At 73.5% G+C, this 56,430-nt stretch carries 50 protein-coding genes and 2 pseudogenes (1 of these 52 only partly in view); 22 read left to right on the forward strand and 30 right to left on the reverse strand.

Translation table 11 applies throughout. The features are described 5' to 3' along the window. Window positions 1-35: 35 nt before the first annotated feature. A protein-coding gene (locus BBH68_RS32525; RefSeq protein ID WP_104531465.1) for an IS5 family transposase occupies window positions 36-838 on the forward strand; the annotation gives its coding sequence in 2 pieces (ribosomal slippage) (window positions 36-377 and window positions 380-838; 801 coding nt in all). A 70-nt stretch (window positions 839-908) separates the two neighbouring features. On the opposite strand, the gene BBH68_RS32530 is transcribed toward BBH68_RS32525, so the two are convergent. Continuing rightward, the gene (locus tag BBH68_RS32530; RefSeq protein WP_245738417.1) at window positions 909-3,023 is read right to left on the reverse strand and encodes a protein kinase domain-containing protein; all 2,115 of its coding nucleotides are present in this window, start codon (window positions 3,021-3,023) and stop codon (window positions 909-911) included. A gap of 46 nt (window positions 3,024-3,069) precedes the next feature. On the opposite strand from BBH68_RS32530, the gene BBH68_RS32535 reads away from it, so the two are divergent. Then, window positions 3,070-3,930 (forward strand): SMI1/KNR4 family protein, encoded by an 861-nt coding sequence (locus BBH68_RS32535; RefSeq protein WP_245738418.1) that lies wholly within the window; start codon window positions 3,070-3,072, stop codon window positions 3,928-3,930. Window positions 3,931-3,994: 64 nt separating this feature from the next. Here BBH68_RS32535 and BBH68_RS32540 read toward each other — a convergent pair whose 3' ends face one another. From BBH68_RS32540 to BBH68_RS32550, 3 genes are read right to left on the reverse strand one after another with little or no spacing between them, the layout of a single operon-like run. Further along, entirely contained in the window at window positions 3,995-4,768 is a 774-nt protein-coding gene (locus BBH68_RS32540) for a polysaccharide deacetylase family protein (protein WP_065967360.1), read from the reverse strand. Then, window positions 4,765-5,736 (reverse strand): DMT family transporter, encoded by a 972-nt coding sequence (locus tag BBH68_RS32545; RefSeq protein WP_065967361.1) that lies wholly within the window; start codon window positions 5,734-5,736, stop codon window positions 4,765-4,767. The genes BBH68_RS32540 and BBH68_RS32545 overlap by 4 nt, the downstream gene beginning before the upstream one ends. 4 nt (window positions 5,737-5,740) lie before the next feature. Continuing rightward, a complete protein-coding gene (locus BBH68_RS32550) occupies window positions 5,741-6,556 on the reverse strand; it encodes an SDR family NAD(P)-dependent oxidoreductase (RefSeq protein WP_065967362.1) in 816 nt (271 codons plus the stop codon). 232 nt (window positions 6,557-6,788) lie between these two features. Between BBH68_RS32550 and BBH68_RS32555 the strand changes: the two genes are divergently transcribed. Next, window positions 6,789-7,901: an MGDG synthase family glycosyltransferase gene (locus BBH68_RS32555; RefSeq protein ID WP_425428873.1), complete on the forward strand. Its 1,113-nt coding sequence runs from the start codon at window positions 6,789-6,791 to the stop codon at window positions 7,899-7,901. Window positions 7,902-8,013: 112 nt separating this feature from the next. Here BBH68_RS32555 and BBH68_RS32560 read toward each other — a convergent pair whose 3' ends face one another. The 4 genes and pseudogenes from BBH68_RS32560 to BBH68_RS32575 form a co-directional block, all read right to left on the reverse strand. Next, window positions 8,014-8,703 carry a prephenate dehydrogenase gene (locus tag BBH68_RS32560; RefSeq protein WP_065967402.1) on the reverse strand — a complete coding sequence of 230 codons (690 nt, stop codon included), beginning with the start codon at window positions 8,701-8,703 and terminating at the stop codon, window positions 8,014-8,016. A 284-nt stretch (window positions 8,704-8,987) separates the two neighbouring features. Beyond that, complete coding sequence (locus BBH68_RS32565; RefSeq protein ID WP_065967363.1) at window positions 8,988-9,458, reverse strand: VOC family protein; 471 nt, start codon at window positions 9,456-9,458, stop codon at window positions 8,988-8,990. A 67-nt stretch (window positions 9,459-9,525) separates the two neighbouring features. Beyond that, window positions 9,526-12,043, reverse strand: a pseudogene (locus BBH68_RS32570) (ATP-dependent Clp protease ATP-binding subunit). Between the two features lie 134 nt (window positions 12,044-12,177). After that, window positions 12,178-12,834 carry a winged helix-turn-helix transcriptional regulator gene (locus BBH68_RS32575; RefSeq protein ID WP_065967364.1) on the reverse strand — a complete coding sequence of 219 codons (657 nt, stop codon included), beginning with the start codon at window positions 12,832-12,834 and terminating at the stop codon, window positions 12,178-12,180. An 86-nt stretch (window positions 12,835-12,920) separates the two neighbouring features. Here BBH68_RS32575 and BBH68_RS32580 point away from each other — a divergent pair, with 86 nt between their 5' ends. From BBH68_RS32580 to BBH68_RS32595, 4 genes are all read left to right on the forward strand, one after another. Then, window positions 12,921-14,135 carry a pyridoxal phosphate-dependent aminotransferase gene (locus tag BBH68_RS32580; RefSeq protein ID WP_065967365.1) on the forward strand — a complete coding sequence of 405 codons (1,215 nt, stop codon included), beginning with the start codon at window positions 12,921-12,923 and terminating at the stop codon, window positions 14,133-14,135. Between the two features lie 74 nt (window positions 14,136-14,209). Next, window positions 14,210-15,130 carry an AEC family transporter gene (locus BBH68_RS32585; protein ID WP_065967366.1) on the forward strand — a complete coding sequence of 307 codons (921 nt, stop codon included), beginning with the start codon at window positions 14,210-14,212 and terminating at the stop codon, window positions 15,128-15,130. Window positions 15,131-15,322: 192 nt separating this feature from the next. Beyond that, complete coding sequence (gene gndA / locus BBH68_RS32590) at window positions 15,323-16,771, forward strand: NADP-dependent phosphogluconate dehydrogenase (RefSeq protein ID WP_065967367.1); 1,449 nt, start codon at window positions 15,323-15,325, stop codon at window positions 16,769-16,771. A gap of 145 nt (window positions 16,772-16,916) precedes the next feature. Then, window positions 16,917-17,522 (forward strand): DoxX family protein, encoded by a 606-nt coding sequence (locus tag BBH68_RS32595; RefSeq protein ID WP_065967368.1) that lies wholly within the window; start codon window positions 16,917-16,919, stop codon window positions 17,520-17,522. Window positions 17,523-17,571: 49 nt separating this feature from the next. Here BBH68_RS32595 and BBH68_RS32600 read toward each other — a convergent pair whose 3' ends face one another. Both BBH68_RS32600 and BBH68_RS32605 read right to left on the reverse strand, forming a co-directional pair. Next, window positions 17,572-18,438, reverse strand: coding sequence for a hypothetical protein (locus tag BBH68_RS32600; RefSeq protein WP_065967369.1), 867 nt, complete (start codon window positions 18,436-18,438; stop codon window positions 17,572-17,574). Continuing rightward, complete coding sequence (locus BBH68_RS32605) at window positions 18,438-19,715, reverse strand: VWA domain-containing protein (protein WP_065967370.1); 1,278 nt, start codon at window positions 19,713-19,715, stop codon at window positions 18,438-18,440. Before BBH68_RS32605 ends, BBH68_RS32600 begins: the two co-directional genes overlap by 1 nt. A 133-nt stretch (window positions 19,716-19,848) precedes the next feature. On the opposite strand from BBH68_RS32605, the gene BBH68_RS32610 reads away from it, so the two are divergent. Then, entirely contained in the window at window positions 19,849-21,039 is a 1,191-nt protein-coding gene (locus BBH68_RS32610) for a CdaR family transcriptional regulator (protein WP_065967371.1), read from the forward strand. 6 nt (window positions 21,040-21,045) lie between these two features. On the opposite strand, the gene BBH68_RS32615 is transcribed toward BBH68_RS32610, so the two are convergent. The 5 genes from BBH68_RS32615 to BBH68_RS32635 form a co-directional block, all read right to left on the reverse strand. Continuing rightward, on the reverse strand, window positions 21,046-21,885 hold the full coding sequence (locus BBH68_RS32615) for a YoaK family protein (protein ID WP_065967372.1): 840 nt from the start codon (window positions 21,883-21,885) through the stop codon (window positions 21,046-21,048). Continuing rightward, entirely contained in the window at window positions 21,882-23,771 is a 1,890-nt protein-coding gene (gene dnaK / locus BBH68_RS32620; RefSeq protein WP_065967373.1) for a molecular chaperone DnaK, read from the reverse strand. The genes BBH68_RS32615 and dnaK overlap by 4 nt, the downstream gene beginning before the upstream one ends. 91 nt (window positions 23,772-23,862) lie before the next feature. Continuing rightward, window positions 23,863-25,068, reverse strand: a complete 1,206-nt coding sequence (locus tag BBH68_RS32625) for an FUSC family protein (RefSeq protein WP_065967374.1) — start codon at window positions 25,066-25,068, stop codon at window positions 23,863-23,865. Between the two features lie 92 nt (window positions 25,069-25,160). Continuing rightward, window positions 25,161-25,796: a prolipoprotein diacylglyceryl transferase gene (locus BBH68_RS41650; RefSeq protein WP_065967375.1), complete on the reverse strand. Its 636-nt coding sequence runs from the start codon at window positions 25,794-25,796 to the stop codon at window positions 25,161-25,163. Between the two features lie 129 nt (window positions 25,797-25,925). Beyond that, window positions 25,926-26,654 (reverse strand): FadR/GntR family transcriptional regulator, encoded by a 729-nt coding sequence (locus BBH68_RS32635; protein ID WP_065967376.1) that lies wholly within the window; start codon window positions 26,652-26,654, stop codon window positions 25,926-25,928. 247 nt (window positions 26,655-26,901) lie between these two features. On the opposite strand from BBH68_RS32635, the gene BBH68_RS32640 reads away from it, so the two are divergent. The 4 genes from BBH68_RS32640 to BBH68_RS32655 all read left to right on the forward strand — a co-directional run bounded on the left by BBH68_RS32640 (window position 26,902) and on the right by BBH68_RS32655 (window position 31,327). Continuing rightward, window positions 26,902-28,134 (forward strand): aminotransferase class V-fold PLP-dependent enzyme, encoded by a 1,233-nt coding sequence (locus BBH68_RS32640; RefSeq protein ID WP_065967377.1) that lies wholly within the window; start codon window positions 26,902-26,904, stop codon window positions 28,132-28,134. 72 nt (window positions 28,135-28,206) lie between these two features. Continuing rightward, window positions 28,207-29,511, forward strand: a complete 1,305-nt coding sequence (locus BBH68_RS32645; protein WP_065967378.1) for an ABC transporter substrate-binding protein — start codon at window positions 28,207-28,209, stop codon at window positions 29,509-29,511. Further along, the gene (locus BBH68_RS32650) at window positions 29,508-30,494 is read left to right on the forward strand and encodes a carbohydrate ABC transporter permease (RefSeq protein WP_104531471.1); all 987 of its coding nucleotides are present in this window, start codon (window positions 29,508-29,510) and stop codon (window positions 30,492-30,494) included. The genes BBH68_RS32645 and BBH68_RS32650 overlap by 4 nt, the downstream gene beginning before the upstream one ends. After that, window positions 30,491-31,327, forward strand: a complete 837-nt coding sequence (locus BBH68_RS32655) for a carbohydrate ABC transporter permease (protein ID WP_065967379.1) — start codon at window positions 30,491-30,493, stop codon at window positions 31,325-31,327. Before BBH68_RS32650 ends, BBH68_RS32655 begins: the two co-directional genes overlap by 4 nt. A gap of 35 nt (window positions 31,328-31,362) precedes the next feature. Here the strand turns inward: BBH68_RS32655 and BBH68_RS32660 are convergent, their stop codons facing one another. Then, a complete protein-coding gene (locus BBH68_RS32660; protein ID WP_065967380.1) occupies window positions 31,363-32,409 on the reverse strand; it encodes a PHP domain-containing protein in 1,047 nt (348 codons plus the stop codon). Window positions 32,410-32,539: 130 nt separating this feature from the next. Further along, the gene (locus tag BBH68_RS32665) at window positions 32,540-33,364 is read right to left on the reverse strand and encodes an FGGY-family carbohydrate kinase (RefSeq protein WP_245738419.1); all 825 of its coding nucleotides are present in this window, start codon (window positions 33,362-33,364) and stop codon (window positions 32,540-32,542) included. A gap of 254 nt (window positions 33,365-33,618) precedes the next feature. Between BBH68_RS32665 and BBH68_RS32670 the strand changes: the two genes are divergently transcribed. Next, on the forward strand, window positions 33,619-34,803 hold the full coding sequence (locus BBH68_RS32670) for an IS701 family transposase (protein ID WP_065967381.1): 1,185 nt from the start codon (window positions 33,619-33,621) through the stop codon (window positions 34,801-34,803). A gap of 137 nt (window positions 34,804-34,940) precedes the next feature. Here BBH68_RS32670 and BBH68_RS32675 read toward each other — a convergent pair whose 3' ends face one another. Beyond that, window positions 34,941-35,585 (reverse strand): FGGY family carbohydrate kinase, encoded by a 645-nt coding sequence (locus BBH68_RS32675; RefSeq protein ID WP_245738420.1) that lies wholly within the window; start codon window positions 35,583-35,585, stop codon window positions 34,941-34,943. A 330-nt stretch (window positions 35,586-35,915) separates the two neighbouring features. On the opposite strand from BBH68_RS32675, the gene BBH68_RS32680 reads away from it, so the two are divergent. Further along, window positions 35,916-36,722 (forward strand): SigB/SigF/SigG family RNA polymerase sigma factor, encoded by an 807-nt coding sequence (locus BBH68_RS32680; protein ID WP_065967382.1) that lies wholly within the window; start codon window positions 35,916-35,918, stop codon window positions 36,720-36,722. A 105-nt stretch (window positions 36,723-36,827) separates the two neighbouring features. Here the strand turns inward: BBH68_RS32680 and BBH68_RS42345 are convergent, their stop codons facing one another. Together BBH68_RS42345 and BBH68_RS32685 are read right to left on the reverse strand one after the other, a co-directional pair. Then, window positions 36,828-36,986, reverse strand: a complete 159-nt coding sequence (locus BBH68_RS42345; RefSeq protein ID WP_170066619.1) for a hypothetical protein — start codon at window positions 36,984-36,986, stop codon at window positions 36,828-36,830. A gap of 263 nt (window positions 36,987-37,249) precedes the next feature. Next, complete coding sequence (locus BBH68_RS32685; protein WP_065967383.1) at window positions 37,250-38,404, reverse strand: baeRF2 domain-containing protein; 1,155 nt, start codon at window positions 38,402-38,404, stop codon at window positions 37,250-37,252. Between the two features lie 160 nt (window positions 38,405-38,564). Between BBH68_RS32685 and polX the strand changes: the two genes are divergently transcribed. After that, complete coding sequence (gene polX / locus BBH68_RS32690) at window positions 38,565-40,298, forward strand: DNA polymerase/3'-5' exonuclease PolX (protein ID WP_065967384.1); 1,734 nt, start codon at window positions 38,565-38,567, stop codon at window positions 40,296-40,298. A gap of 4 nt (window positions 40,299-40,302) precedes the next feature. Next, window positions 40,303-41,094 carry a uracil-DNA glycosylase gene (locus BBH68_RS32695; protein WP_079151349.1) on the forward strand — a complete coding sequence of 264 codons (792 nt, stop codon included), beginning with the start codon at window positions 40,303-40,305 and terminating at the stop codon, window positions 41,092-41,094. Between the two features lie 113 nt (window positions 41,095-41,207). Here the strand turns inward: BBH68_RS32695 and BBH68_RS32700 are convergent, their stop codons facing one another. From BBH68_RS32700 to BBH68_RS32710, 3 genes are all read right to left on the reverse strand, one after another. After that, a complete protein-coding gene (locus tag BBH68_RS32700; RefSeq protein WP_107501273.1) occupies window positions 41,208-42,530 on the reverse strand; it encodes a S1 family peptidase in 1,323 nt (440 codons plus the stop codon). 222 nt (window positions 42,531-42,752) lie between these two features. Then, window positions 42,753-43,115: an L-rhamnose mutarotase gene (locus BBH68_RS32705; protein ID WP_245738421.1), complete on the reverse strand. Its 363-nt coding sequence runs from the start codon at window positions 43,113-43,115 to the stop codon at window positions 42,753-42,755. Between the two features lie 96 nt (window positions 43,116-43,211). Then, entirely contained in the window at window positions 43,212-43,997 is a 786-nt protein-coding gene (locus tag BBH68_RS32710; protein ID WP_065967386.1) for a DeoR/GlpR family DNA-binding transcription regulator, read from the reverse strand. 161 nt (window positions 43,998-44,158) lie between these two features. Between BBH68_RS32710 and BBH68_RS32715 the strand changes: the two genes are divergently transcribed. The 4 genes and pseudogenes from BBH68_RS32715 to BBH68_RS32730 all read left to right on the forward strand — a co-directional run bounded on the left by BBH68_RS32715 (window position 44,159) and on the right by BBH68_RS32730 (window position 48,422). After that, window positions 44,159-45,049, forward strand: a complete 891-nt coding sequence (locus tag BBH68_RS32715) for an SIS domain-containing protein (protein ID WP_065967387.1) — start codon at window positions 44,159-44,161, stop codon at window positions 45,047-45,049. A gap of 154 nt (window positions 45,050-45,203) precedes the next feature. Beyond that, window positions 45,204-45,425 (forward strand): annotated as a pseudogene (locus BBH68_RS40015) (class II fructose-bisphosphate aldolase); the annotation flags it as partial. A 140-nt stretch (window positions 45,426-45,565) separates the two neighbouring features. Then, window positions 45,566-46,267: a glycoside hydrolase family 75 protein gene (locus BBH68_RS32725; protein ID WP_065967389.1), complete on the forward strand. Its 702-nt coding sequence runs from the start codon at window positions 45,566-45,568 to the stop codon at window positions 46,265-46,267. Window positions 46,268-46,385: 118 nt separating this feature from the next. Then, window positions 46,386-48,422 (forward strand): AMP-binding protein, encoded by a 2,037-nt coding sequence (locus BBH68_RS32730; RefSeq protein WP_065967390.1) that lies wholly within the window; start codon window positions 46,386-46,388, stop codon window positions 48,420-48,422. Here BBH68_RS32730 and BBH68_RS32735 read toward each other — a convergent pair. Continuing rightward, on the reverse strand, window positions 48,319-49,755 hold the full coding sequence (locus tag BBH68_RS32735) for an ATP-grasp domain-containing protein (protein WP_065967391.1): 1,437 nt from the start codon (window positions 49,753-49,755) through the stop codon (window positions 48,319-48,321). The two genes, BBH68_RS32730 and BBH68_RS32735, sit on opposite strands and share 104 nt — an antisense overlap. A 48-nt stretch (window positions 49,756-49,803) precedes the next feature. Next, window positions 49,804-50,304, reverse strand: coding sequence for a GNAT family N-acetyltransferase (locus tag BBH68_RS32740; RefSeq protein WP_065967392.1), 501 nt, complete (start codon window positions 50,302-50,304; stop codon window positions 49,804-49,806). A 347-nt stretch (window positions 50,305-50,651) separates the two neighbouring features. Between BBH68_RS32740 and BBH68_RS32745 the strand changes: the two genes are divergently transcribed. Further along, window positions 50,652-51,050 (forward strand): STAS domain-containing protein, encoded by a 399-nt coding sequence (locus BBH68_RS32745; RefSeq protein WP_065967393.1) that lies wholly within the window; start codon window positions 50,652-50,654, stop codon window positions 51,048-51,050. On the opposite strand, the gene BBH68_RS32750 is transcribed toward BBH68_RS32745, so the two are convergent. Then, window positions 50,940-51,947 (reverse strand): sigma-70 family RNA polymerase sigma factor, encoded by a 1,008-nt coding sequence (locus BBH68_RS32750; protein WP_065967394.1) that lies wholly within the window; start codon window positions 51,945-51,947, stop codon window positions 50,940-50,942. The genes BBH68_RS32745 and BBH68_RS32750 overlap by 111 nt on opposite strands. Window positions 51,948-52,111: 164 nt before the next feature. Continuing rightward, on the reverse strand, window positions 52,112-52,378 hold the full coding sequence (locus BBH68_RS32755) for a DUF6296 family protein (RefSeq protein ID WP_065967395.1): 267 nt from the start codon (window positions 52,376-52,378) through the stop codon (window positions 52,112-52,114). A 242-nt stretch (window positions 52,379-52,620) separates the two neighbouring features. On the opposite strand from BBH68_RS32755, the gene BBH68_RS32760 reads away from it, so the two are divergent. Further along, window positions 52,621-53,493: a helix-turn-helix domain-containing protein gene (locus BBH68_RS32760; RefSeq protein ID WP_065967396.1), complete on the forward strand. Its 873-nt coding sequence runs from the start codon at window positions 52,621-52,623 to the stop codon at window positions 53,491-53,493. Window positions 53,494-53,511: 18 nt separating this feature from the next. Here BBH68_RS32760 and BBH68_RS32765 read toward each other — a convergent pair whose 3' ends face one another. The 3 genes from BBH68_RS32765 to BBH68_RS32775 form a co-directional block, all read right to left on the reverse strand. Beyond that, window positions 53,512-55,185, reverse strand: a complete 1,674-nt coding sequence (locus BBH68_RS32765) for a serine/threonine-protein kinase (RefSeq protein ID WP_065967397.1) — start codon at window positions 55,183-55,185, stop codon at window positions 53,512-53,514. Between the two features lie 62 nt (window positions 55,186-55,247). Continuing rightward, a complete protein-coding gene (locus BBH68_RS32770; protein WP_065967398.1) occupies window positions 55,248-55,544 on the reverse strand; it encodes a hypothetical protein in 297 nt (98 codons plus the stop codon). Between the two features lie 165 nt (window positions 55,545-55,709). Continuing rightward, window positions 55,710-56,430, reverse strand: part of the annotated coding region (locus BBH68_RS32775; RefSeq protein WP_281182507.1) for an FtsK/SpoIIIE domain-containing protein (this coding region is incomplete at its 5' end). 988 nt of the annotated region lie beyond the right edge of the window; 721 of its 1,709 annotated nt are in view.

Here is a 56,430-nt window from a genome sequence, read left to right on the forward strand (position 1 = left end):
AGACGCCGTCTCATTTGGGCCCGTAATCTTGAGGCATGGTGATCGTGGAGCGGCTGGTCCCGGACGGGTTGTGGGAGTTGTTCCAGCGAGTGGTGCCGCCCGCGCCGACGCGTCCGCAGGGCGGTGGGAGGCGCCGGTACGGCGACCGTGAGGTGCTGGCGGCGATCATCTTCGTGGCCACCTCCGGCTGTACGTGGCGGCAGTTGCCGCCGGTCTTCGGTCCTTCGGGGCCGACCGCCCACCGACGTTTCACCGAGTGGAGTGCCGCCCGGGTCTGGGCGAAGCTGCACCGTCTGGTGCTGGACGAGCTGGGCTCGCGCGGGGAACTGGACTGGTCTCGGTGCGCGATCGACTCGGTGAACATGCGGGCCCTGAAAGGGGGGACCTGACAGGTCCGAATCCTGTGGACCGGGGCAAGAAGGGCTCGAAGATCCACTTGATCACCGAGCGGACCGGTCTGCCCCTCTCGATCGGGATCTCCGGCGCGAACCTCCACGACAGCCAGGCCCTCAAGCCCCTCGTTCGCGGCATTCCGCCGATCCGCTCCCGGCGCGGCCCGCGCAGGCGCAGGCCCACCAAGCTCCACGGTGACAAGGGTTACGACTACGACGACCTGCGCCGGTGGCTCCGCAAGCGTGGCATCCGACACCGCATCGCCCGTAAGGGCATCGAGTCCTCCACCCGGCTGGGCCGGCACCGCTGGACCATCGAACGCACCATGTCCTGGCTGGCCGGCTGCCGCCGCCTGCACCGCCGCTACGAACGCAAGGCCGAACACTTCCTGGCCTTCACCGCCCTCGCCTGCACCCTCATCTGTCACCGCAGACTCACCAAATGAGACGATGTCTAAGAACATCGGACTCACTCATCTAGGGGTGTTGAAGCGTGGAGGGCCGGGTGACGGGGGGTCACAGGACGGGCATGGCGCGCAGGGTGCCGGCGTGGGCCAGGAAAACCCGGCCCGCGGCGCCGGTCAGGTGCCAGCCCTCCTCGCCTCCGCCGCCGAGCGTCCACGCCGCCTCGGCCTTGCGCAGGTCCACGGTCACGACCCCGTCGTCCGGTCCCGACGGGTCCGCGCCGAGCGGGTGGTACAGGGCCCGGCCCTGGACCACGGGGGCGGTCGTGGGCAGGGCGTGCGTCCCGGGGAGGACGGACCAGCTCTGTTCGCCGGTGCGGGCGTCGACCGCGATCAGCTGGTCCTGCCAGGCGAGGTGGAGGGAGCCGTGGGCCGGGGTGGGGGAACCCCAGGGGCCGGTGCCGGGGGCGGGGGTGGTCCAGCGCGGCGCGCCGTCCGCGAGGGCCAGGGCCCTCAGGCGGGCGCCGCCCAGATACACGGTGCCGCCCGCGACGGCGGGCGTCAGGGCCGCGTCCACGCCGGTGTCCTGGCGCCAGGCGGCCGAGCCGTCGGCGGTGCGGTAGGCGGTCACCGTCCCGTCGGATCGCGCGACGACGAGCCGTTCCGCGGCGACCGCGGCGGCCGCCTCGGCCGTGCCGGTGCCCGCCCGGATCGTCCAGCGGTCCCGGGCGCCGGTCAGTGGGAGCGCGCGCAGCCGCCGTTCGCCGTCCAGTACGTAGGCCAGGGCGGCGTCGGCGGCCAGGAGCCGCGTCACACCGGCGGCCCGGGACCAGCGTTCCCGCCCGTCGCGGGCGTCCAGCGCGGTCAGCCGTCCGCCCGCGGTGACCGCGAGGACCAGGCCGGCCGCCGCGAGCAGGCCCGCGGCGGGCAGCGGCGCGCCCCGGTCGGTCCAGGTCCAGGCGGGCTCCCCGGTGTCCGCGGCCCAGGCGGCGAGGCCCTTGGGGACTTGGGCCACCACGACCCGGCCGGCCGTCAGCGGGCCGGCGCCGTCGGTGGCGAGGCCGCCGCGGCTCCACAGCGGGGCGGGCGCGGTGCCGGTGGTGTAGCGCGCCAGCGGGGTGGCGGCGGGGACGCCGGGGCCCGGGCCGCCGTCGCCGCGCAGCAGCCACCACCCCGCCCCGCCGCCCGCGGCGCAGACGGTGACGGCCGCCGCCGACACGGCCGCGGCGGTCACCCGGCGCCGGCTCGGGGCGCCGTCGGGGGCGGCGGAGCGGACCGTGCGGTCCACGGCGGCCGCGCAGCGGGCCAGTTCGGCGGCGAGCGGCCCGGAGCGCCAGGCGGGGCGGCGCGGCCGCAGGCGCGGCAGGCCCGCCGCGCGCCACGGCCCGCCCCGTGCCGCGGCCTCCTCGGCGCGCAGCCGGCGCTCCACCTCGCGCGGTTCGGGGCGCTCGGCGGGGTCCTTGGCCAGACAGGCGGTCACCACCCCCAGGAGGGCGGACGGCACGCCCTCCAGGTCCGGCTCCTCGTGGACGGTGCGGAACTGGACGGCCGCGGGATGGCCGTCGCCGAAGGGCAGCCGCCCGCCGGCGGCGAACGCGAGCACGGCGCCCAGCGCGAACACGTCGCCCGGCGGCCCGGTGCGCCGGCCCAGCACCTGCTCGGGGGCGGCGAAGCCGGGGGTGGCGGGGGCCGACCCGGCGCCGGTGAGGGTCATTCCGTGTTCGGGCCGGGCGATGCCGAAGTCGATGACGTACGGTCCGCCGCGGGTGAGCACCACGTTGGACGGCTTCAGGTCCCGGTGCACCAGCCCCGCCGCGTGGATCCGCGCCAGCGTCTGTGCCAGCCGCGCCCCCAGCTCCCGTACGTCGGCCTCGGTGAGCGGCCCGAACCGGTCCACGGCGCGGGTCAGGGTCAGTCCGGGGAGGAACTCCGAGGCGAGCCAGGGCCGTTGGTCCCCCAGCCCGTGTCCGAGGACGGCCGCCATCCCGGGCCCGCGCACCGACCGGGCCACCTCGGCCTCCCGCCGGAAGCGGGCGGGCATCCCGGGGTCCTGGTCGCCGGTGGTCCGCAGCGCCTTCACGGCGGCGGTCCGGCCCTCCGCGTCCACGCCCAGGTAGACCTTGCCCATGCCGCCCGCGCCGACCACGCCGAGCAGCCGGTAGGGCCCGAGGCGTGCCGGGTCGTCGCCGGCGAGGGGGGCGATGAACGGGTTCTCGATCACGACCACGAACCGCGATCGTAGACGCCTTCCGGCGGGCGTCTACGCTGTGCGGGTGATCTCTTCGCAAGACCCGCTGTCCGTGCTCGCCCGCCGTGTGCCGCCGCCGTCCGAGGCGGTGGACGGCCACGGCGACTGGGAGGCGGCCGAGGCCTCGCTGGGGGTGCGGCTGCCCGCTGATTTCAAGGCGCTGGTCGAGGCGTACGGGCGGGGCGAGTTCTGCGACCACATCTGCGTGCGCACGCCGTTCGGCGAGGACAACCCGGTCCGGCTCGAGGCGGATCTGCTGGAGGACTACGGCGACTCGCGGGCGATGTTCCCCGACCGCTACCCGTACCCGCTGTTCCCCGAGCCGGGCGGGCTGCTCGCGTGGGCGGTGACCGGCAGCGGACACCATCTGTGCTGGCGGACGGTGGGGCCGCCGGACGAGTGGCCGGTCGTGGTGTGGTCGCGCGACGACGACTACGAGGAGTACCCGCCCGGCGCGGCCGGCTTCCTGGAGGGGTGGATCAGCGGGCGGATCGTGTCGGAGGCGATGCCCAACAACCAGCCCGGCCTGGTTCCGTGGTTCGACGCGGCGCGTGAGCTGGTCCATGTGTACGTCGTGCTGTCGGAGGGCGAGCGGCCCTATCCGGAGCGACTGCGGATCCTGCGCGAGGCGCTGGCCCCCACCGCCGACCGGGGTGGCTTCGTGTCCCCGTACGACGGCAGTCGGCAGGACCACTTCGCCACGGTGGACGGCGGCTGGCAGCTGACGTACGAGACGGCGTACGGCCATCAGATCCGGGTGGCGTTCCCTCCCGAGGACAGCGAGCGGGCACGGCTCGCCGTGCTGGGCGCGGTGCGGAAGATGGGCTGTGAGGTGGTCAGGCTGTCGACGATCCACGGCTCCGCCGCGTGGCAGCCGCTGCCCTGAGGCGGGGCGTGGCGAGGGCGGGGCCGGACGCGTGTTGAGGGCGGCGCGTGGCGGGGCGGGGCGCTCAGCGGCCGATCCCGTGTTCGGCCAGCGGCCCGACCGTCCAGCCCTCGTCCCGGCAGGCGCGGACGAGGGCGGGCAGCGCGCCGAGCGCGGCCCGCCAGCAGCCGGCCTCGGCTGCCCGGTCGCAGTCGTGCAGCAGCACCGTGCCGCCGCCGCGCAGATCGCGCCGTACGGTGGCGAGCACCGAGGCCGCGGTGGCCCGCGCGGTCCAGTCGCGGCCCCACGCGGTCCACAGGACGGGGCTGAGCCCGGTCCGCACGGCGGCCAGCGTGCGACCGCCGGTGAGGACTCCGTAGGGCGGCCGGTACCAGCGCGGCACCGCGCCGGTGGTCTGCCGCAGGGTGCGGACGGCGCGGGCGACCTCGCGCAGGTCGCGGGGGGCCGTGGGCAGCCAGGGAGGGCTGTGCGTCCAGCCGTGGACGGCCAGCTCGTGGCCCCGGCGGGCGATGTCGCGCGCGGTCCCCGGGTGGCGCAGCACGCCGTCGCCCAGGACGAAGAAGGTGGCCCGCACCGCGAGCTCGTCCAGGGCGTCGAGGAAGCGCGGGGTAGACCGGGGGTCGGGGCCGTCGTCGAAGGTGAGGGCGATGTGGTCGGGCCTGCCTCGGCCGGCCAGGGCGGGGCAGACGGCGCGCCGCACGCCCGGCAGCCAGGTGGCGGCGGGGGCCGCGTGCGCGGCCGTCACCAGGGTCGCGGTGGCCGTCGCCACCGTCGCGGCCCGGTGCCGCGCGCCATGGCCGTCGTGCGCGGCGCCCGGCCCGGCCCGTCCGCCGCTCACGGGGGACCGCCGCCTCCGGTCCCGCGCGCGGCACGGGCCCCGCGAGCGCCGCGCGGGGCGGGCCGGGTGGCCGTGTCCCAGCCGTCGGCGACGGCGGGCGCGTGGGTCAACCCGACGATCCCGACGGCCATCAGGGCGACACCCACCGCCTCGGGGATGATCCGCGGCCCCAGGACGATGCGCTCGCCGAACAGCACCCAGCCCAGGGCGATGCTCACCAGCGCGTCGCCGAGGGTGAGCGCGGGCTGGGACGCCGCCAGGGTGCCGGCCCGCAGGGTGCTCTGGAGCAGCAGGAAGCTCAGCAGCCCGGCCGCGCACACGGCGTAGAGCGGCCAGCTGGTGAGCACGGCGGCCGGGCCGCCGGGGAAGCGGCCGGTGAACTCCTTGATGAGCGCCGCGGTGCAGGCGAAGCACACGGCGGTGGCGCCCCCCAGGACGGCCGCGCGGGCCGCGCCGCGCAGCGCGCGGGCCACCGCGATCAGGACGCCCACGGCGAGCGCGGCGAGCAGCCCGACCGGGAGCCAGCGGCCGTTGCGCGCGGTGCTGTAGCCGTGCGAGGGGTCGGCCGCGACGAGGAAGAGCGCCAGCCCGGCGGCGAGCGTCACGAACGACAGCCAGGTCCGCCCGTCCGGGCGGTGACGGAACACCAGGCTGCCCACCACCAGGGTGAACAGCAACTCGGTCACCAGCAGCGGCTGGACGACGGAGAGCCGTCCGACCGCCAGCGCGCCCACTTGGGCCACCGCCGACACCACCATCGCCGCGGCGCCGGCCAGCCAGAAGGGGCGCCGCAGCAACCGGGCCAGCCGGAGCAGGGACTGCCGGGCCCGCCGCGACCACCCCCGCCCCCGCTCCCGTGGCCGCTCCTGTTCCACCTGGTCCATCGCGGCGCGCCGCTGCAGCACCGACGCCGCGCCGTTGCCCAGTGCGGACAACAGCGCCAGCAGGACGGTCAGCGCGTCGTTCACCGCGTCACCCGAAGCGGGAGGCCAGCCGCCGGTAGAGCGCCGGGGCCGCGCCGCGGACCAGCACGGGCAGCCGCAGCCAGGCGGGTACGTACACCTCGTCGCGGCCGCGCGCCACGGCGTCCCAGACCGCGTCGGCGACCTTGGCCGGGGGCAGCGGGCGGGGCCGGCGGCGGGTGTAGGGGGCGCCGCGGCGGGCGAAGAACGGGGTGTCCACCACGCCGGGGACCACATGGGTGACCCTCACCCCGGAACCGTGCAGCTCGTAGCGCAGGGCGTCGGCGAAGGTGCCGAGCGCCGCCTTGGCGGCGGAGTACACGGCCTCGCCCCTGACCCCCACGCCGCCCGCGACCGATCCGATGAGCACGATGTGTCCGCGCCCCTCGGCCAGCATGCGCGGCAGCACCAGGCGCACCACGCGTACGGCGCTCAGCAGGTCGACGGAGATCACCCGATCGATGGTCGCGGTCGGCATCTGGCCGAAGGGGCCGGCCCAGCCGATCCCCGCCCCCGCGACGAGCAGATCGATCCGCCCGGCGGCCCGGAAGGCCGCGGTGACCAGGCGACCGCTTCCCTCCGGGGTGGCCAGGTCGGCGGGGAGGGCGGTGGCACGGGTGCGGGCCGCCACGCCGTCCAGCCGCTCCCGGTGGCGGCCGCTGACCAGCAGCCGCCAGCCGCCCTCGGCGGCGAGCCGGTCCGCGACGGCGGCGCCGATGCCCGAGGAGGCCCCCGTCACCAGCGCCACCCCGCGCGCCGCGGCCGGGTTCGCCGGGTCCCGGGCCGGGCCGCGGTGGGTTCCTGTGTCCGGGAGGGGGCTGGTCATGGCGACTCCCTGTGACGGCCGACCGGGGCACGCGGCCACCGTACGGGTTTGGCGACACGCGGAGCGGTTAACTCCAGTTAGCCACGATCAGCCTCGCCACGCACCACACACGCCCCACACACGCCCCGTACGCCCGCGCCACACGCGGCGCGTCGGCCCCGTACCCCGCGGAGGTGACCATGCACCCGCCGCCCACCCGCCGGCACTCCCGACGCCCTCTCCGGGAGCGGCGGTGAGCGGGCGTTTCCTGGTGGTGAGCGCCAGCATGGGCTCTGGTCACGACGCGGTGGCCGCGGAGCTGGCGCGGCGGCTGGAGGCCCGCGGACACCGGGTGGACCGGACGGATGTCCTCGCGCTGCTGCCGGCCGGGCTGGGGCCGGGGCTGCGCTCCGGATACCGGGCGACGATCCGCCATCTGCCCGTCCTCTACGAGGGGATCTACGCGGCGTTCTTCCGCCCCGGGGCCGGCCCGCGGCCGGGCAGCGCCCCGCTGGCGGCGCTCGCCGGGCCTCGTCTGCTGGACCTGGTGGAGCGGTGGCGGCCGGATGTGGTCGTACCGGTGTTCCATCTCGCGGCCCAGCTCACCGGCCGCCTTCGGGCGGATGGCCGGCTGAGCATGCCCAGCGCCGTGGTGGTCACCGACTTCGCGGTGCACCGCCAATGGCTGCACCCGGGCAACGATCTGCATCTGTGTGTCACCGCGGAGGCGGCCGAGACCGTGCGGCGGGCCGTGGGCCGGCCCGCGGTGGCCACCGGTCCGGTGGTGGCCGGGCGTTTCCTCGCCCCCGCGCCGGGGGCGGCCGACTGGCGGCGCCGCCTGGCGGCCCGCGCGCCCGGGAAGCCGCCGGTGGCGCTGGCCGCGGGGGCGTGGGGGGCCGGGACCCGCCTGGCGGCCACGGCGCGGCTGTTGGCCTCGGCGGGCTATCTGCCGGTGGCGCTGTGCGGCCGCAACGAGCGGCTGCGCCGCGAGCTGTCGCGCTCGCCCGGGGTGTCGGCCGTCGGCTGGGAACCGGATCTGCCCGGGCTGCTGGCCGCCGCGCGGGCCGTGGTGGACAACGCCGCCGGGCAGACCGCGCTGGAGGCGCTGGCCGCCGGGGTGCCCGTGGTCGGCTACCGCCCCATTCCGGGGCACGGGCGGGAGGGTGTCCGCCGGATGGCGGCCCTGGGGGTGAGCGACCGGGCCCGGAACGAGTGGGAGCTCGTACGGCTGCTCGACACGCTCACCGCCCCCGGCGCGGTGCGCGAGGGCCGCGTCGCGGCGGGACGCCGCCTGTTCGTCGGCGACGCGGCGGCCGCTCTGGCCGAGGTGGCCGCGGCGGGCCGGGTGCCCGGGGCCGCCGGGTGAGCGGCGGGCGGCCGGAGCTGCTTCGGGGAGGGCGTGTGACGTCGAGGAGGCGCCTGCCGGGACGGCGGATGGGCGGTGTCCGCCCGTCAGGCGCCGACCTCCTGGGCCTGGGTCAGGCCTCGTACAGACCGCGGCCCGCGCTCTTGGCCCGGTCCGCCTTGCGGAGTCGCTCCAACGTGTTACGCACGGAGTTGACGTTCGTGCGCGTCTCCTCGCGTCCGAGGGCCTCGTTGACCTCCGCGGCGCGCAGCGGGCGGCCCGCCTTGCGCAGGGCTGCCAGCACGTTTTCCGACAGGCCGCCGGGGCGCTCCGCCGCTGCCTCGGTCTTCGGCGCCGCCACGGCCTTCTTGGCGGTCTTCTTGGCGGCCGTCTTCTTGGCGGCGGTCTTCGAAGTCCGCGCGGCGGCGGGGGCCTTGGCCTTGCCCTTGCTGCGCTGACGGCCGATGGCGGCCTTCCGCGTGGCGGTGGCGGTGGCGGCCCGCCCGGCGGGAGCCGACTCGGCGGCCGGCTCCGGTGCCGCCTCGGCGGCGGGCTCCTCGGCCGTGGCCGCCGTGTCCTCGGCCACCGGCTCCGGGGCCGACGGCGCGGCCTCGGCGGCGGACTCCTCCGGCGCCTTCTGCGGGGCCGGCACGCTGGACAGCGCTTGAAGGCTGTTCAGCGCGCCGCTGACGGCCTCCAGTCGCTTGGTGACAGCTTCCAGATCCTTCTTGAGAGCCTCCTGCTGTTCCTCAAGTCGCGGAAGCTCAGCCTCCAGCGCCTCGATCGTCGAACCCACACTGTTGTCCGCACTCAATGCGTTCACCACCACTTCGTACCCTTTCTGCGCCCATCGCAGCTGCGATTATGCCTGGTGTTCAGAGGTGTACGGTGCCCTCCACACCGCCACACAACACCATCGAATCCACTTGCGCACCCCTTCGAACACACGCGTTTCCCCGATGTGCGCATGTCCGACGGTACGTCAGCTGCCCGGAAATCGCCGAGCGCGGGGGCAACCCGGGTGGTGGGAACACCTGTTGGCAGAGGGGGTGGCCGCCCTCTCCCCACACGTCGGCGAGGAACGGCGGCCACCCCCGGGTGGTGGTGTCACCCCTGGTAGGCGTCCTCGAGGCCCTGGATGTCGATCTTCTTCATGTCGAGCATGGCCCGCATGACCCGCGCTGACTTGGCGGGGTCGGGGTCGCGCAGCAACTCGTTCAGCTTCCGGGGCACGATCTGCCACGACAGCCCGTACTTGTCCTTCAGCCAGCCGCAGGGGCCCGTCTCCCCACCGTCGCCCAGCCGCTCCCAGAGCCGGTCCACCTCTTCCTGCGTCGCGCAGTCCACGGAGAGCGAGATGGCCTCGGTGAAGGTGAACTCGGGGCCGCCGTTGAGCGCGATGAACCGCTGCCCGGCGAGTTCGAAGGTGACGGTCATGACCGTGCCCGGCTCCCCGGGCCCCGCCTCGCCGTAGCGCTGGATCTCCACCACCCGGGAGTCCTCGAAGACGGAGGTGTAGTGGTGGGCCGCCTGCTCGGCCTGGTCGTCGAACCACAGGAACGTGGTGATCTTCTGCATGATGTGCTCTCCTTGCCGACTCGGCGTCCGGTGCCTGTGCGGGTAGGACCGGCCGGGCCGCGAGAACTCATCGGTCGGCGGCGCGGAAGACCAGCCGCCCCTCCGCCACCTCCGCCCGGACCTCGCCGCCCTCGGCGAGCTCGCCGTCGAGCAGCATCCGGGACAGCGGGTTCCTCGCGCTGGATGGTGCGGCGCAGCGGCCTGGCGCCGTATTCGGGCTGGTGGCCGCGGTGGGCCAGCCAGTCGACGGCTTCGGGGGCGAAGGTGATGGCCACGCCCCGGGCGTGCAGCCGGCGCCTGGTCTCCCCCAGCAGCAGGTCGGTGATCTGCCGCAGTTGCCCGGCGGTCAGCCGGCGGAAGATGACGACCTCGTCGACGCGGTTGAGGAACTCGGGGCGGAAGTGTTCCCGCAGCGGGCGCAGCACCCGCTCGCGGCGGGCCTGTTCGTCGCTCTCCGCGCCCTCGGGTCCGAAGCCGAGGACGGCGCCGCGGCCGCTGATCGCCTCCGAGCCGAGGTTGCTGGTCATGACGATGACGGTGTTGGTGAAGTCGACGGTGCGGCCCTGGGCGTCGGTGAGCCGTCCGTCGTCGAGGACCTGGAGGAGGGTGTTGAAGACGTCGGGGTGTGCCTTTTCGATTTCGTCGAACAGCAGCAGGGAGTAGGGGTGGCGCCGCACCCGTTCGGTGAGCTGTCCGGCTTCCTCGTGGCCGACGTAGCCGGGCGGGGCGCCGATGAGCCGGCTGACGGTGTGCTTCTCCTGGTATTCGCTCATGTCCAGGCGGACCATGCGGTCCTCGCTGCCGAACAGCGCCTCGGCCAGGGCGCGGGCCAGTTCGGTCTTCCCGACCCCGGTGGGCCCCAGGAACAGGAAGCTGCCGATGGGGCGGCCGGGGCCGGCGAGGCCGGCACGGGAGCGCAGGACGGCGTCGGCGACGGCCGACACCGCCTCCTCCTGGCCGATGACCCGCTGGTGGAGGTGTTCCTCCAGGCCCAGCAGACGGTCGCGCTCCTCCTGGGTGAGGCTGCTGACCGGGATGCCGGTCTGCCGCGAGACGATGTCCGCGATGTCCTCGACGGTGACCTCGAGGACCTGTCCGTCACCGGGCCGCTCGCCGCGTTCGGCCTCGATACGCCCGCAGAGCTCCTGGATGCGGTCGCGCAGGGCGGTGGCGCGCTCGTACTGCTCGGCGGCGACGGCCTGGTCCTTGTCCCGGGTGAGCTGCTCGACCTCGCGCTCCAGCGCCCGCACATCGGTGGTCTTGGTGTGCGAGCGCAGCCGTACGCGGGCCCCGGCCTGGTCCATCAGGTCGATGGCCTTGTCGGGCAGGAACCGGTCGGTCAGATAGCGGTCCGACAGTTCCACCGCCGCCAGCAGCGCCTCGTCGGTGTACCGCACCTGATGGTGCGCCTCGTACCGGTCGCGCAGCCCGCGCAGGATCTCCAGCGCGTCGGCCGCGGAGGGCTCGGGCACCATGATGGGCTGGAAACGCCGCGCCAGCGCCGCGTCCTTCTCGATGTGACGGCGGTACTCGTCCACCGTGGTGGCTCCGATGACATGGAGTTCGCCGCGGGCCAGGGCGGGCTTGAGCATATTGCCCGCGTCCATCGACCCGCCTTCGGAGCCACCGCCTCCGGCGCCGACGACGGTGTGCAGCTCGTCGATGAAGACCATCGTCTCGCCGGAGTGCGCCCGGATCTCCTCGATGATGCGGTTCAGCCGCTCCTCGAAGTCGCCGCGGTAGCGGGTGCCGGCCACGACGCCGGACAGGTCGAGGGCGACCAGCCGGCGGCCGAGGAGGGGGTCGGGCACGTCGCCGTCGGCGATGCGCTGCGCCAGCCCTTCGACGACGGCGGTCTTGCCGACACCCGCGTCTCCGATGAGGACGGGGTTGTTCTTGCCCCGCCGGGAGAGCACCTCGATGGTCTGCTCGATCTCCTCGTCGCGCCCGATCACCGGGTCGATCCGGCCCTCGCCGGCCATCTCGGTCAGGTCGCGGCCGTACCTGTCCAGGGTCGGGGTGTCGTGCGGTTTCCCGGGCCGCTGGGGGATGGTGGGGGCCGGTCCGCCCGGCGGCCGGTACTGCGGCCCGGAGACGGGATCAGGGCGGCCGGCGCCCAGGATGCCGCCGGCGGCGGAGTCGGGGTTGGCCGCCAGCGCCTTGAGGACGTGTTCCGGGCCGATGTAGGAGTCGCCGGCGGCCCGGGCCAGCTCGTGGGCGTCCAGCAGGGCCCGCTTGACCGCGGGGGTGACCGACAGTGAGGTCCGGGGCGGCCCCTCGCCGGCGGTCTCGTCGATCCGGGCGGCCAGCTCGTCCGGGTCGGCCCCGGTCCGCGCGACCATGCCGCGGGTCGGCTCGACGGTCAGCGCGGCCCGCAGCAGATGCTCGGTGTCCAGGTCGGTGCTGCCGTGGTCGGCGGCGTAGGCGGCCGCGGCGGCGACCAGTTGCCGGGTGGCCCCGCTCATGAGCCTCCCGAGGTCGATCTGCCGGGGTCCCGACGGCGCTCCGCTGCCGAGGAAGCGTGCCAGGAAGTCTCCGAACGGGTCCGGACCGAAGCCCCGCGGACCCGTGAACCCGCTGCTCATTGCCCTCCGTTCCGCCCGGGCGGCGCCCGGGGCAGGTTGTGTTGCCAGGCGTGTGCGGGCCGGGTGCCCGCCGGGCGCGGGGGTAACACCCGGTGGCGCGCATCACGCCCGGCGGAGACGGAGGGGGCGCGCGGTCAGGAGGTGGCGCCGCGCAGCGCGTCGGCGAGCGGGCCGGTCCCGGTCATCTCGACGGCTCCGGTGGCGATGCCGTCGGCGACGGTGAGCGTGCCCTGGGCGAGGGCGACACAGCTGTCGGCGTCCAGGACCAGCCGGGCGTCCGCGCGCTCGGCCGGCCCGTCCCCGTACGAGGGTTCGGCGCCGCCGAGGACCAGGTGGAAGCCGCCCTCCTCCAGCACCACGTCGACGACGCCTTCCCGGTCCGCGGCGAGGCGCCCCAGCCGGTGCAGCAGGGGGAGGGCGAACCAGTGGGCCCGGATGGCGTCGGTGGGCTGCCGCTCGGCCAGCGCGGGCGCGCCCCAGGCGGCGAGGGCGGTGAGGACCGGCAGCAGGGCGCGGCCGTGGGGGGTGAGCTCGTAGACGGAGGCCGAGGCGGGGGGCGGCAGTTTCCGGCGGGCGAGGACGCCGTCACGCTCCATGTCCTTCAGCCGTGAGGCGAGCATGTCCGTGCTGACGCCCGGCAGATCGGTGTGGAGGTCGGTGTATCTGCGGGGGCCCGCCAGCAACTCCCGCGCGATCAGCAGCGTCCACCGGTCACCGACGGCATCGAGGGCCCGCGCGATCGCGCAGTACTGGTCATAGCTTCGGCGTGGCATGCGTCCCAGTCTAGCCATTAAGTTGGACTTTCCAAGTGGCGCCTTGGTAGAACAAAGCAAGCCGTCGTCGAACGATGAGGCGGAGCGAACCGGGAGGGCGCGACATGGAGTTCCGGCAGTCGAGCAAGCTCAGCGAGGTCTGCTACGAGATCCGGGGGCCGGTGATCGAGCACGCCAACGCGCTGGAGGAGGCCGGACACAGCGTGCTGCGCCTCAACACGGGCAATCCGGCGCTGTTCGGGTTCGAGGCCCCGGAGGAGATCCTCCAGGACATGATCCGGATGTTGCCGCAGGCCCATGGCTACAGCGACTCGCGCGGCATCCTCCCCGCCCGCCGCGCCGTGGTCCAGCACTACCAGCGGCGCGGCCTGGAGGACATCGGCGTGGACGACGTCTTCCTGGGCAACGGCGTCTCCGAGCTGGTGTCCATGGCCGTCCAGGCCCTGGTCGAGGACGGGGACGAGATCCTGATCCCCGCCCCCGACTTCCCGCTGTGGACGGCGGTCACCACCCTGGCGGGCGGCAAGGCCGTGCACTACGTGTGCGACGAGTCCGCCGACTGGTACCCGGACCTCGACGACATGGCCTCGAAGATCACCGACCGTACGCGGGCCGTGGTGATCATCAGCCCGAACAACCCCACCGGTGCGGTCTATCCGCGTGAGATCCTCGAGGGCATCCTGGACCTGGCGCGCCGCCACCACCTGATGGTCTTCTCCGACGAGATCTACGACAAGATCCTCTACGACGGGGCGGTCCACCACAGCCCCGCCGTGCTCGCCCCCGACCTGGTGTGCCTGACCTTCAGCGGGCTGTCCAAGGCGTACCGGGTGGCCGGGTTCCGGTCCGGCTGGGTGGTCGTCTCCGGGCCCAGGCAGCACGCCAGGAACTACCTCGAGGGCCTGACCATGCTGGCCTCGATGCGGCTGTGCCCCAACACCCCGGCGCAGTTCGCCATCCAGGCGGCCCTCGGCGGCCGGCAGTCCATCGAGGACCTGGTGCTGCCCGGCGGCCGGCTGCACGAGCAGCGCGACCGCGCCTGGGAGAAGCTCAACGAGATCCCCGGCGTGTCCTGCGTCAAGCCCAAGGGCGCGCTGTACGCGTTCCCGCGCATCGACCTCGGCGTCCACCGGATCCACGACGACGAGCGGTTCGTCCTGGACCTGCTGCTGCGCGAGAAGATCCAGGTGGTGCAGGGCACCGGTTTCAACTGGCCGCGCCCCGACCACTTCCGCATCCTCACCCTCCCGCACGTCGACGACCTCGAGTCGGCCATCAGCAGGATCGGGCGGTTCCTCGGCGGATACCGGCAGTCGTGACCGCGGGGGCGTGATCCCGCCTCCGCGCGGGTCCCGCGCCCGGGCTCGGGCAACTGCTTGTAGGGTGCATGCTCATGGGCGGGGTGATCTCTGGTTTCGGCGTCATCGCGAGCATCGTGGTCACCGGTTATGTCCTGGGCCGCCGCGGCTCGCTGGGGGAACACGGGCGCGATGTGCTCACCAGGCTCGCCTTCCAGGTCGCCAGCCCGGCCCTGCTGTTCTCCACCGTCGCGCGGGCGGACCTCTCCGTCCTGCTGTCGGTCCCGATGCTCATCACCGGTTTGAGTACGTTCGTCGTCGCGGGGACGTTCATCGCCGTGGGCGCCGTACGCCGCTGGAGCGTCGGCCGGACGACGATCGGCGCGCTGTGCTCCTCTTACGTCAACTCCGGGAACCTGGGCATCCCCGTCGCCATGTACGTCCTGGGGGACGCCTCCCTCATCGCGCCGGTGCTGCTCTTCCAGCAGCTCGTCGTGTCCCCGATCGCCCTGACCGTCATCGATCTGAGCCGCTGCGAGGAACGGCCCTCGCTCCTGCGCCGGCTCACCTCCCCGGTGCGCAACCCGGTGGTCGCCGGTTCCCTGTCGGGGGTGGTGGTGGCCGCCGCCGGCTGGCGGATTCCCGGGCCGGTCATGGAGCCGGTGTCGCTGCTGGGCGGGATGGCGGTGCCCGGGGTGCTGCTGGCCTTCGGCATCTCGCTGCCGGGCAGCACCCTGCTCGGGCGCGGCGAGGACCGGGCCGCGGTGCTGCTGTCGGTGGCGCTGAAGTCCTTCGCGCAGCCGTTGGTGGCGTGGGCCATCGCGGCCGGGGTGTTCGGGCTCGGCGGCGCCGCGCTCTTCGCCGCCGTCGTCACCTCCGCGCTCCCGGCGGCGCAGAACCTCTTCACCTACGCGGTGCGGTACCAGACCGCGACCAGGCTGGCCCGCGAGTCGATCCTGCTGTCCACGTTCCTCGCGGCCCCCGTGCTGCTCACGGTGACGGCCCTGCTGGGCTGAGCGGCGCCGGCCCCGCCCGTGCGCAGGGGAACCGCCGGGAACCGCATGGGAACCGCTCGCGCGGGCAGTGGACACCGAGGACATCCCCGTCCGCCGCACAATGCGCCGGATGTGAGTGTCGCACTGCGCACACCGGGCGGCCCGGCTACCGTCGATGTCGCTCGGACCCCCGCCAGGAAACGAGGAACAGCCATGGCACCCTCCGCGTCGTCCCCCGCCGCCATCGGAGTCACCGGGCTCGCCGTGATGGGCCGGAATCTCGCCCGCAACTTCGCCCGGAACGGCTACACCGTCGCGGTGCACAACCGGACCCCCGCCCGCACCCGCTCCCTGATCGAGGAGTTCGGGCACGAGGGCTCCTTCGTGCCGGCCGAGAAGCCCGAGGAGTTCGTGGCCGCGCTGGAGCGGCCCCGGCGGCTGGTGGTGATGGTGAAGGCGGGCGAGCCGACGGACGCGGTGATCGACGAGTTCGTCCCGCTGCTGGACGCCGGGGACATCGTCATCGACGGCGGCAACGCCCACTTCGAGGACACCCGCCGCCGCGAGGCCGCGCTGCGCGAGCGAGGCATCCACTTCGTCGGGACGGGCGTCTCCGGCGGCGAGGAGGGCGCCCTGCACGGGCCCTCCGTCATGCCCGGCGGGTCCGCGGAGGCGTACGCCGCGGTCGGGCCGATGCTGGAGAAGATCAGCGCGCACGTCGACGGCGAGCCGTGCTGCACCCACATCGGCCCGGACGGCGCCGGACACTTCGTCAAAATGGTGCACAACGGCATCGAGTACGCCGACATGCAGCTGATCGCCGAGGCGTACGACCTGCTGCGGCGCGCGGCCGGGCGCGATCCCGCGCAGATCGCGGACATCTTCCGCCGCTGGAACACCGGCATGCTGAACTCCTACCTCATCGAGATCACCGCCGAGGTCCTGGCCCACACCGACCGGGAGACCGGCACCCCGTTCGTCGATGTCGTCGCCGACGCCGCCGAGCAGAAGGGCACCGGTCGCTGGACCGTGCAGACCGCGCTGGACGTGGGCGCGCCGGTCCCCGGCATCGCCGAGGCCGTCTTCGCCCGCTCGCTGTCCGGCCACACCGATCTGCGGGCCGCCGCCCGGCGGCTGCCCGGCCCCCAGAAGCCCGCTCTGACCGGGCAGGACGCCGACCGGCTCGTCGACCGGGTCGAGCAGGCCCTGTACGCGTCGAAGATCGTGTCGTACGCGCAGGGCTGGAACATGATCCAGACCGCGGCCGACCAGTTCGGCTGGGACATCGACCTGGGCGCGGTGGCCAGGATCTGGCGCGGCGGCTGCATCATCAGGGCTGGTTTCCTGGACGAGATCCGCAGCGCCTACGCGGCCGAGCCCGGGCTGCCCACGCTGCTCGCCGACGAGGAGTTCGCCCGCCGGCTGGGCGAGGCCCAGGACTCCTGGCGGGCCGTGGTGGCCACCGCGGCGGAGCGGTCCATCCCCACCCCCGGCTTCGCCACCTCGCTCGCCTACTACGACGGGCTGCGCGCCGACCGGCTGCCCGCCGCCCTCGTCCAGGCGCAGCGGGACTACTTCGGCGCCCACACCTACCAGCGCGTCGACCGCGAGGGCACCTTCCACACCGAGTGGTCCGGCGACCGGAGCGAGACCCGGAGGTGAGACCGGAGCTGCGGCCCGGATGAGTTCCCCGTCGACGGTGGGGACCTTCGAGTTGAGGACCCCCGCCATTCGGGTCATAGTGGACACGAGGCTCCGGGCTCGCTGGGTTTTCCGGGTTCCGCATCCGAAACCGGACGAGGGCGCCATGTCTGCCTACCATCGCAACCACGACCCGCACGACCACGACCACGGCCCGTACGACGCGGCCGCACCCTCGCCGCGTTCCGCGCCCCATGTGCTGCTGGCGCACGACGTGGGACTGCTGGTGATACGGCTGGGGGTGGGGCTGATCATCGCCGCGCGGGGCGCGCAGCACCTGTTCGGCTGGTGGGGCGGCCTGGGCATCGACAACACGGCCCGGGCCTTCGAGAAGTTCGGCTATCCCGCGGCCAAGTTCATGGCCGGGGTGGCCGGTGTCGCCGAGACGTTCGGCGGCCTGGGGCTGGCCGCGGGGTTGCTGACGCCGATCGCGGGGGCCGCCGTGGCGGGCACGATGGCCAACGCGGTCGATGTGGTCTGGCCGTTGGGGCTCTTCGGGGGCTTCGAGTTCCCCCTGCTCATCGGCGCGGGCGCGGCGGGGCTCGCGTTGAGCGGCCCGGGCCGGATCGCCCTCGACGCGCTGATTCCGGGGCTGCGGTCCCACCGCGTGGTCTACGGGGTGGCGATGCTGGTGCTCGCGGCCGTCCTGGCGGCGATCACCATCGGCATCCGCGGCTTACGCCCGCGCCGCCCGCTCCCCCGCCCCGCCTGATCGGCGCGCCGGCCCTCTCCCGGACAGCGGGGAGAGGGCCGGCGCGGTGTCATTCGGCGGCCGGTGGGCGGCGGAAGGAGCGGCGCCCGCGGGAGAGCGCGTAGCCGCCGACCCCCGCGAGCGCGCCCAGGGCGCCGCCCGCCACGGTCCACACCCAGCGGTCCGACCACCAGCCCGAACCCCAGCCGCCGTCGGGCTCGGCCGCGGCCGCGGTGTCCGACGAGGAGTCGTCCCCGCCCGGGGATCCGGTCGGCGACTCGGTCGCGTCCGGGCTCGCCCCGGCGTCCGGCGCCTGGGTGGCGCCCGCCCGCACGGCCGGGGTCAGCGGGGAGAGCTCGCCGCCTTCCGCGTGCGCCCCGCCGGTGTCCCGGGTGGAGGCGGTGACCTCGGTGGTGAAGGGCAGCCCGAGGTCCTGCTCCGGCAGGTCCACGACGGTCAGCCGGATGTAGTAGGAGCCGGGCAGCGGTTCGTTGGCCCAGGCCTCGGACCAGGGGCGCACCCGGCGGATCCGGCAGCCGAGGTCGAGGGAGGCGTCCTCGGGGGCCGCGGTCGCGGTCTGCGCGCCCGAGGTGCAGGCCTGGCGGCGGCGCAGCCCGTCGTAGACGTCGAGCCGCCAGGTGGTCCTCCCGTGCCGCGCCTGGGCCTCGGGCAGCTTGATGTTCGCCTTGACGGTGGGGACCTGCCCGGCCGCCGCGGGGAACACCCAGTAGAGGTAGTCGCCGGCCGACGCGGAGGCGGTCGCGGTCTGCCCCTGCTCGATCGCGGTGGCGGTCCGGAAGCCGGTGCCGGCCTCGGTGGGGCCGTCGTCGCCGTCCGCGCTCGCGCTCGGGGACGCGTCGGCCGCCGCCAGGGGCGCGCCGGCGAGCAGGGCGGCGCACAGCGCGAACGCGGCGCCCGCGGTACGTAGGGCACGCATCAGTTGGTCCTCCAGACGGTCACGCGCCAGCGGGCCAGCCAGCCCCACACCAGCCCCACCAGCAGTCCGGTCACGGTGAGCACCGCCAGCAGCACCCAGCCGCGGCCGAGGCCGAAGGCGGCCACGTCACCGGGCGGGTCGCCGGCGTCGACGATGTTCACGGACAGCTCGACGGGCAGCCCGGGGGTGCGCTTGACGGACGCGGGCGCGGAGAACGACTGGCTCAGCTCGAGGCAGACCGTGCGCGGTGTGTCGTCCTCCACCTCGCGGCCCTCGGCCACCGGGTAGCGCAGCCCGGTCGAGATGACGTCGGTACGTCCGCTGCCCGCCTCGCTGCCGCGCACCAGCTCGCGGCCCCGCTGGCTGACCGCCCGCAGCAGCACGCCGTAGTCGGGGTCGACGGCGCGGTCGGCGCCCACGCTCGCCGAGGCCCGCAGCTCCTGGCCGGGGGCGACCCTCACCCGGTACCAGCGGTGCTCGCCGAAGCCCTCCCGGTCGTTGTAGAGGCCCGCGCCGAGGACGGGGGCCTTGGCGCACTCCTCGGCGCCCTGGACCGCGGTCGGGGTCTGCACCGGCGTGTCCGCGGAGCGCCGCACCAACTGCTTGATGCGGGTGGAGAGCTGGTCGGTGTGCTGGACCGCCGTGTAGGTGCCGCCGGTGGCCTCGGCGATGCAGCTGAGCTGTTCGCGGACCTTGCGGTCCAGGGTCAGCCCGAGGGTGTCGACGACCAGGTGGGTTCCCTGGGCGGCCAGTTCCCGGGCCACGTCGCACGGGTCGGGCTGTCCGCAGGAGTCCTCGCCGTCGGTGATGAGCACGATCCTGCGGGTCGCGTCGCCGCCCGCCAGGTCCTTGGAGGCGCCACGCAGGGCGAGGCCGATGGGTGTCCAGCCGGTGGGGCGCAGCGTGGCGACGGCGGCCTTGGCCTCGGTGCGGTCCACCCGGCCGACGGGGTAGAGCTGCTTGCTGTCCAGGCAGCCGGTCTCACGGTCCTTGCCCGGGTAGGTGGCGCCGAGGGTGCGTATGCCGAGCCGGATCTCGTCGGGCGCGGCGTCCAGCACCTCGTTGAACGCCTGCTTGGCGGCGGCCATGCGGGACATGCCGTCCACGTCGCGGGCGCGCATCGAGCCGCTGACGTCCAGCACGAGTTCGACTTTGGGGGACTCGCGGTCCGGTTGGTCCGGTTCGTCGGCGACGGCCACGGCCGGGGCCGACAGGCCGCACACCACGGCCGCGAGCAGCCCGAGGGCGCCTGTCGCCAGGCGTTTCTTTTTGATCACCGCGGCATCTTATGGAGCATCATATGACCGTTCCAAAGTTGCGTGTTCATTGGTCACCCCGTATGAACGTGTGGCGGGTCGGGGCCGGTGGGCTGTACGGTGCGTCCAGCCCACCGGCCGGAGGATCCCGTTCGTGCTCAGCCCCTCACTCGCCCAGGAGATCGCCGGGGAGACCTCCGCGGTCATCGGTTTGAACGTCCTCATCACCGACAGCGAGGGCATCGTCATCGGCAGCGGTGACACCAGCCGCGTCGGCACCTTCCACGAGGCCTCGGTGGAGGTGATGCGCACCCGGGAGCCCGCCACCCACACCGCCGCGCAGGCGCAGGAGCTCAAGGGGGTGCGGGCCGGGGTGACCCTGCCGCTGGTCATGGACGGACACGCGGTGGGCACGGTCGGAATCACCGGGACGCCCGCCCAGGTGCGGCGCTTCGGTCTGGTGGTCAAGCGGCAGACGGAGATCCTGCTGCGCGAGTCGTCCGTGCTGCGCTCCCGGGTGCTCAGAGAGCGGGTGCTGGAGGATCTGCTCGCCGATGTGGCCACGTACGACGCGGAGGTCGTGGAGCCCGACTTCGTGGTCTTCCGCGCCGCCGAGGTGGGCTTCGACCTGCGTCTGCGCCGGATCGCGGTGGCCGTCGAGGTGACCGCGCCCGGCGCCGTGGGCGGCGCCCGCCACCGCGCGGACCCGCCCGCCCCGGACACCGCGCTGGTCCGCCCGGAGCTGCTGCGCACCGTGCGGGAGGTCTTCGACGATCCGCAGGACGTGGTGGCGGGGGCGGCGCCGGGGTGGATCGGGGTGCTGCACCGGTTACCCGAACAGGGTTCCGTCAGCCGGGTGATGACGGCGTGTCAGCGGCTGGCCGGTCTGGTGGGCAGTCGGCACGGCGTGGCCGCCCGGGTCGGTGTCGGGGAGCCCGCCACCTCGGTCGGCGGTCTGCACGACTCGTACCAGGACGCGTGCGACGCGCTGCGGCTGGGGGCCCGGGTGGCGCCCGAGCTGCCGGTGCACCTGGTGTCCGACCTGCGCGCCCACCAGCTGCTCGCGGCCACCGGCCACCACGCCCGCGACCGGCTGCTGGCGCTCACCGCGGCGGACCTGCGCGAGCAGCCGGACTGGCCGGTGCTCCGGGACACCGTGGTGGCCTGGTGCGAGAACGGCTTCAACCTGGTGCGCGCCTCCGCGGCGCTGCGCATCCACCGCAACACCCTCGTCTACCGGATGAACAAGATCGAGCAGATCAGCGGCCGCCCGCTGCGCGACCACCGCACCACGCTCGCCCTCTACCTGGCCTGTCTGGCCGACCAGCTCGACGCTCCGCCCTGAGCCGGGTCAGCCCCGTCCGCCCCGCCCGTCACGCCCGCCCCGCCGGCCACGCCCGCGCGGGCCGGTTCGCGCCGCGCTCGCCAGGGAGCCCAGCCAGACCGCGGCGACCAGCCCGGCGGGCAGCGCGGGCGCGGCCGACGGGGCCAGGCTGATCAGCAGCCCTCCCCCGGCGGCCCCCGCCACCAGGGCGGTCAGCAGCGTCGCCGTCACCCAGCGCACCCTGCCGGTGGCGGCGAGGTCGGCCAGCAGGTTGGTCAGCATGCCGGTGAAGTAGGTGGTGGACATCCCGGGCGGGGCGACGGCGCGCACCAGGGCGCTCTGCCCTCCCATGGCCACGGCGGCCAGGGCCAGCAGCCCCGTCCGCCGGCCTCCGCCGGGGTGTCCCCCGGCCGCCGCCCACAGCCCCCACAGGGCACCGAGCGCGAGCACTTCCACGGCGAGGGCGCGGCGGGCCCGCCGTCTTCTGCCCGGGCTGCCGCTCGGGCCGTGGACGATCCGGCCGCCCACCAGCGCGCCGAGCACATAGCCGGTGAGCGCGAGCGCGGCGTTCCCGGCGAGCTGCGGGTCGCGGGTCCCCGCCGACATGCCGAGCAGCGAGAGGTTGGCCGTCATCACACTGGTGAAGACGCCGCCGAGGGAGAGGAAGGCGATCGCGTCCATCGAGCCGGTCGCCACGGTCAGCGCGACGGCGGCCGCCAGGTCGGCGCCGCCCGGCCGGTCCGGGCCGCTCCCGCCCGTTAAGCCGCTCGACGCGCGCCGATGGTCCGGCGGGTCCGGGGGCGGGCCCGCCGGACGGTCGGCCCCGCCCTCGGGCCCGCCTTCCCCGGGCGGCCGGGAGTCGCTCATCCGGCGTCCCCCTTGGGCTTGTCCTCGTCGACGATCTCCGCCTCGACGACCTCCTCCTCGGCTCCCTGGCCCTGGCCCGCGCCCGCGCCCTCGGCGCCCGCGCCACCCGCCGTGCCGCCGCCCTCACCCTGCTGCGCCCCGGCCCGGGCGTAGATGGCCGTGCCGATCTTCTGCGCGGCCACGGCTGCCTTGTCGGTGGCCGCCCGGATCCGGCCGGTGTCGTCGCCCTTGAGCGCGTCCTTCAGCTCGGAGACGGCCGACTCGGTCTCCTGCCGGGCGTCCTGCGGCACCTTGTCCCCCTGGTCGCGCAGCAGCTTCTCGGTGTTGTAGACGAGGGACTCGGCCGAGTTGCGGGTCTCGGCCGCCTCGCGGCGCTTGTGGTCCTCCTCCGCGTACTGCTCGGCCTCGCGCATCATGCGGTCGATGTCGTCCTTCGGCAGCGCGGAGCCGCCGGTGACCGTCATCCGCTGCTCCCTGCCGGTGCCGAGGTCCTTCGCCGACACGTGCATGATCCCGTTGGCGTCGATGTCGAAGGCGACCTCGATCTGCGGCACCCCGCGCGGGGCCGGCGGCAGGCCGGTCAGCTCGAACATGCCGAGCTTCTTGTTGTACGCCGCGATCTCACGCTCCCCCTGGAACACCTGGATCTGCACCGACGGCTGGTTGTCCTCGGCCGTGGTGAAGATCTCCGAGCGCTTGGTCGGAATGGTCGTGTTGCGCTCGATCAGCTTGGTCATGATGCCGCCCTTGGTCTCGATGCCGAGGGACAGCGGGGTGACGTCGAGCAGCAGGACGTCCTTGACCTCGCCCCTGAGCACACCGGCCTGGAGCGAGGCGCCGACCGCGACCACCTCGTCCGGGTTGACGCCCCGGTGCGGATCCTTGCCGGTCAGCTCCTTGACCAGCCCGGTCACGGCGGGCATCCGGGTCGAGCCGCCGACCAGGATCACATGGTCGATGTCGGACACCTTGATCCCGGCGTCCTTGACCGCCTGGTGGAACGGCCCCTTGCAGCGTTCCAGCAGGTCCTCGGTCAGCTGCTCGAACTGCGAGCGGGTGAGCTTCTCGTCCAGGTGCAGCGGGCCCTCGGCGGACGCCGTGATGTAGGGCAGGTTGATGGTGGTCTCGGTGGCCGCGGACAGCTCGATCTTCGCCTTCTCCGCGGCCTCGCGCAGCCGTTGGAGCGCCATCTTGTCCTTGGCCAGGTCCACCCCGTAGCCGCCCTTGAACCGGGTGACGAGGTGGTCGACGATCCGCTGGTCCCAGTCGTCGCCGCCCAGGTGGGTGTCGCCGTTGGTGGCCTTGACCTCGACGACCCCCTCGCCGATCTCCAGCAGCGAGACGTCGAAGGTGCCGCCGCCGAGGTCGAAGACCAGGATGGTCTGGTCGTTCTCCTTGTCCAGGCCGTACGCCAGGGCGGCGGCCGTCGGCTCGTTGATGATCCGCAGCACCTTCAGGCCGGCGATCTCGCCCGCCTCCTTGGTGGCGGTCCGCTGGGCGTCGTTGAAGTACGCCGGGACGGTGACCACCGCGTCCGTCACGTCCTCGCCGAGGTAGCCCTCCGCGTCGCGCTTGAGCTTCTGCAGCACGCGCGCGGAGATCTCCTGCGCGGTGTAGCGCTTGCCGTCCACGTCCCCGGTGGCGGGGAAGCGCCACCCCGCGTCCCCCATGTGGCGCTTGACCGACCGCGCCGTGCGCTCCACGTTGGTCACGGCCTGACGCTTGGCCACCTCGCCCACCAGCACCTCGCCGTTCTTGGCGAACGCCACCACCGAGGGGGTGGTGCGGGCGCCCTCGGTGTTGGTGATGACGGTCGGCTCGCCGCCCTCCAGGACACACACCACGGAGTTCGTCGTCCCCAGGTCGATACCGACTGCGCGGGTCATCTCAACACTCCTCTCCTGCGGGACGGGAGCCCTTCACAGAGTGATCCGATTTATGCTCAATGCTACAAAAAACCGGACTTGCGAGTTTTTCTCATGGCCTGTGGTCGGTGGGGGCGGTGCCGTCGTCGTCCAGGCAGGCCTCGTGCCAGATGTTCTGGGCCTGCACCAGCAGCGCCCCGAACGCGGCGATGCTCGGCGTGCCACCGCGGCCGCCGCCCTCGACCAGGTTCTCCTGGAGGGAGGTGTGCAACCTGGCGACCTGGGACAGGGCCTCCTCCAGGTCGGACCGCGCGGCCGCCGCCTCGGGCGCGGCGGGGCCGCTCAGCAGGGTGACGTGCGCCCGGCAGGCGTCGGCCAGCCGGCCCAGCAGCCGGCCGTGGTCGCACAGCGCCCGGGCGTCGGGGGGCTCGATGGCGCGGTTCTCGTCGGCGATGTCGGCCAGGGTGCGGATCAGCGCGGAGAGGTGGGCCACGATCCGGGCCCACCGCTCGTCCTCCTCCTCGGACGGCACACCGGTCATCCCGCGCCGCAGCCGGCGCCGCCGCCCGGGGTTCAGCCGCAGGCTCTCACCGCTCCACTGCCGCGCCGCGCGCAGGCTGTCCAGCCGCTGCCGCAGGTCCTCCGAGCGGCGCGTCCAGTCGGCGGCGGTGCCCACGTCCCACCGCTCCTCGACGAGCCCCTCGCCGATCGCCCGGAGCGTCTCGGCGGCCTCCTCGGCCAGCGCGCGCAGGTTCTCCCGTGCGTCGCGCAGATGGACCGGAGGCAGGATCAGCGCGTTGACCGCGATACCGATGGCGGCGCCGAGGGCCGCCTGCAGCAGCCGGTGGGTGACGGTGACGTCGGAGACCGGCGCGGAGGTGAGGGTGAACAGGGCGGTGGTGGGCCCGTAGATGCCCTGGTCCCCGAATCTGGGCCAGTTGCTCAGCAGCATGACGACCGGCAGGGCCACGGCGATGGCGGCCAGCGTGTCACCGGTGACGGCGACGGCCGCGGCGGCCACCAGGGTGCCGGCGGCGATCGCCGCGAGCTGCTGCAGGCCCTTGAGGACGGAACGGTAGACGGTGGCCTGGACCAGCACCACCGCCACCCACGGCGCCATCAGGGCCACCGGGTCCCTGAGCCACCACCCGGAGATCGACCACGCGAGGATGGCCGCGCCGGCCGCCTTCAAGGACTGGACGAGCAAGTCCCGCTCGCGCCCGGGGCCCCGCCGTGCCCGCCGCAGGGCGGCCATCACCACCCCGGCCTCCGCACGCACCACGCGGGCGGCGCGCGACACACCTGACAGAAGATCCATACCCGCCGGGTTCCTGGTGAGCGCCGGTGTATGCGCAAGACGGCCGGAACAGCGACGTCACGGCGGTACGGGAGCGCCCGGGGCCCGGCTGCTCAGCCGCCCAGGAGGCCGCCGGTCAGGCCGCCGAGCACGCCGTCGACCGTGTCGCCGACGCCGTCGATCACACCGCCCACCAGGCCGTGGTCCTTGTCCCTCCCCTGGCCCGTGTCGTGGTGCCCGCCGGACTCGTGCCCGGGGTCGGCCGGGTGGGTGGTGGGATCCTCGGCGGGCGAGGTGGGCTCGGTGGTGTCCGGCTCGGACGCCGAGGGCGCCTCGGCACCCGGGTCGCTCGTGGGCGCGGTCGACGGGGTGCCGGCCGTGGGGGTGCCGGAGGGCTCGCGGGTGTGCGAGGTGTCGGCCCGGGAGGCGCCGTCGGCGTCCCGTACGAGCTTGGGCTTGGCGGAGGCGGTGGGGGCCGGCCCGGTGCCGCCGGGCCGGTCGGCGTCAGTGGACCGGCCCGGGCCGGTCGGCCGGTCGGAGCCCGTGGACCGGTCCGAGCCGCCGGGGCCGGCCTCGGGCGTCCCGTCCGGCTGGGAGCTGACGTCGGCGCGCGCCTGGACGGTCTTGTCGCTGCCGATCGACGAGTGGAGAGCGAGGGCGATGGTGCCCGCCACCCCCAGGGCGGCGGCCGCCTTGATCGTTGTGGCACGTGCCTGCTGCGCAGGGGTGGGGCGGCTGTGTCGGCCCATCTCGCTCGAGTCTCCCGGATGACATGTCCTCGCTACGGCGCACCAGTAAAGCTTGATCACGCCACCGGACACCGTTTCCGAGACGGAGTTGTTACACAGCGGGGCGATTCGTGGTGAGTTCTCCGCCCCTCATCCACCCACTCTCCTCCGGTCCTGGTCAGTCGGCCGGCCCTGGTCCTGGTCCGCGGGCAGGAACGCGTGCAGCCACTTCTCGGTGTGGGCGACGTGCGTGGCCGCCGCGCCCGCGGCGGCGGCCGGGTCGCGGCGGGCGAGGGCGTCCGCGATCGCCCGGTGGTCCTCGTCGCTGGCGCGCTTGATGCCGGGGCCCTCGGGGAGGGTGAACACCTGGTAGGCGCGGGAGCGGGCGCGGAACACCCCGAGCAGCGAGCCGAGGGTGGGATTGCCGCCCACGCGGGCGATCTCGGCGTGGAAGCGGTGGTCGAGTTCGGAGACCTCGGTCGGGTCCTCGGTGGCCTCCATGGCCTCGATGTACTCGAAGAGCCTGGCCAGCGTCTCGGGTGTCATCCGCGCGGCCGCTTGCGCGGCGGCGTGGGACTCCAGGACGCGCCGCAGCTCGAACATCTCCAGCAGCCCCTCCAGCGGCAGCAGGTCGACGGTCAGCGAAAGGCTGCCGACGATGTCCTCCGGACGCAGCTGGGAGACATAGGTGCCCGAGCCGTGGCGCGGCTCGATGACGCGCAGGGCCGCCAGCATGCGCACCGCCTCGCGGAGGGACCCGCGGGAGACCCCCAGTTCCTCGCACAGCTCGCTCTCGGGCGGGATGCGCTGCCCGGCGACCAGCCGGCCGGTGGCGATCATGTGCCGTAGGCCGTGGAAGGCCTTGTCGACTGCGGACATCGCTTCTCTTCCCCACTCCCCGTGACTCGGCGACGACGCCGTGTCTCAGGTTCTCACTCTATCGAGTCATCAGATCTCTCCCTCGAGGAAACCGTAAATCATTAGATGACTTATCGGAGCCGTACACCTATTGCCTTCATCGTGGCCGCTGTGTGAGGATCCGGGGCCAAGTCACCGACCAAGTCATCAGATCTCTTTCCAGCGAGTGTCTGATGTATCGGCCGATTCCTGGGAGATGTCCAGTCACGTGAGCGAGACCGACGTCAGCACAGCGCCGCGCCCCCTGCTTCTCGCCGACGGCCGCCCGGCGGCCCGGGCGTGGTCCCTGCACCCCGGCCAGCGCCACCTCAACCACGGGTCCTTCGGGGCGGTGCCGGTGGTGGCGCAGCGCGAACAGCAGCGGCTGCGCGAGGAGATGGACCGTTCGCCGGTGCTGTGGTTCGCGACGCTTCCGGAACGGGTGGCGGCGGCCCGGACCGCGCTCGCCGGGTTCCTGCGGGTGGCGCCCGAGGACTGTGCCCTGGTGCCGAACGCGAGCGGCGGGGCGAGTGTGGTGTACGCCAACCTGACGCTGCGGCCCGGCGCCGAGGTGCTGGTCACGGACCACGGGTACGGGGCGGTGACCATGGGGGCCGAGCGGCTGGCCCGGCGTCACGGCGCCACGGTCCGTACGGTCCATGTGCCGCTCGACGCGGACGAGGAGCGGGCCTGCGCGGCCGTGGTGGCCGCCCTGAGCGAGGCCACCGGGCTGATCGTGCTGGACCACATCACCTCGGCGACCGCCCGCCGCATGCCGGTACGGCGGATCGGCGCGGTGGCGCGGGAGCGCGGCATTCCGCTGCTGGTGGACGGGGCGCATGTGCCCGGCCTGCTCGCCGATCCGCTGGACGGGGTGGACTGCGACTTCTGGACCGGCAATCTGCACAAGTTCGGCTGTGCGCCGCGCGGCACCGCCGCCCTGGTCGCCCGGGGCCCGCTGCGCGATTCCCTCCGCCCCCTGATCGACTCGTGGGGCGCCGGCGAGCCCTTCCCCGACCGCTTCGACACCCAGGGGACGGTGGACGCCACCTCCTACCTGGCGGCGCCGACGGCCCTGGACTTCATCGAGGCCACCTGGGGCTGGGAGCGTGCCCGCGCCTACATGAGCGAACTGGCCGACTACGCGGAGCGTGTCATCGGCGAGGCCTTCGCCGAGGTCATGGGCGAGAGCGCGGCCGTGGACGTCGGCATGCCGGTGGGCCCGATGCGCCTGGTGCGGCTGCCGGCGGGGCTCGGCACCACCCGGCTGGAGGCCGACGCGCTGCGCGACCGGGTGGCGCGCGAGCTGGATGTGGAAGTGGCCTTCACCAGCTTCGGCGGGGTCGGCTACTTCCGTCTGTCGACGCATGTGTACAACACGGCCGCCGACTTCGAGTACTTCGCCGAGCACTGCGTGCCGAAGCTCGCCGAGTGGGCCCGCACCCCGGGCGGCGCGCCGTAGCGGCGCCCGGCACACCTCCGCGATCCGCCACGGCGCCATGGCGCGCGCCGACACCCATGGAAGAGGACAAGGATGAGAAGAAGGCAGGCAGTCATCGCCCTCGGCCTGGCCGCCACCACGGTCATGACGGCCCTGACGGGCTGTAGCGCCGGGGTGAGCGACGGCAAGGTCCACCTCAAGATGGTCGAGAGCCTGACCAACCCCAGCCGTACCGCGGTCCTGAAGAAGCTGATCGCGGACTTCGAGAAGAAGAACCCGAAGATCAAGGTCGATCTCATCTCTCCGCCGACCGATCAGGCGGACCAGAAGATCCAGCAGATGCTGCAGTCCGGCAGCGGGGTCGACGCGCTCGAGGTGCGGGACATCACCGCGGGTCCCTGGGCGACCAACGGCTGGCTCTACGACATGAGCAAGGACCTCAAGGGCTGGGCCGGCTGGAAGGACCTCACCGACAACGCGGCCAAGTACGCCAAGGACGCCAAGGGCCGGACGTACTACATCCCCTACGGCTTCTACGGGCTGAGCCTGTTCTACCGCACCGACCTGGTCAAGGAGGCGGGCTTCAAGAAGCCTCCGGCGAGCTGGGACGAACTGCTGAACCAGGCGAGCGCGATCCAGGACCCGGGCAAGCGCCAGTACGGTTACGCGTTCCGCGGCGGTACCAACGCCAACAGCAACGCGGTCGCGGTCATCGAGGCGTATGTGGCGGACCGGATCGACCGCGACAACGGGTTCAAGCTCACCAGCGGCAAGACCATCTTCTCGGCGCCCGAGGCGCTCGACGCCATGAAGACCTACCTCAAGCTGTTCAAGAAGGCGTCGCCACCCTCCTCGGTCGCCTGGGGCTACCCGGAGATGGTGGAGGGCTTCTCCAACGGCTCCACGGCCTTCCTGCTGCAGGACCCGGAGGTCATCGCCACGGTGCGGCAGTCGAAGTCCATCAAGGAGAGCCAGTGGACCACGGCTCCCCTGCTGGCCGGCCCCAGTGGCAAGGCCGTCCAGCCGGTGGCGACCGCGGGCTGGGGCATAGCCAAGGGCAGCAAGCACAAGGCGGAGGCGGTGAAGCTGGTCGAGTTCCTCTCGCAGGGGGACGCCTCGACCACCTTCACCAAGGAGAACAGCCTGGTGCCGATCCTCAAGGGAGCGGGCGAGGACCCGTTCTACCGGACCGGGCCGTGGGCGAGCTATGTGACGATGACCGAGAACCCGGACACGTACCTCACCGCGGTCCAGCCGCGTGACGCCTCCTGGTGGACCGAGTGGGTCCAGAAGTCCGACGCCGAGCTGCAGAAGCTGCTGCTGGGCAAGATGACGCCCGAGGAGCTGCTGGCCGGCTGGGACGCGTACTGGACGAAGAAGTGGAAGAGCCGGACGTGAGCCTGTCGACCTCCAAGGAGGCGGGGCGCCCCACCCGTCGGGGCGCCCGGCCCGCGCCCGTCAAGACGGCGGGCCCCCGCCCCCGCTCGCGCAAACCGGCGTTCACGGTCCGCCGGGGCCTGGCCATCGCCGGGTTCATGGCTCCGGCGGTGCTGTTCGTCGCGGTGTTCACCTACTACCCGATGGTCTCGGGAAGCCAGATGGCGTTCCGCAACTGGAATCTCAACGACCTCACCGACACCTCATGGGTGGGGATCAGGAACTTCCAGGCCATCTTCCGGGACCCGGTGTTCTACACCGTGCTCGACAACACCCTCATCTGGGTGGTCGCCTCCCTCGTCCCCCAGCTGGTGATCGGCTTCGCGATCGCCCTGTGGCTGCGCCGGCGCTTCCGTTTCCGGGGGCTCTACCAGGCGCTGGTCTTCTTCCCGTGGGCCATCTCGGGATTCCTCATCGGCATCCTGTTCCGCTGGATGTTCAACAGCGAGTTCGGCGTCGTCAACGACCTGCTGTCGAAGGCCGGGCTGATCGACGAGCCGGTCCCGTGGCTGGCGGAGCCGAAGACCGCGATGGCCGCCGTCGTCATCGCCAACATCTGGTACGGCGTCACCTTCTTCGCCATCATGATCCTGGCGGCCCTGCAGTCGATCCCCGACGAGCTGTACGAGGCGGCCGAACTCGACGGGGCGGGCAAGGTCCGCACGCTGTTCCAGGTCACCATTCCGTACATCCGCGCCACGCTGGCGCTGACCGTGCTGCTCCGGGTCATCTGGATCTTCAACTTCCCCGACATCATCTTCGGGATGACCGGTGGCGGACCGTCCAACGAGACGCACATCGTGACCACCTGGATGATCACCATCACCCAGCAGGGCGACTACGGGAAGGCCTCGGCGCTCGGGCTGGTCGTCGTCGCGCTGCTCATGGTGTTCTCCGTCTTCTACCTCATGGCCACCCGCGAGAAGAAGGGAGCGAGGTCGTGATACGCAAGGAGTCCACCGCGGGGCGGGTGACCCGCGTCGCCTTCCTGACGCTCTGGCTGGTCATCACGGTGTTCCCGCTGTACTGGATCACCATCACCTCGTTCAAGGCGCCCGGCGACATCTTCGCGTTCCCGATCGCCTACTGGCCGAAGAACTTCTCCCTGGAGAACTACAGCGGGCTGTTCGGCAAGGCACGGTTCGGCGACTACCTGAGCAACAGCCTGATCGTCGCGACCGTCGCGGGCACGGTGGCCACGGCCATCTCCGTGCTCTCGGCCTATGTGCTGGCGCGCTTCGAGTTCCGGAGCAAGTCGGCGCTGCTGATGGCCGCCCTGGTCACCCAGATGATTCCGTCCTTCATCGCGCTGGGGCCGCTGTACATGATGATGACCCAGCTGAATCTGGTCGACAACCGGCTCGGGCTCATCCTGGTGTACATCGCGGTGTGCATTCCGTTCAGCACCGTGATGCTCCGCGGGTTCTTCGAGAACATCCCGGACGCGCTGGAGGAAGCGGCGATGATCGACGGGTGTTCGCGCTTCGGGGCGCTCTTCCGGGTGCTGCTGCCCGTGATGAAGCCCGGCATCGTGGCCGCGTTCATCTTCAACTTCGTGAACTGCTGGAACGAGCTGTTCCTGTCGGTCACCCTGATGAACAGCGACGCCAATAAGACCATCCCCACGGCGCTGAACGGCTTCATCTCCAGCTTCAACATCGACTGGGGCTCGATGTCGGCGGCGGCCGTGCTCACCATCGTGCCGACCATGGTGCTGTTCGCCTTCGCCAGCCGCCATATCGTCCAGGGGCTGACCTCGGGCGCGGTGAAGGGGTAGGCGAAGGGGTGGCCGCCGGGCGCGGCCGGCGGCCGTCAGTCCTTCCGTACCCGCGCGCGCGGGGCCCGGCGGGTGCGGGTCCAGGTCAGCAGCTGGCGGGCCGTCCAGGTGTTGACGACCCGCGCCCGGGGCACGCCGCACTCCTCGGCCCGGGCGCACCCGTTGATCTGCCAGTCGAGCTGCCCCGGGGCGTGGGCGTCGGTGTCGATCGAGAAGAAGACGCCCGCCTGGACGGCCTGGCGCAGCAGCCGGCGCGGCGGGTCGAGGCGCTCCGGCCGGCAGTTGATCTCCACGGCGGTGCCGGCGGCGGCACAGGCGCCGAACACCTCCTCGGCGTCGAACCGGGACTCCGGGCGGCGCCCGCCGACCAGCCGCCCGGTGCAGTGCCCCAACACGTCGACCAGCGGGTTGCCGACCGCCGCGACCATCCGGCGGGTCATGGGGCGGGGGTCCATCCGCAGCTTGGAGTGGACGGAGGCCACCACCACGTCCAGCCGGTCCAGCAGTTCCGGCTCCTGGTCCAGGGAGCCGTCGAGGAGGATGTCCACCTCGATGCCGGTGAGCAGCCGGAAGGGGGCGAGCCGTCCGTTCAGCTCCTCGACCACCTCCAGCTGTGCGCGCAGCCGGTCGGCGGACAGGCCGCGGGCCACGGTCAGCCGGGGCGAGTGGTCGGTCAGCACGGCCCAGTCGTGGCCCAGGCGGGCGGCGGTGCGGGCCATCAGCTCGATCGGCGAGCCCCCGTCCGACCAGTCCGAGTGCAGATGGCAGTCGCCGCGCAGGGCGGCCCGCAGCGCGGCTCCGGGCCGCTCGTCCGGGCGGGTCCCCCCGTCCTGTTCCGCCTCCAGCTTCTCCAGATAGCCGGGCACCTGTCCGACCAGCGCCTCCCGGACCACCCGGGAGGTCGTGGGGCCCAGCCCCTTGAGCGACTCGAGGGTGCCCGTGGCCGCCCGTCGCGCCACGTCCTCGGCGGGCAGCCCGGCCAGCACCTCGGCGGCCGTGCGGAAGGCGCGCACCCGGTACGTCGGGGCCTGGGCGCGCTCCAGGAGGAACGCGATCCGGTCCAGCGCCTCCATGGGGTCCATGGTGTGTCCTGCCTTTCCGACGGATCCGGGTCCGAGGCTCCGCGAGCCCCTCTCCAGGGTCGCCGCTCCCCGCTTCCCGTGCCCGCGGCGGGGCTCCCTTCAAAGGTTCATCAAGGCGTCCGAAGGTTCATCAGGGCGTCGACGCGGCCAGGGCGTGGCTGATCCGGCGGGTCGCGTCGTACAGCTCCCGGTACAGGGGGTAGCGGTCGTCGTAGACCGGGCGCCAGGCCTCGTCCGGCTCGACGGTCGCGGTGATCGGGTTCCAGCCGCCGGTGTCCACGCCGAGGGCCCGCGCCGCGAGGGCGGCGTCTCCCAGGGAGGCGCCGATCGTCTCGGCGGGGATCTGCTGCGGCAGGCCGGTCGCGGCGGAGACGATGGCCGTCCACAGGCCACGGGCGCCGCCGCCCACCGCGACCAGCCGGTCGATGCGGGCCCCGGCGTCGGCGAACGCCTCGAGGTTGTGGCGCACGCCGAAGGCGGTGGCCTCCAGGGCCGCCCGGTACAGCTCCGCCCGCCCGTGGCCCAGAGTCAGGCCGATGACGGTGCCGCGCGCTCGCGGATCGAACAGCGGGGTGCGCTCCCCGGCGAAGTACGGCAACATCAGCAGGCCCCGCGAGCCGGGCGGCACCCGTTCGGCCTCGGCCAGCAGGGTGGCGAAGTCCGAGCCGGTGAGCTCCCGCAGCCAGTCGGTGAGGCTGCCGGAGGTGGCCATGCCCGCCGCGAGGCAGTAACTGCCCGGGCTCACTCCGGTGGTGCCCCACAGGGCGGGGTGGCGCATCGGGCGCTCGCCCATGACGGTGAGGAACATCGTCGAGCCGTACATCACCATGGTGTCGCCGGGTGACAGCGCGTCCACGCTGGCGGCCTCCGCCCAGGCGTCGATGGTGCCGGCGAGCACCGGCAGCCCCGCGGGCAGGCCGGTGGCCGCGGCGGCGGCCCGGTGCACGGTGCCCACCACCTCCCCGGGCCAGGCCAGGGCCGGGAGCTCAAGGGTCTGTCGTCAAAGGGGGCGTCCGGCCGCGAGCGGCGTCTGGTGCGGTGCCTCGCAAGGCGGAGCGGCGCCCTCGTACTGGGCGTACTTGGGCGATGCGACAACGCAGCGAGGGGCCGTGCCAGGCGTCGGGAGCAGGGCGCCCCCTTTGACGACAGACCCTAGTACTGCAACGGTGTTTGCCGTGACTGATGGTTAGGTTGGTCGTTGGTGTGGTTGTGGGTGGGGACCTTGCTGATGTCAGGCTGTGGGCGCGTGAACTGGATGCTGTGCATGAGCGGTTCGTGCACCGTTTCAGCAGGTCGGAGCCGCGCGAGTCGGCACTGGCTTATATGCGGGGTCTGATCGCTCCGTTGCAGCGGAAGAACGGCTGGACGCTGGCGGAGGAAGCCGGCCATGCGGGCCCGGACCGCATCCAGCGGATGCTGAACCGGATCGAGTGGGACGCCGATGAGGTGCTCGACGACGTGCGCCAGTACGTGGTCGACAACCTCGGCGACCCCGACGCCGTCCTGGTCGTGGACGACACAGGCTTTCTGAAGAAAGGTGTCCGTTCGGCAGGGGTACAGCGGCAGTACTCCGGCACCGCCGGGCGGACGGAGAACTGTCAGGTCGGCGTCTTCCTCGCCTATGCAACCGGCCGCGGGCGGACGCTGATCGACCGGCGTCTGTATCTGCCCACCTCCTGGACCGACGACCGCGACAGGTGCCGCCGGGCCGGCATCGACGACGAGGTCGGCTTCGAGACGAAAGTGGCCATGGCCAAGGCGATGGTCCGCCGCGCCATCACGGACAGGATCCCGTTTCGGTGGGTGACCGCGGACGCCGCCTACGGGTTCAGCAAAGGCTGGCGCTCGGAGCTGGAGCGGGCGGACGTCTTCCACGTCATGGCCACCACCCGGCACGACACCGTGGTCACCCGCTGGGCGATCGACCACCCCGTCCACGACCTCTTCAACGGCCTCGCCCGGCAGAAATGGAAGCGACGTTCCTGCGGCAGCGGGGCTCACGGCCTGCGGATCTACGACTGGGCGCGCGTCGAAGTGCGGCCCTGGCACCGGCCCGACCGCCGCCACTGGGTGATCGCCCGCCGCAGCGTCGCCCGCCCGCAGGAGATCTCCTACTACATCGCCTACTGCCCCGCCCAGACCACGCTCGACGACCTGATCCGCATCGCCGGCAGCCGATGGGCCATCGAGGAATGCTTCCAAAGCGCCAAACAGGAATGCGGCCTGGACGACTACCAGGTCCGCCGCTACCCCGGCTGGCACCGCCACATGACCCTGGCCATGGCCGCCCACGCCTGCCTGACCGTCCTGCGGGCCCGCGAGCTGGATGCCGGGAAAGCAGAAACGGATCCTCCCAGCTCATCCACCTCAGCCTCGCCGAGATACGACGGCTGATCACCCGCCTCACCGACCGTCGGCCCACACCCGTCGAGCACATCCTGCACTGGTCGACCTGGCGCCGAAGACGACAGCACCAGGCCCGCACCAGCCACTACAAAAGACGCGGACACAGCCCCTGACCTGGCTATCAGTCACGACAAGCACCGTTGCAGTACTAGGCCGGGGGCCACCTGCTGGGCCCAGGTGTCACTCCAGCGGCGGGCGTCGAGGTCGTAGAGCGGGTCGCACTGGCTGGCGGAGTGGTGGTCCAGCACGTACTCCCCCGTCAGCCGGTGCACCAGCAGGCTGGAGGCCATGAAGAAGCGGCGGGTCGCACGCCACACGTCCGGCTCGTGGCGGGCCAGCCAGCGCAGCTTCGGGCCGACCGCCTGACTGGTGAGGGGGGAGCCGCCGCGCGCGAGGATCTCCGCCGCGCCGAGTTCGGCGGTCAGCTCCGCGATCTCGGTGGTGGCGCGGGTGTCGATGCCGTACAGGATGGCGGGGCGCAGCGGGCGGCCGGCGGCGTCGGCGGGCAGCAGGCACGGTCCGATGCCGGAGGTGCCGACCGCGGCCACCGCGCCGGGGTCCACGCCGTCGGTGTCCAGCAGTTCCCGGACGATGCCGGTGAAGTCGGCCCACCACACGGTCTCGGCGTCGTGTTCGAACCGGCCGGGCGCGGGGGTGGCGGTGCGGTGTGGGCGCGCGGCGCGGGCGAGCACCCGGCCGTCGGCGCGGACGGCCACCCCTTTGGAGGATCCGGTGCCGATGTCGACACCGAGGAACACCGATTCGCTCATCGCCCCCTCGTTCGTCGTGCGTACTCGTCCGGTTGCCCGGCGTCAGGTACATGGCGTCAGGTGCATACGGTAGCCGCCGCCCGCGCGGGGGCGGGCGGGCCGATCCGGGAGATTCCGGAGCAATGGGGCGGCAAAGGAACGGGTGTCCGCGAGCCGAGCCGGTTTACCCCCCGATGCCCCGGGCAGGCGGATACTCGTGCTTCGGACCGGAGGCACGCCTCGCGGGAGCGGTGTGGCCGCTCAGGGCGTGACCTGGTCCCGAGCCTCCCGCGGAGCAGCGCCGACGGCCCCCAAGAGACCGGCATTCCCATCCGCAGGAGGTGCGTTTCCGTGACGACCGCAGTGCAGCCCAAGACTCGCCCGTCGGCCCACCCGCACGACGACGCGCCCGACACGTCCGCCGAGTTCGAGAGGATCGCGGAACTCCCGGACGGACCGGAGAAGGACGCGCTGAGGCAGCGGGTGGTCGAGGCCTGGATGCCGATGGCCGAGCGGCTGGCCGGCCAGTACCGCAACCGTGGCGAGGCCTTGGAGGACCTGCGGCAGGTCGCCGCCCTCGGCCTGGTGAAGGCCGTCAACCGCTACGACCCGGCGCGCGGCTCGGCCTTCGAGAGCTTCGCGGTGCCCACCATCGTCGGTGAGATCAAGCGCCACTTCCGCGACCACCTGTGGGGGCTGCACGTCCCCCGCCGGGTCCAGGAGCTGCGCAACCGGGTGCGGGCCGCCCACCGCGAGCTGTCCCACTCGCTGGACGACCGCGCGCCCGACGTCCAGGAGATCGCCGAGCGCACCGGCCTGTGCGAGGAGGACGTACGCGTCGGCATGGAGGCCCTGGACAGCTTCACCCCGCTCTCGCTGGACGCCCAGCTGCCCGGCGCCGACGACGGCTACGCCCTGATGGACACCCTCGGCGAGCGGGAGCCCGCCTACGACCGGGTCGTGGACCGGGAGGCCGTGCGGACGAGGCTGGTGCGGCTCCCCGAGCGGGAGCGGCGGATCCTGTACATGCGTTTCTTCTGCGACATGACCCAGAGCCGCATCGCCGAGCAGCTGGGCATCTCCCAGATGCATGTCTCCCGCCTGATCAACCGGACCTGTTCGAACGTGTGCGAGCAGGTCATGGCCGAGGCGAGCTGAACACGCCGCCCGGCACCCGACGCGGCCGCGCTCCCGCGGCCGGGTGAGAGGATCCTGGCGCCCGGCCTGCCCCGGCCGGGCGCCAGGATCACCTTGTGCGTGCGGTCAGTGGGTCTGCACCCACCAGGTCATCAGGGCGATGACCGCGGTGCCGCACGCGTACGAGGCGCCGCGCACGAAATTCGCCGCCGCCATTCGGCCGTAGCGCCGCCAGCGCCCGGTGGAGCGGCGGGGGGCCGGGGGACGATTCTCCATAGACAGCATGTGGAGCCCCTTTCGTGAGCGTGCGAACACTGACGGGTCCACGCCGGGAGCCCCTCAGCGCCGACCGTCGCCGGGCTGCTGACCACGGGCTCCTTCGCGCTACGGCAACCATACAAGATTGTGATCTTGTGAAATCCGCAGGACGCGCCGGGAAATCGCTCAGCTCACACGGTTCGCCGCGACCGTCCGGGTCGTGGTGTTCCAGCCGGAGCCCCACCGGTCACCGGATGGGCGTCCACCAGCAGGGCCGGTGTCCGGCCGGCTCAGCCGTGCCAGCGCAGCACCGCGCCGAGGCCGCCCGCCGGCCCGGCCATGCCCTCCGGAACCACCAGCACCTCGGTGTCCGCCGCCGCGGCCGCGCGCACCAGCGCGTCGTCCGCGCGCGCCGGCTCGGGCGCCGCGACCCCCAGCGCGCGCACCTGGGCCCGCTGCACGGCCACCTGGTCCACACCGGGGCCGATCCACACCTCCCGGCGGGCGTCCGCCCCCGTCTGCCCCAGCAGAAGGGTGGCCGCCTGGTGACTGCGCACCGCCTCCACCACCGCCGGCATCCCCTCCGCCGCGCCACCGGGCGCGGAACCGTCGTGGGCGCCGCCCACCCCCGGCTCACCCGGGCGGCCCCGGGCGGCGCGGAAGAGATCCAGGACTTCCTCCAGATGGGAGCGCGCGTACTCCTCGCGGGCGCGTTCGATCTCCGCCTCCAGCAGCGCCCGGGCGCTGCTGGAGGCCCTGCTGCCGTGCTGTGCCTCCACCGCACGGGCGCGCAGCGGCTCGGGCAGCCGCTCGTGCACCGCCCGGCGCTCGCGCGGCTCACCGGCCAGGACCAGCAGGCGCGCGTCGCTCTCCGGCCACCGCCGCGCGAGCTCGCCGGCGACCAGGTCGGCGGTCTGGTCCCAGGTGTTCTCGACCCGGTTCCGGTAGTGCCACTCGTGCCGGTCGGCGGGTACGGAGCGGTGGCCGCGCCCCTGGGGCGGGCCGCCCCTCGCCCGGCCGGCGGGGCGCGGACCGGCGTCGTCGAGCAGTTCCAGATCGGCTCCGGAGCGGTCGACACGGGCCACCAGGCAGGGGGGGCACTCGCCGCGCAGGGATGCCAGCGGCGCCACCCGGGGAAGCATCGACCAGGAGGTGACCACATCCGGCGGGGAGGCGGCCAGCGGGAGGTCGAGGACCACCTCCCCGTCCGCCGCGAACAGCGCGCGCCCCGCGGACGGCCTGCCCGTCGGCTCGCGGGCCAGCCGCTCGACCAGCGCGTCGCGCGTGGCGGCGTCGGCGCCCTGCCGGGCGAGCTGGTCGGACACGAACCGCTCCCGCAGCCTGCGCCGCCTGGGCGCGTCCTCGGTCGCACGCGAGGTGTCCAGGTAGACACAGGCCCACGGACCGGGGCGATCGAACAGCGGCTTCAGGAATCCAACGTCCATGACCTCCCCCATCCCGGGGAAACGCACGAGAGCCGGGGCGCACCCGGAGGAATCCGGAGCCCCCGCCCCGTTCCTGCCCCCAGGATCCCTCCACCGCTTCCCGAACGCCAGGCACGCCGGGCCGCGCCACCGGCGGCACGGCCCACCTAGACTTGACGATGTGACTCGCTCCAACGAGGAGGTCGAGGCGCTGCTGCGGGAGTACGCGGATCTCCTCCTGATCACCGGCGGGGACGCGTTCAAGGCGCGCGCCTACGAGAAGGCCGCCCGCGCGATCGCCGGGTATCCGCGCGATGTCTCGCGGCTCGACGCGAAGGGCCTGCGCGAGATCCCCGGAGTGGGCAAGTCGATCGCCGACAAGGTCGTGGAGTATCTGCGCACCGGCAGCGTGCCCGCCGTCGAGGAGGCGCGCGCCGCGATCCCGGCCGGGGTGCGGCAGCTGACCGCCATCCCGGCGCTCGGGCCGAAGAAGGCCATGATGCTGTACGAGGAGTTGCACATCGCGTCCATCGACGAGCTCTCCGACGCGATCCACGACCACAAGCTGCGCGACCTCAAGGGCTTCGGCCCGAAGACGGAGGAGAACATCCTCCACGGCATCGCCCTCATGCAGGCCGCCGGCGACCGGTTCCCGCTCAACGTGGCCATGAGCGTGGCCGACGACATCGTGGCCGAGCTGTGCCGGGTGGCCGGCTGCGAGGCCTGCGAGTACGCGGGGTCGCTGCGGCGGATGAAGGAGACCGTCGGCGACATCGACATCCTGGTGGCGGCGGACGAATCGGCCCCGTTCATGGAGGCGTTCGCCCACCTCCCGTACACCGCCGAGGTCATCGCCCGCGGCGAGAAGAAGACCTCGATCCGCACCACCAAGGGGCTGCAGGTGGACCTGCGGGTGCTGCCCCTGGACTCCTGGGGCGCGGGGCTGCAGTACTTCACCGGCTCCAAGGCGCACAACATCCGCGTCCGCGCCATCGCGATGCGCCACGGCCTGAAGCTCTCCGAGTACGGGCTCTTCGACGCCAAAAGCGGCAGGAAGATCGCCTCGCGCAGCGAGGAGGACGTGTACGCCAGGCTCGGCATGGACTGGATCCCACCGACGCTGCGGGAGGACCGCGGCGAGATCGAGGCCGCCCTGAACGGGCGGCTCCCGCGGCTGGTGGCGGAGTCCGACCTGCGCGGCGACCTGCACACCCATACGAACCTCACCGACGGCCTCGAACCGCTGGAGGAGATGATCGAGGCGGCCCGGCGGCGCGGCTACGCGTACTACGCGGTCACCGACCACGCGCCGAAGCTGTACATGCAGCAGATGACCGACGAGAAGATCCTCGCCCAGCGGGCACGGATCCGGGACCTGGACCGGGCGTGGGGGCGCGGCGGGATGCGGCTGCTGCACGGCGTGGAGCTCAACATCGACGTCGACGGGGACGTGGACTGGCCCGACGACTTCCTCGAGGACTTCGACCTGTGCGTGGCCTCGGTGCACACCCAATTCGGCCAGTCGCGGGAGGAGATGACCCGGCGGCTGCTGCGGGCCTGCGAGAACCCGAACGTCAACATCATCGGCCATCCGACGACCCGGCTGATCGGGAAGCGGCCGGGCATCGACGCCGACCTCGACGCGGTGTTCGCCGCCTGCGCCCGCACCGGCACCGCGCTGGAGATCAACGCGCACCCCGACCGGCTGGACCTGTCGGACGAGAACATCCTGCGCGCCAGGGAACACGGCGCGAGGTTCGCGGTCGACAGCGACGCGCACTCCACGCTCGACGTCGCCGCGCTGCGCTACGGGGTGGGGACGGCCCAGCGCGGCTGGCTGACCCCCGACGACGTGATCAATACCTGGCCGCTGACCCGGCTGAGGCGTTTTCTGCGCAAGGACGGGCACGGCTGAACGTATGCCCGTTTCACACCCTGAACAGCCCAAGAGCCCGGAACAGCCCGAACACCCCGAGCACCCCGAGCACCCCGCGCGTTCAGCGCCCGGCGCGGGGGACCTCGCCGACCTCGACGAGCGGGTGAGCGGCTGCCGCGCCTGCCCGCGCCTGGTGCGGTGGCGCGAGGAGGCCGCCCGTACCAAGCGCCCGGCCTATCGCGAGTGGGACTACTGGGCCCGCCCCGTGCCCGGCTTCGGACCGGACGGCGCGGCGCTGGCGATCGTCGGTCTGGCCCCGGCCGCGCACGGCGGAAACCGCACCGGCCGGATGTTCACCGGCGACCGCGCCGGGGACTTCCTGTTCGCGGCGCTGCACGACGTCGGCCTGGCCAGCCGGCCCACCTCGACCCACCGGGGCGACGGCCTGGAGCTGCGCGGGGTCAGGGTCACCGCGCCCGTGCACTGCGCCCCGCCGGCCAACCGGCCCACGACCGAGGAGCGCGACACCTGCCGCCCCTGGCTGGTCCAGGAACTGCGGCTGCTGCGCCCGACGTTGCGCTCGGTGGTGGTGCTGGGCTCGTTCGGCTGGCAGGCGGCGCTGCCCGCGCTGGCCTCCGCCGGCTGGGAGGTGCCCCGCCCGCGCCCGCCGTTCGGCCACGGGGCGCGGGCCACCTTGCGGGCCGCCGGCGCCGGTGCGCCGCTGCGGCTGTTCGGCTGCTACCACGTCAGCCAGCAGAACACCTTCACCGGGCGGCTGACCCCGGCGATGCTGCGGGACGTGCTCCACGCGGCGGCGGAGGCGGCCGGGCTGTAGGGGGTCTCCGCACGGGGAAGGACGGGCCGCCGGCGCGGTGGGGCGCCGGCGGCCCGGTGGGGGGGGTGGTACGAGGTCCCGGGCGCTGGGGCAGTGGGCGACCGGGACCTCGGTCAGGGGTTGCTGGCGCCGATGACGGCGCCCGTGGCCTCGAGCGCGGTGCTCACCGGCTGGAAGAACGTCTCGCCGCCCTGCGTACAGTCGCCGCTGCCACCGGAGGTCAGCCCCACGGCCGCGTCCTCGGCGAACATGGCGCCGCCGCTGTCGCCGGGCTCGGCGCACACATCGGTCTGGATCAGGCCGTTGACGATGTCACCGTTGCCGTAGTTCACCGTGGCGTCGAGGCCGGTGACGGTGCCGTCGGTGACACCCGTCGTGCTGCCGGAGCGCTGCACCGCGAGACCCACGCTCGCCTCCGCGACCCGGGTGATCTCCTGCGTGGTGCCGTCCTGCAGATCCACCGTGCTGGGCGCCTGGGTGTTCGGGTCGTCGTACGTCACCAGGGCGAAGTCGCTCACCGGGAACCGGGACTCGGCGGTGGTGCCGACCTGCTGGGCACCGGCCTGGTCGGTGGCCCACGTCTCCGCGATGTTTCCGCAGTGGCCGGCGGTGAGGAAGGCGGGGGCGCCGTCGACCGTGACATTGAAACCCAGCGAGCAGCGGGCGCCACCGCCGAAAATGGCGTCGCCGCCGTCCAGGGCACCGGCCTGCTCTCCGGCACCACCCGCGCCCTGACCGTCGCCCGCGCCTTGGCCATCGCCCGCACCTTGGCCATCGCCCGCACCCTGACCATCGCCCGCACCCTGACCGTCGCCTGCGCCCTGCCCGGCTCCCTCGTCGGCGCCGCCCTGGCCCGCGCCCTGCCCGGCCCCGTCGTCCGCACCACCCTGGCCCGCGCCGCCGTCGGCCCCGGGCCGTGTCTCGTCGGTGCCGTCGAACTTCCTGAACTCCCCGTTGGTGCGCTGCACGGTGGCCTTGCCGGCCATGCCGTCGACGGCCTTGGTCAGGGTGGCCCATTTCGTGCCGGTCACCGTTCTGTCGGCGGTGACCCGGACCGTGTTGGTCTTCGGGTCGATCGACCAGGCCGTGCCGGGGATCGATGCGGTGTCGCTCAGCGTCTTGGTGGTGGCCTTCAGCTCGGCCATGCTGTTCTCGACGATCTTGGCCACGGCGCCCTTGGCCCGCGCGTCGTTCGCCGCGTCCTCGTTCAGGACGTTCATCACCAGCCGCCTGGTGTCGCCCTCGTAGTACCACCCGGCCGCGTTGTCGCCGAGGTCCGACGCGAGGGCCGTCGCGAGCTTCACGGCTGACCGCGACGAGAACGTCTTGGCCTCGGCCGACTTGTCCGGGCTCGCGTTCGCGTGGGGAAGCAGGATCGCCGCTCCCGCGAGGGCGGCCGCGGCGGCGCCGGCTATGACGGCGGTCCGCTTGTTCACACGTCGGTGGCTCAACTCACTGACCTCCAGTAGGGGTGCGCCGGGGTGCGGGAGGAGTGTCCGTCGTTCTCCTCCACGTCCCGCGCGGTGGTCACCCGGTCATACGGAAGTCCCGGTTCAGTGTTTTCAGGGCCACTCAAGCTGTGATGAAACCCGTACGCGGGCCGCCGGGGATGAGTAAGCTCCGCCGGTTCGGCCCGCGCCCTCGCGCCCCAGGCCCCCTCAGCCCTCCTCCCCCGCGGCCGCGGCCTGCGCGCGCAGCTCCCACACCTGCCCGAGCGCCATCTCGGCCGACGGCCCGGCCGGGGCGCCGTCGGTGGTCTCGAAGTGGTCGACGTAGTCGCCGATGAACTCCTGCCACCGGTGGTTGACCGGGTCCCGGTCGAGCGCGGTCATCGCGGCGGTGAAGTCCTCGCAGTCCACGAGGTGGAACAGATGGCGTCCGCTGCGCCAGATCCGCCAGTTGGTGATGCCGGCCCGGCCCAGCGCCTCCAACAGGTCGGCCGGAACCGTGGCGTGCACCTCCTCGTATCCGGCCTCCCGGCCCTCCTTGAGCACCGAGTGCAACGCGACGCGCATGGCCATCCCTGTCTCCTTCTCGGATCCTGCCGGACATCGGGTAATGCCGGACATCGGGTGTGCCGAACTTGGGGTGTTGCCGCACTTGGGGTGTGCCGGGCCTCAGGCCCGGACGACCCGGAGGCCGGCCTCGGTGAAGCGGGCGACGAGCTCATCGGGGGCGCCGGTGTCGGTGACCAGCACGTCGATCTCGTCGATCGCGCAGATGCGGGCGAACGCCCGGTGGCCCAGCTTGGTGCTGTCGGCCACGACCACCACCCGCTCGGCACGCCGGGCCATCAGATGGTTGATGCTCGCCTCGCCCTCGTGGTGGGCGGTGGCGCCCCGGGTGAGGTCCAGCGCGTCCACGCCGATGACGGCCAGGTCGAGGGAGACCTGGTCGAGCACCCCGGTGGCCAGCGGGCCCATCAGCTCGAAGGACTGCGGGCGGGCCACCCCGCCGGTGAGCACGATCTTGATCTGGGGGCGCACCACCAGCTCACTGGCGATGTTCAGCGCGTTGGTCACGACGGTGACGGCGGGCGCGCCGCCCTCGGCGGCCAGGTCCGTGCGGGTGGCGATGGCGCGGGCCGCCTCGGTGGTGGTGGTGCCGCCGTTGAGGCCGACGATCGAGTCGGAATCGACCATGCGGGCGACGGCGGCGCCGATCCGCTGCTTCTCGGACGCGCGCCGGGCGGTCCTGTAGCGCAGCGGAAGGTCGTAGGACACGTTGTGCGCGACCGCGCCGCCGCGGGTGCGGGTGAGCATCTGCTGCCGCGCGAGTTCGTCGAGGTCGCGGCGGATCGTGGCGGTGGACACGGCGAGTTCGGCCGCCGCCTGTTCGAGCTCCACCCTGCCGTCCCGGGCCAGCAGCTCCAGCAGGGCGTTCCAGCGTTCGGGCCGTTTCACGCCGTCTCCCTCACCCCGCGTCGTCTCTCGACCGGCGCGGCTCACCTTATCGCGCCTGACAGCAGCGCTGGACTTCTCTGCAAAATCGTGCGCATTATCGGCTCGAACGATGCACATTGCATCACGCCACCTCATGTTTCACGCAGGACGAGGGGAGCCACATGAGCTACACCGAGGCCGAGATCGCCAGTCAGCCCGACTGCTGGCGCCGCGCCGCGGAGCTGGGGCGGGAGCCGGACGGGCCGGTGCGCGCGGCCCTGCCGCGGGAGGGTGAGCGGGTGGCCGTCGTCGGCTGCGGCACCTCCTGGTTCATCGCCCAGTCGTACGCGGCGCTGCGCGAATCGTCGGGCCAGGGGGAGACGGACGCGTTCGCCGCCTCGGAGATGCCGTCGGGCCGCCGCTACGACCGCGTGCTGGCGCTGTGTCGGTCCGGCACCACGACCGAGGTGCTCGAACTCCTCGGCCGGCTGCGCGGCACCGCGCCGACCACGGTGGTCACCGCCGTGCCCGGCTCCCCCGTCACCGAGGTGGCCGACTCGGTGGTGCTGCTGGACTTCGCCGACGAGGAGTCGGTGGTGCAGACCCGCTTCGCGACCACCGAACTGGTCCTGCTCCGGGCCCATCTGGGCGCATCACCGGCCGGTCTCGAGGCGGACGGGCGCGCCGCGCTGGCCGCACCGGTGGACGAGGGCCTGCTGGACGCCGAGCAGTTCACCTTCCTCGGGCGGGGCTGGACGTACGGGGTGGCACAGGAGGCCGCGCTCAAGATGCGCGAGGCCGCGGGGGCGTGGACCGAGGCCTATCCGGTAATGGAGTTCCGGCACGGCCCGATCAGCGTCACCGGCCCCCGGAGCGTGGTGTGGTGGCTCGGCGAGGGCCCCTCCGGCCTGGAGGAGGAGATCGCGGCCACCGGCGGACGCCTGGTCGGGGACGGGCGCGACCCGCTGGCCGAGCTGGTGTCGGTGCAGCGGCTCGCCGTCGCGATCGCCGAGGCGCGTGGCCTCGACCCGGACCGGCCCCGGCACCTGACCCGCTCGGTGATCCTCGGCTGACCGCGCGGCAGAGGACCACCAGGCACCGGGGCAAGAGATCCTCGGGGCCCCAGACCAACGGGCACCAGACGAACGGGCGAAAGCCCAACGGGCAACAGCCCACGGGCAACAGACGAACGGGCGGAAACCCAAGGGACAGCGGAAAGGAGCCGGGCTGCACGGCTCCTCGGGGGTGCCGGAGGCGGATCTGACCCGGGCGGTCGAGGCGGGCCTGACGAAGGTGAACATCGCCACCCACCTCAACGTCGCGTACACGCGGGCGATCCGCGACCATCTGGCGGCCCACCCCGAGGCCGTGGACCCGCGCCGGTATATCGCGGCGGCCCGCGAGGCGGTGGCGCGCGAAGTGGCCCGTCTGCTCCCGCTGCTGCGGGCCGTGGCCCCTGACGCACCCTCTGACGGCGCTCCGCCCCGGGCGGGGCGCCGACTTGCTCCTGCCCCATCTGTTGACATGAGCTTATCAAGTCGCCAGAGTGCAGGGGAGGTTAGGAAAGGTTCCTAACAAAGGGGTGTGTCATGCGTAAGCGACTCGCGTTCGCGCTGGCCGGCGCCGGGCTGCTGGCCGTCTCCGTCACCACGGGGGCCGGTGCCGCCACCCGGGGCCCGGCACCGGCCCCCGCGTCGGCCAACGAAGGCACGGTCACGGCGGCCCAGTTACTGGCCAAGGTGCAGAGCTGCTCGCAGATATCGAACGGCAAGTACCGCACCGACGAGGAGACCTCGGCCACCATCCCGGTCTGCGGCGCCAATGGAGCGGTCTTCTGGAAGGCCGACATGGACATCGACTGCGACGGCCAGGTCACCTCGCGGTGCAACGGGAACACCGACCCGTGGTTCCAGGACGACACCGCCTTCCACCAGTCGGACGGCAAGCCGCTCATCGCCGACAAGCTGCCCTACGTCGTGGTGCCGAGCGCCAGCTCCACCTGGAACTACAGCCAGGCGGGCATCAAGGGCGGCGGCGTGGTCGCGGTCATCTACAACAACAAGGTGGAGTACGCCGTGGTCGGCGACACCGGACCCACCAAGATAATCGGCGAGGCGTCCTACGCGACGGCCAACGCGCTGGGGATAGACCCCGATCCGGAGACCGGCGGCACGGACTCGGGGGTGACGTACATCCTCTTCAAGAACTCCTCCGTCTCGCCCATCGAGAACCATGACAAGGCGGTCTCGGTCGGCGACGGGCTGGCCAAGCAGTTCATCCAGAACAACTGAACCGCCCGTCGGCGCAACCACCCGGCACCCGTGGGGCGTGCCATTGTGCGGGGGCCCCGCCCTGGGCAGGATCACGGGTCAGGCGCAGGGCCGATCCTACGACCGCCGGGGGGACACAATGCCGCAGGAGTCGACCAGACGCGTCCACCAGCTCTACGGGGAGCACGCCCGCCGCACCCCCGACGCGGTCGCCGTCGTCAGCGGCGAACAGCGGCTGACGTACCGTGAACTGGACGAGCGGGCCAACCGGTTGGCCCGCCATCTGCGGGAGGCGGGGCTTCCCCCGGGCGGGCTGGTGGCGGTGTGCCTCGGCCGGGACGCCGAGGTCCTGACCGCGATGCTCGGGGTGCTCAAGGCGGGCGGGGCGTATGTGCCCGTCGAGCCGGACGCGCCGCCGTCGGTGCTGCGGCACATCCTCGCGGACGCCGAGCTGTTCGGCGCGCTCACCCGGGAGTCGCTGCGGGTCATGGTGTCCGACACCGTGCGCGCGGGCCGGCCGGTGATCTGCCTGGACACCCAGGCCGAGGCCATCGCCGACCGGTCCGCGGCCCCGCTCGCCCACACCCGGGCCGGCGCCGCGGACCTGGCGTGTGTGCTGTACACCTCCGGCACGGCCGGCCGGATGCCCAGGGGCGTGCTGCTCGAGCACCGCAATCTGGTGAGGGCCTACGAGGGCTGGCGGGTGGTCTACCGGCTGTCCCCCGAGGACCGGCATCTGCAGACCACTCCTTCGGAGTTCGCCGGATTCACCGCCGACTGGGTCCGCGCGCTGTGCTCGGGCGGCACGCTGGTGCTGGCGGGCCGGGACGAGGACCCGGACCGGGCGGGCGACGCCGCCCCGCTGCACCGGCTGATCGTCGACGAGTCGGTCACCGTCGTCGTGTGCGACGTCCCCACCGTCCGGGGCCTGCACCGGCACCTGCGGTCGCGCGGCGCGGACCTCGCGGCCGTACGGCTGATCGCCGTCTCGGGCGACAGTTGGTACCTGGACGAACAGCAGGCGCTGCGCCGGACCCTGGGGCCGCATGTGCGGATCCTGAACGTCTACGGCGTGACCGAGGCCGCCGGGTCCGGCACCTGGTTCGAACTGCCCGACCGGCCCGCGGTCACCGAGCACCCCGAGCGGGTCTCGCCGATCGGGACGGCGTTCCCCGGCGCCGCCGTCGCGGTGCTCGGCCGGGACGGGGCGCCCACCGCCCGCGGCGCCCGGGGCGAGCTGGGCATCAGGGGCCCGGTCGTGGGCCGCGGCTATCGGGACGGCCCGACGTTCAAGCGCGACCAGTACCTGCGCACCGGCGATCTGGGCCGAGTGCGCGAGGACGGGGGGCTGGAACACCTCGGCCGGGTGTCCTCCCACGCCGACGCCGAGGCGGTGCTGCGCGGCCATCCGGCCGTCGAGGAGTGCCTGGTCGCCGCCGTCGAGAACGCCCAGGGCCACAAGACGCTGACCGCCTATGTCACCCCCGTGGAGGGCGGCGAGGTGGACCCGGGGGAGCTGCGGCTGTTCCTGTCCACCCGGCTGCCGTCCGCCCGGGGCCCGCGGACGGTGGTCCCGGTGAGCTCGCTGCCCCGGACCCGGGCCGGCAAGCTCGACCGGACCGGCGTTCCGCTTCCGGCCCAGCGCGCCGGCGACCGCCGCCGGACCAGCGGGAAGGGGGCGCTGCCCGCGGACCACGGCGAGGGCGAGGGATGCGGGACGTGGGGAAGCATGATGGCGCTCACGGTGTTCTTCTCCCTTCTGTCCTGGTCTCTCACCGACAGTTTCTGGCCCTATTCGACCGACCTGTCGCTGGTACCCCACCCCTGGGCGGCGCTGTTCACCGGGCTGTACGTCGCCGAGTCGCTGGCCTTCGGGCTGGGGATGGGCTTCCTGTTCTGCGGGCGGCCGCTGATGGCCCGCCAGGGCCACTCCCCCGGCCTGACGAGCGCCGCACACCTGGCGGTCGCCTGGCTGCTGATCGCGTGGTGGCCGCAGGACAACTACTACCGGCTCGCGGCCAAGACGGACTGGTCGCGGCAGGCCGCCCTGGTCTACACCTTCAACGTCTCCCTCATGATCGCCGCCGCCGTGGTCGTGGCGTTCGTCGCGACCCGGCCCCGGCACGCCGACCGGGACGCGGACCGGGACGCGAGCCGGGACGCGGACCGGAGCTGACGCCGAGGTCCGTGAACATCCGGCCCAGCGCGTCGTTCGCCGAGCGCACCACCGCCTCGGCCGCGTCGAGGGCCCCCGGGGTACGGGCCGCGAGCGCCACCCCGACGTACGGATCCGGCTCGAACACCGCCGTCACCACCGTGGGCAGCAGCGTCACCCCCAGCGAGCGGCACCGTCGGGACACCTCGCCCAGGTGGTCGGCCAGTGCCGCGGCCGGGAGCCGGGCGCCCAGCGGCAGCCGGTCCAGGGTCCTTACGAGGGGCCGGCCGCCCTGGATCCCGGCCAGCCTGGCCTGGATCACGAACGCCGCGGCCGGGCCGGTGAGCCGGACGTTGATCTCGACCGGGGCGAGCCGGCCCGACCCGTCCATGACGAAGTCCACGTCGTACCAGCCCTGGTAGCCCTCGGCGGCCAGCGCCCGGCCCACGGCCGACGCGAACCGCTCGGCGACCTCGGCGGGCGCGTCGGGGACGACGCCCGGTCCGACCGTGACCCCCTGGTAGCCGGTCCCCTCGATGTCCATCACGCCCACGCCGACGGGGTGGACCGCCCCCTCACCGTCCACGACGGCGTCAAAGGTCAGATTCCGGCAGGGCCCCGAGCCGGAGCCGTCGCCCTCGACGTAATCCTCGATCAGCAGCGGGCCCCGGGGCAGGTGTCCCACGAGGGACCGGGCGCCCCCGGCCTCGGCGACCTGCCGGGGCGTCACCACGAGGGTGCCGGAGCCGCCCACCCCGTACTCCGTCTTCACCACCGCGGCCGCCCCGGCGGCGGCGCGGGCGGCCAGGGCGCGGGCGGCCCGCCGGCGCGAGGCCACCCGCTCCTGCGCGGGGACGACGATGCCGGGATGGGCCGGGGCCAGGGTGCGGAACAGCCGGTGGGCCGTCGCCTTGGACTCGTAACGGCGCGTCACGCGCAGCGCCCGGCCGAGGCCGTCCGGCCCGGCCCCGGAGACCTCCCCTGGCCCGCCCTCGGTCCCGTCCCGTGCTCCGGATCGCGTCAGGAGGCGCTCGGACTCCGGAGTGCGGCCCCAGGTGATCACCGGCAGGCCGGACCGCCGGATCCGGTCCAGCAGCGCAGTCCGGGACAGCAGTCCCCGCGCCACCCCGCCGTCGTCCGCCGCGACCTCGTCGTACACCTCCACGTCCGGCCACTCCAAGACCCGCGACAGCTCCCGCGTCCAGAAGTCATGGGCCTGCCCCGGGAGCACCAGGATCCGCGGCTCGGGGCTGTAGAAGGCGGCCAGGCAGGAGTAGTGGCCCCCGGCTCGCCGCACATCCGGCGAGCCGTCGGCGAACTGGGCGTTGAAATCGCCGACGTTCCCGATGTGCACGGCCGGCGCCCCACCGGTCCACGCCGTCACCCAGGAGGGTGGTGGCAGTCAAGGCCAGGCGGCCAGCAGCAGCAGCGCCCGGGAGGGGATGGATCCGGAGGGCGCCTCGCCGATCCGCTGCGCGCCCATCGCCAGATAGAAGGGCTCGGCGTGGGGATCGGCCTCGATGGTCAGCCGGGTGAAGCCGAGCCGGCCCGCCTCCGCCAGCACATGCCGGTACAGCAGCCGCCCCACTCCCCCGCCGATCGCCTCCGGATCCACGAACAGCATGCCCAGTTCGCCCTCGGGGCCGTCGCCCTCCAGCGTGGCGAAGCCCAGGATCCGGCCGTCCTGCTCGGCGACCGTGGTCCGACGGGCCGCCACCTCGCCGGGGCGCAGCCGCAGTTCCTCCCGGCATGCCTCCAGGAACGCCCGGTCGTAACCCCAGTGGCCCTTCGACCTGAGGGCCAGCTCGCTCAGCGCCTCGGCCTCGTCCTCCCGCCCCGCCCGCAGCCTCCGCGCCGCGGTGGCGGGCCCGGCCGTCGCCCTTCCGGGCCGATCACTCGCCATGGGCCGATCCTGCCAGCCGGGCCCCGCGCCCGGCCAGGGCCCGGGGACGCGCTTCTCCCCGGAGCGATGAGTTTCCCTCCGCCGCCCCGTCTTCCCAGGGTGAACAGGCGAAGAGGAGGTGGATGGTGACGGCTCATGACGAGGCGCCGGCGCCGCACGACCCGGGCCCGGAGGGGGGTGGCGCCGAAACCGGTGGCGCCGAAGCCGACGGGCCCGGTGCCGACCGGTCACGTGCCGGCGGGCCCGGTGCCGACAGGCCCGGCGCCGACAGGTCACGTGCGGGGTGGCCCGGCGCCGGTGGACCCGGCGCCGACAGGTCACCTGTCGGTGGGCCCGGTGCCGGTGGGGTGGGCGACCCGGCCGTGCTGGTCCTCGGCCGTGCGGTGCGCCGCGCCGAGGTGCCCGGGCTGTGCGCGCGCCTGCGCGAACTGGCGTCGCGGGACGCACAGGGCGGTCCGGTGGTCGTGGACGTGGGCGCGGTGCGCGCCCCCGATCTGGCCGTGCTGGAGGCGCTGGCCCGGCTGCGGCTCACCGCCCGGCGCCTGGGCCGGAGGATACGGCTCCGCGGCGCGAGCGGCGAGCTGCGGGCCCTCCTCGCCCGGGCGGGTCTCGACGCCGTGCTGCCGGCGGCGGACCTACCGGGCGGCGAGGGGGTCGACGGGGTCGAGGCGGGCGGGCAGGCCGAAGAGGGGGAAGAGGCGGGCGGTGTCCAGGAAGGAGTTGAGCGCGGTGATCCGGCCGCCTGACACCTCGACGACCTGGAGCGCCCACGGCTCGTGGCCGCCGTCCGAGGCGGGCCGGTACTGGCCGAAGGCGGGCGAGCCGTTGGCCACCGTCGGGATCAGCCGGGAACCGCAGCAGCCTATGCCGGTGCCCAGGAACCACTGGCGGATGTCGGCATGGCCGCGCATCCACAGCGAGTAGGGCGGCATGGACAGCGTCGCGTCCTCGTGCAGCAGTGAGGTGAGCGAGTCGAGGTCGTAGCGCTCGAAGGCGTCGACATACCGCGCCAGCAGGGCGCGCTGCTCCTCGTCCAGCGGCCGGACGGGGTCGGTGGCGCTGATCCCGCTCGCGGCGATGGTGGCCCGCGCGCGCTGCAGGGCGCTGTTGACCGAGGCGACGGTGGTGTCCAGCAGCTCGGCGACCTCGCTCGCCTTCCAGGCCAGCACCTCGCGGAGGATCAGCACCGCCCGCTGCCGGGGGGCCAGGTGCTGAAGCGCGGCGACGAAGGCCAGCCGCACGGACTCGCGCTGGGCGGCCAGCTCGGCCGGGTCGCCGTCCTCCGTCACCACGCGGCTGTCGGGGGCCGGGCCGATCCACGCGGTCTCCGGGAGCGGCGGGCCCAGGGACGAGGAGGCCGTCGCCACGGACGTCAGGTCCATGGGGCGGGCGCGGCGCTGGCTTCCGCTCAGCATGTCCAGGCACACATTGGTCGCGATGCGGTACAGCCACGACCGCAGCGCCGACCGGCCCTCGAAGCGGTCGAGGCCGCGCCAGGCCCGCACCATGGTCTCCTGCACGGCGTCCTCGGCCTCGAACGCCGAGCCCAGCATCCGGTAGCAGTAACCGGTCAGCTCCGTCCGGTGCCGCTCGAGCTGCGGCTCGACCCCGGCCGCGCCCTCCGCCGCCAGCACATCACTCATCGCCAGGCCCCCTGTCGGCCCTCCGGTATCCCATGGCCGCACCCTAGTGGCCGGGTACGACAATCCCCCGGCGCCAGGCCCACGGCCCGGCGTTCGGCGGTCGTACGGCCGGCGTACGGCCCGGGTCCGCGGACGTACGGCGGGGTGCGCGGGGGTGCGCGCCCTCAGGTGACGGGCCGGGCGCGGACCGTGGAGGAGTGCACCTGGTGTCCGCCGCTGGCCAGCATCCGCACTTCGGCGCGGTCGCTGATCTCGGCGCGGACGATGCCGGTGTCGTCCGCGTACACGGGGTGCCCGCCCGGCCCGCTGCTGTCGGTCCGGTGCACCACCACGACGTCCTCGGAGACGTCCTCGGCGGCCGGGGCCGAGGACGGCCCAGCCGCCGCGTCCGGGTGTACGAAGATCAGCTCGTATCTCTCACGACGCGCCATGACACGCCCTCCTGCCACGCCATCCCGCCCCACTCCCCAAACCGGGACATTCAACACTATCGGACGAACCCGACGGCGCAAGGGCGCGGGCGGTGCCCCGGTCCGCGGGCCCCGGGCCGAACAGTCGTTTCACGCCGTTGTTCGGTGTGGCGGGAGGGGCTGCCGAACAATCACGGGGCCGGTGAACTCGATCTCGTCGATGGGGGACTCCCGACGAGGGAGATGGCCGGAACGGAAAGACGATGAACATGCGTGTGGCGGACGGGCAGCGGCTGCGACTGGGCGGGGTGGGGGTGTCCGTACTGCGTCCCCCGGCGCCCCCGTCCCCGCGCGTGCCCCAGCCGGTCCCGCGCTCGGCGCCCGAGCGCTGGCAGGTCGCGCTGGTGGTGGGCGGGACGATGAGGTTCGAGCGGAACCGCGACACGGTCGACTGCGAGAGCGGTGATCTGCTGCTGTACGACGCCGCCGCGCCGTCCGGTGCGACGGCGGTGCTCGCCAAGGGGCCCGCGCGGGCGGTGATCCTCCACCTGCCCGAGCACCTGGTGCCGGTCCCGGGGCACGCGCTGAGCAGCCTGACGGCGCGGCCGATCCCCGCGCGCCCCGGCCCGGGGGCGCTGCTGGGCGGGTTTCTGCGGGGGTTCGCGGAGGAGGCGGCGTGGCCCCGGCTGTCCGAGACGGGGCGGCTGGGCTCGGCGGCGGTGGACCTGGCGGTGGCCTTCCTGGCGCATCTGGCCGAGGCCGAGGGGCTGCTCCAAGAGGGTCTGCCGTCGGCCCGGGCCCGGCAGGAGGCGCTGCTGCGGGAGGTGAAGGGGTTCGTCCTGCGGAACCTGGGCCGCGAGGACCTGTCCCCCGCGACGATCGCGGCGGCCCACCACATCTCGGTGCGGTATCTGCACCAGCTGTTCCAGCGGGAGGAGCTGACCGTGCGGGACTGGGTCCGGGAGCGGCGGCTGGAGCGGGCCCGGGCGGACCTGGCCGACGCCTCGCTGGCCGAGCGGGGCGTCGGGGAGATCGGCAGGCGGTGGGGTTTCCCGGACGGCGCGGCGTTCAGCCGGGCCTTCAGGAAGGCGTACGGGGTCCCCCCGGGCGAGTACCGCCGCCACCCGCGCCCCTGAGGCGGCGGGCGGGCCGCTTCAGCCGCGCAGGGCGGCCCACGTGTGCACGCCCACCTGACCGTCGGCCCTGAGCCCGTGGTGCCGCTGGAAGCTCTTGACGGCGGCCAGGGTGTCGGCTCCGAACTGGCCGTCGATGCCGTGGGGGCCGATGTCGTAGCCACGGCCCTTGAGGATGCACTGCACCTGCACCACCCGCCTGTTCCGATCCCCCAACTGGGTGAGCGCCGTCCCCGCGTACGCGTCGCAGGACTTCCACGGCTGCGGCTCCCCGGTCGGGGCCGGGGCCTTGTGGGGGGTGGTGGCCTTGTCGCCCGGCTGTCGCGGCTGTGGCCGCGGCGAGGCGCCCTCCCCCGACGGGACGCCGTCCGCCGGCCGGCCGGTGGGCGGCGAGACGACGATCACGGTGGTCGAGCCGGGGGCCGGCGGGCTCTCCGTGCGGTGCTTCCCGCCCTTCTTGGGCGCCTTGCCGGTCGGGGCCGGGTGGGAGGGGGTGGCGGACGCGCTCCGCGGGGAGGCGGCCGGCTTCTCGGCCCGCTCCTTGGGGGCGGAGCCCATCCTCGGTACGGCGAAGGCGAGCGCTCCGACGGCGACGGCGGCGACGGCCGCTCCGGTGAGCACGAGCGGGCGCCGGCTCCGGGTCGCCTCCCCCGCCGCGCGCTCGGGCGCGGCGCGGCGCAGAACCGTCAGCTGGTCCATGGGCGGGACCGCGGCGGTCGGCCCCATCCAGGTGGCTCGGGACTCGATCACCCGCGCCACCGGGGCCGGCCAGGTGAGCGCGGGCTCGTGCCCGCGTGCCAGCTCGGCGATCCGGCGCGGGGTCGGCCGCTCGGCCGCGGTCTTGGCCAGACAGCCGGTGATCAGCTCGGCGAGTTCCGGGTCGGTCTCGGCCACCTTGGCCAGCACGGCCTCGTCCGGCGGGGCGTAGATCACGCGATGGACGACATCGCCGGTCGCCCCCTCGCCGAAGGGGGCCGTGCCGGCGGCGGCCAGCGCCAGGACCGAGCCGAGGGAGAAGACGTCGGACGCGGTGTCCACCTCGCGTCCGTTCGCCTGCTCGGGGGACATGAAGGCGGGGGTGCCCAGCTGCTGGCCCGTCATGGTCAGCGCGCTGGTGTCGGCGGTGTGCGCGACACCGAAGTCGATGACGCGCACACCGTCCCCGCCCAGCAGGACGTTCGACGGCTTGAGATCGCGGTGCACGATCCCGGCGGCCGCGATGGCGCCGAGCGCCTGCCCGATCTCGCAGGCAAGCCGCCAGACGACCGGGGCGGGCAGCGGCCCGAAGCGGCGTACGGCGTCGGCCAGCGAGAGCCCGGGGATGTAGGCCGTGGCCATCCACAGGCGTTCCTCGTCGTCGAACCCGGAGTCCAGCAGCCCCGCCGTGTATGTGCCGTGGACCCGCCGTACCGCCTCCACCTCGCGCTCGAAGCGGCGGCGGAACCCGGGGTCCTCGGCGTACTCCGGCCGGATCACCTTGATCGCGACGAGGGACTCGGCCCGGTAGCCCGCGGCGTCGCCCGCGTCCCGTCCGAGGTAGAGCCGGCCCATCCCGCCCCCGCCGAGCCGGGCGAGCACCCGGTAGGGGCCGATGTCGGCGGGGTCCGTCTTCAGCAGCGGTTTCGCGCCGAGCTCCTCGAGGTCGGCCGCGGTCAGCTCCCCGGCCTCGGGCCGGGCCGGTGCTCTCTCAGACATCAATCTTCCTCAGGGACGCCATGTTCGTTCGGGAACGCCGCCGTCCCGGGCCTGGTGCGGACTCAGCCGTTGCCGCCGGCCCGGGAGATCTCCTTCAGCACCGTGTCGAACTTCCGCTGGAACTCGTCCAGCGCCTGCTTGATCTTCCTCAGGTCGGCCTGCGCCCCCTGCCAGGCGGAACGGAACTCGTTCGCGTGGCGTCCGCTCCAGTGGGTCGGGTCGCTCAGCACGCTGCCGGCCGAGGACAGCTGGTCGATCGAGTGCTGGAAGCCTCCGTCGATGATGGTGAGGAACTTCCGGCTCGCGGTGTGCGCCGCCTCGTCGACCTTGACCGTGCCCGCTCCTGCTGCTCCTGACATGCTGCGATTCCTCTTTCTCTTTCCTGATGTTGTCCGACAGGAATTCTTCTGCCGGGGCTGTGGGGTGTCATTGGCGCCGGGCGCAGGGTCCTTGGCACCCGGCGCACGGCGGACACGCGCCGTCGCGGTGCCGTGCCGCGCCGGCTGACACGGCGGGGGTGGTGGTCAGCGGGCCACCTGGACGCCGGCGGCCGCGCCGTCGCTGATCAGGTAGCCGCGCCCGGGCAGGGCCGCCATCCGGTCGTGCCGGGGCAGCACGGCGCCCAACAGGTCCCCGTCGAGGTCGTGGTCGGGGACGAGGAGCACACCGCAGTGGCTCTCCCGCACCCGCTGGGTCCAGTGGCCGTAGCCCCGGCGGAGGGCTTCGGCGCGGCCCGCCGCGACCAGATGGCGGCCGGGGCCGGCCGAGGACAGCCAGCGGTCCACGACTCCGGTCTCGTCGTCCACCGTGTCGGCGTCGTCGATCAGCAGGAGGGTGGGGCCCGGGCAGCCGGCCAGGGCCTCTTCCAGGCCGTCGTAGCGGTCCACCAGGACCGTGGGGCCCGGCAGGTCCCGCAGGGGCGAGCGGCGGGGGGCGAAGGCGACGACGGCGGGCGGTTCGGCGGCGGCCCGCGTCAGGTGGGCGATGGTGCACAAGGCCGTGCTGCGGCCGGATCGCGGCGGCCCGGCGATCAGGGCGTGTTCGTGCTCGTACAGCCGCAGCCCGGCGCGGCCGAGGGTGTCCGCGTCCAGGCCGACCGGAATCCACCACGGCTCGCCGCCGGCCGACAGCTCCGCGCCGAGGTCGGCGCGGGACAGGTCGGTGGGGAGCAGCCCGATCCGCGGGGCGGTGCGCGGCGCGTCGGGGAAGCGGGCCGCGGTGTCGGCGACGGCCGCCGCCAGGTCC

The sequence above is a fragment of the Streptomyces sparsogenes genome, assembly GCF_001704635.1.
Taxonomy (GTDB): domain Bacteria; phylum Actinomycetota; class Actinomycetes; order Streptomycetales; family Streptomycetaceae; genus Streptomyces; species Streptomyces sparsogenes.

Bases quoted from the DNA above. Each gene is read 5' to 3' on its own strand.
- BBH68_RS32755 (WP_065967395.1), bottom strand. From the start codon at position 52,378: ATGGCGCGTCGTGAGAGATACGAGCTGATCTTCGTACACCCGGACGCG.
- BBH68_RS32575 (WP_065967364.1), bottom strand. From the start codon at position 12,834: ATGGCTAGACTGGGACGCATGCCACGCCGAAGCTATGACCAGTACTGC.
- BBH68_RS32635 (WP_065967376.1), bottom strand. From the start codon at position 26,654: ATGTCCGCAGTCGACAAGGCCTTCCACGGCCTACGGCACATGATCGCC.
- dnaK (WP_065967373.1), bottom strand. From the start codon at position 23,771: ATGACCCGCGCAGTCGGTATCGACCTGGGGACGACGAACTCCGTGGTG.
- BBH68_RS32615 (WP_065967372.1), bottom strand. From the start codon at position 21,885: ATGAGCGACTCCCGGCCGCCCGGGGAAGGCGGGCCCGAGGGCGGGGCC.
- BBH68_RS42345 (WP_170066619.1), bottom strand. From the start codon at position 36,986: ATGCTGTCTATGGAGAATCGTCCCCCGGCCCCCCGCCGCTCCACCGGG.
- BBH68_RS32565 (WP_065967363.1), bottom strand. From the start codon at position 9,458: ATGCAGAAGATCACCACGTTCCTGTGGTTCGACGACCAGGCCGAGCAG.
- BBH68_RS32645 (WP_065967378.1), top strand. From the start codon at position 28,207: ATGAGAAGAAGGCAGGCAGTCATCGCCCTCGGCCTGGCCGCCACCACG.
- BBH68_RS32685 (WP_065967383.1), bottom strand. From the start codon at position 38,404: ATGGACGTTGGATTCCTGAAGCCGCTGTTCGATCGCCCCGGTCCGTGG.
- BBH68_RS32740 (WP_065967392.1), bottom strand. From the start codon at position 50,304: ATGGCGAGTGATCGGCCCGGAAGGGCGACGGCCGGGCCCGCCACCGCG.
- BBH68_RS32675 (WP_245738420.1), bottom strand. From the start codon at position 35,585: ATGAGCGAATCGGTGTTCCTCGGTGTCGACATCGGCACCGGATCCTCC.
- BBH68_RS32585 (WP_065967366.1), top strand. From the start codon at position 14,210: ATGGGCGGGGTGATCTCTGGTTTCGGCGTCATCGCGAGCATCGTGGTC.
- BBH68_RS32660 (WP_065967380.1), bottom strand. From the start codon at position 32,409: ATGGACCCCATGGAGGCGCTGGACCGGATCGCGTTCCTCCTGGAGCGC.
- BBH68_RS32750 (WP_065967394.1), bottom strand. From the start codon at position 51,947: ATGAGTGATGTGCTGGCGGCGGAGGGCGCGGCCGGGGTCGAGCCGCAG.
- BBH68_RS32770 (WP_065967398.1), bottom strand. From the start codon at position 55,544: ATGTCAGGAGCAGCAGGAGCGGGCACGGTCAAGGTCGACGAGGCGGCG.
- BBH68_RS32695 (WP_079151349.1), top strand. From the start codon at position 40,303: ATGCCCGTTTCACACCCTGAACAGCCCAAGAGCCCGGAACAGCCCGAA.
- BBH68_RS41650 (WP_065967375.1), bottom strand. From the start codon at position 25,796: ATGGGCCGACACAGCCGCCCCACCCCTGCGCAGCAGGCACGTGCCACA.
- BBH68_RS32705 (WP_245738421.1), bottom strand. From the start codon at position 43,115: ATGGCCATGCGCGTCGCGTTGCACTCGGTGCTCAAGGAGGGCCGGGAG.
- BBH68_RS32725 (WP_065967389.1), top strand. From the start codon at position 45,566: ATGCGTAAGCGACTCGCGTTCGCGCTGGCCGGCGCCGGGCTGCTGGCC.
- BBH68_RS32765 (WP_065967397.1), bottom strand. From the start codon at position 55,185: ATGTCTGAGAGAGCACCGGCCCGGCCCGAGGCCGGGGAGCTGACCGCG.
- gndA (WP_065967367.1), top strand. From the start codon at position 15,323: ATGGCACCCTCCGCGTCGTCCCCCGCCGCCATCGGAGTCACCGGGCTC.
- BBH68_RS32625 (WP_065967374.1), bottom strand. From the start codon at position 25,068: ATGGATCTTCTGTCAGGTGTGTCGCGCGCCGCCCGCGTGGTGCGTGCG.
- BBH68_RS32730 (WP_065967390.1), top strand. From the start codon at position 46,386: ATGCCGCAGGAGTCGACCAGACGCGTCCACCAGCTCTACGGGGAGCAC.
- BBH68_RS32595 (WP_065967368.1), top strand. From the start codon at position 16,917: ATGTCTGCCTACCATCGCAACCACGACCCGCACGACCACGACCACGGC.
- BBH68_RS32600 (WP_065967369.1), bottom strand. From the start codon at position 18,438: ATGCGTGCCCTACGTACCGCGGGCGCCGCGTTCGCGCTGTGCGCCGCC.
- BBH68_RS32580 (WP_065967365.1), top strand. From the start codon at position 12,921: ATGGAGTTCCGGCAGTCGAGCAAGCTCAGCGAGGTCTGCTACGAGATC.
- BBH68_RS32550 (WP_065967362.1), bottom strand. From the start codon at position 6,556: ATGACCAGCCCCCTCCCGGACACAGGAACCCACCGCGGCCCGGCCCGG.
- BBH68_RS32715 (WP_065967387.1), top strand. From the start codon at position 44,159: ATGAGCTACACCGAGGCCGAGATCGCCAGTCAGCCCGACTGCTGGCGC.
- BBH68_RS32760 (WP_065967396.1), top strand. From the start codon at position 52,621: ATGAACATGCGTGTGGCGGACGGGCAGCGGCTGCGACTGGGCGGGGTG.